The sequence below is a fragment of the Bacillus sp. M13(2017) genome (genome assembly GCF_002218325.1).
Lineage (GTDB): Bacteria > Bacillota > Bacilli > Bacillales > Bacillaceae_G > Bacillus_A > Bacillus_A thuringiensis_K.
On sequence record NZ_KZ268516.1, the window covers coordinates 1 to 57,671 of the forward strand.

Consider the following 57,671-nt stretch of genomic DNA (forward strand, 5'->3'; position numbering starts at 1 on the left):
ACTTGCATGTATTAGGCACGCCGCCAGCGTTCATCCTGAGCCAGGATCAAACTCTCCAATAAAGTTAGTTTGTCTAGCATCTAAAATAAAAATTGACGTTTCACGTTGTTTGTTTCGTTTAGTTTTCAAAGTTCAATATCGCGTTTCAGCGACTTTTATAATATATCATAGTATATTATTTTCGTCAACAAGTTTTTTCGATAAGTTATATCTCTCATTTGCTGACTCTGCCTATTATATAGGCTTTCTTTTCCCTATGCAAGTATTATTATAAAAAAATAAAGAGAGGGAAAATCCCCTCTCTTATTCTTCTGAAGAAACCTCTTCACTCGTTTCTTCCTCTTCATCTTTTTGTGCTTTTGCTACCGTCGCTACCTCTTGGTCTTCCTCTAATCGAATTAGACGAACACCTTGTGTATTACGTCCCATTTGAGAGATTTGATCAACTGGCATACGAATAATAACGCCTGCCGCTGTAATTAACATAATATCTTCTTCACCTGTCACAGATTTAACAGCTACTAATTTACCGTTCTTATCTGTAATGTTACAAGTTTTCAGACCTTTACCACCGCGACTTTGCAGACGGTATTCATCAATCGGTGTACGCTTTCCGTAACCATTTTTCGTTACAATTAGAACATTTACATCCTCTTCGACAATTTCCATACCTACAACTTGGTCTTCATCGCCCAACGTAATAGCTTTAACACCTGCAGCATTACGTCCCATAGAACGAACATCTTGTTCATTGAAACGAATTAGCATACCGTTACTTGTCCCGACAATAATATCCTTATCACCCGATGTTAAACGTACAGATATTACCTCATCCTCTTCACGAAGAGAAATTGCAATTAAACCATTTGTACGTATATTTGCAAATGATGAAAGTGGCGTTCTCTTAGAAACCCCTTGTTTTGTCGTAAAGAATAAGAACTGATCGTCACCAAATTCACGAATCGGAATAATAGCGTTAATCCACTCACCCTTATCTACCCCTAATAGGTTAATAATTGGTAGTCCTTTTGCAGTACGACTATACTCTGGAATTTCATATCCTTTCGTACGGTATACTTTACCCTTGTTTGTAAAGAATAAAATATGATCATGAGTAGACGTTGTTAATAAATGTTCAACAAAGTCATCATCATTCGTACCCATTCCTTGCACACCACGTCCCCCACGGTTCTGTGTTTTGTACGTAGAAGCTGGTAACCTCTTAATATAACCGTTATGAGTTAACGTAATCGCAATGTTTTGTTCAGGAATTAAATCTTCATCTTCAATAAATTCCATACCGCCAATTGTAATTTCTGTTCGTCTCTTATCATTGAAACGTTCTTTTACTTCTGTTAATTCTTCACGAATAATCTCAAGAACTTTCTCTTCATCTGCTAAAATCGCTTTTAATTCAGCAATTAACTTCATTAAGTCTTGATATTCTTGCTCAATTTTTTCACGTTCTAATCCAGTTAAGCGTTGCAGACGCATATCTAAAATCGCTTGCGCTTGTTTTTCACTTAAACCGAAACGTTCCATTAAGCCTTGCTTTGCAATATCTGCCGTTTTTGAACTACGAATTAACGTAATTACTTCATCAAGATGATCTAAAGCAATTCGTAATCCTTCTAAAATATGAGCACGTGCTTCTGCTTTTTCTAATTCATAAGCAGTACGTCTACGAATTACTACCTTCTGATGCTCTAAATAATGATATAGATTTTGTTTTAAATTTAGTACTTGTGGCTCTCCATTTACAAGAGACAACATATTAATACCGAAACTCGTTTGAAGCGCTGTATGTTTGTATAGATTGTTTAATAGTACGTTTGCATTAGCATCACGACGTACTTCCATGACAATACGCATACCATTACGATCTGATTCATCACGTAAATCTGTAATACCTTCAATTTTCTTATCGCGAACTAATTCTGCGATTTTTTCAATTAATCGTGCCTTATTAACTTGATAAGGTAGTTCAGTTACGATAATAGATTGTTTACCGTTTGACTTCTCTTCAATTTCAACCTTAGCACGAAGCATAATGGAACCGCGACCTGTTTCATAAGCTCTTCGAATTCCACTTCTTCCTAAAATTAAACCTGCCGTCGGAAAGTCTGGACCGGGAATATATTCCATCAATTCCGCGATAGTAATATCAGGATTATGACTTAATGCCAGCACACCATCAATTACTTCGCCAAGCTGATGCGGCGGTATATTTGTTGCCATACCAACAGCAATACCTGTTGTACCGTTTACTAATAAATTAGGGAAACGCGCTGGTAATACTATCGGTTCTCTTTCGGAACCATCATAGTTATCTTGATAATCAATTGTATTTTTTGAAATATCACGTATTAATTCCATAGAAATCTTAGACATTCTTGCCTCTGTATAACGCATTGCCGCTGCTGAATCTCCATCTACAGAACCGAAGTTACCATGCCCATCTACAAGCATATAACGTTGACTAAAATCTTGCGCCATACGTACCATTGTTTCATAAACGGCTGAATCACCATGAGGGTGATACTTACCGATTACTTCACCGACAATACGTGCTGATTTCTTATACGCTTTATCAGCTGTAATTCCTAAATCATTCATCGCATATAAAACCCTGCGATGTACAGGTTTTAACCCATCACGAACATCTGGTAATGCACGAGATACGATAACACTCATTGCGTAATCTAAAAATGAGGTACGCATTTCATGACTAATATTAATTTCTCGAATTCGTGCTTGTTGTTGATTGTCTGACATCAACGAGCACCTCCTCTTACATTTCCGTTACACATACATTGATTTATATGTAGAAGACAGGAATACTTAGATTCCTGTCATTACTCATTTAAATATCAAGGTTCTTCACGTATTTTGCATTCTCTTGAATAAAGTTACGACGTGGTTCCACTTTATCACCCATTAAAATTTCAAACGTTTCGTCTGCTTCTATTGCATCTTGAAGAGAAACTTGAAGTAACGAACGTACTTCTGGATCCATTGTCGTCTCCCATAGCTGAGTTGGATTCATCTCTCCAAGACCTTTATAACGTTGAATTCCTGGTTTTGGCTGGGCCGGTAGCTCAGCTAATATTTTTTCAAGTTCGTTATCATTATAAGCATATTGAATTTTTTTACCTTGTTGTATTTTAAACAAAGGTGGTTGTGCGATATATATATATCCATACTCAATTATTTGACGCATATAACGATAGAAGAACGTTAATAATAGGGTACGAATATGCGCACCATCAACATCGGCATCGGTCATAATAATAACTTTATGATAACGTGCTTTTTCAATATCGAAGTCTCCACCAATATTTGTACCAATCGCCGTAATAATTGTACGAACTTCATCATTTGATAAAATCTTATCTAAGCGTGCCTTTTCAACATTAATAATTTTACCCTTCAACGGTAAAATTGCTTGGAAATGACGATCGCGTCCTTGTTTTGCAGATCCACCGGCAGAGTCACCCTCTACGATGTAAATTTCACTAATTGCTGGATCTTTCGAAGAGCAATCAGCTAATTTACCAGGTAAACTTGAAACTTCTAACGCACTCTTTCGACGTGTCAATTCACGTGCTTTTTTCGCAGCTACACGTGCACGTGCAGCCATCGTACCTTTTTCTACAATTTTTCGCGCTACATTAGGATTCTCTAGTAAGAACTTTTCAAATGCCTCTGAGAATACAGACTCTGTAATCGTTCTTGCTTCACTATTCCCAAGTTTTGTCTTCGTTTGTCCTTCAAATTGTGGATTTGGATGCTTAATTGATACAATTGCTGTTAAACCTTCACGAACATCCTCACCAGTTAAATTACTGTCCGCATCTTTTAAAATGCTGTTTTTACGACCATAGTCGTTGATTACACGAGTTAAAGCTGTCTTAAAACCTACCTCATGTGTACCACCTTCATACGTATGGATGTTATTCGTAAATGAGTAAATATTATTTGTGTATCCCTCGTTATATTGAAGAGAAACCTCAACCTGAATACCATCTTTTGAACCCTCTACGTACACAGGCTCTTCATGAATTGGTTGTTTTGAGCGATTTAAATGCTCAACGTATGATTTAATTCCACCTTCGTAATGGAATTCTTTCTTTTGCTTATGTTCACGTTTATCTTCAATTGTTAATTTAATATTACGATTTAAAAACGCTAATTCACGCATACGAGTTGCTAGCGTATCAAAATCGTATACTGTTGTTTCTTGGAAAATTTCCGGATCTGGTTTAAACCGAGTTATTGTTCCTGTTTGATCTGTGTCACCAATGACTTTTAAATCCGCAACCGGAATACCTCTTTCGTATTTTTGGTAATGAATTTTACCTTCACGATGTACAAATACTTCTAGTTCTGTTGATAGAGCATTTACAACCGATGCCCCAACACCATGTAAACCACCGGAAACTTTATAACCGCCACCGCCAAATTTACCACCGGCGTGGAGAACAGTCATAATAACTTCTACAGCTGGACGTCCCATTTTTTCTTGTATACCAACTGGAATACCACGCCCATTATCCGTTACACGAATACTATTATCTTCTTCGATACTAACATTAATTTCATCACAATAACCTGCAAGTGCTTCATCAATACTATTATCTACGATTTCCCACACAAGATGGTGAAGCCCTTTTCCACTTGTAGATCCAATATACATACCAGGGCGTTTCCGAACTGCCTCTAGTCCTTCAAGCACCTGTATCTGACTTTCATCATATGCATTTTCTTGCATTTGCTTTTGTTCCATTGACACAAAGATCACCTACTTTTCCATTTAAACAGGGGTTATTCCCTATCTATTTCACAATCTACAGTGCCGTTCGTTACATGAATTGTTTTCGCTTCTTTTAATGTTTCGTGTTCAATTCCGTCGACACTCGTCGTTGTAACAAATGTTTGCACTTTTCCTTGAATTGTATTTAAAAGATGTGATTGACGATAATCATCTAATTCTGATAAAACATCATCCAACAAAAGGATTGGATATTCTTTAACCTCTGAATAAATCAATTCAATTTCAGCTAATTTTAGGGATAGTGCGGTCGTTCGTTGTTGTCCTTGCGAACCAAAGACTTGAACATTTTTACTATTAACGAAGAATTGTAAATCGTCACGATGAGGACCAATTAAAGTCGTACCACGGAAAATTTCACGTTGTTTCACAGATTGAAAACTTTCATAGTATACTTCTTTTATTTTCGACAAATCCATTGATTCTGATACATCTACACTTGGTTTATAGACAATTTCTAACTCTTCTAATCCACGGCTTATACCTCGATGAATTGGAGCTGCCCATTCCTGTAGCAAATGCAAAAATTCAAAACGTTTTTGCAGTATTTTCGCACCATGATCAATTAGTTGAAGTGTAAATACATCCAACATCGTTTCCTCATTCTTACTATTCCCTTGCATTTTTTTCAACAAGTGATTTCGTTGCGTGAGCACCTTTTGATATTGACTTAATTCATACAAATATACAGGAGCTATTTGTCCTAATTCCATATCTAAAAAGCGTCTTCTTACTTGAGGGCTTCCTTTTACAAGATTTAAATCTTCTGGGGCAAACATGACAACGTTCATCACGCCAATATATTGACTTAACTTTTGTTGTTCAAGTTGATTTAATTTTGCCTTTTTACCTTTTTTCGAAATATTTAATTCCAAAGACAAAGAACTATTTCTTTTTTGTAATTTCCCTTTTATTTGACCAAAATCTTCATCCCAGCGGATAAGTTCGCGATCATTAGAGGTTCTATGAGATTTCGCCATCGCTAAAACATAAATAGCTTCCATCAAGTTTGTTTTCCCTTGTGCATTTTCGCCGATAATTACATTTACCTTATCTTCAAAGGAAAGCTCTAATTTTTCATAATTGCGATAGTTTTTTAATTGTATTTCTGAAATAAACAAAGGGCTCCCCCTTTATGCCTGAACTTGGAAAGTTCCGCTTCCTGGAATTTCAATAACATCATTCGCATATAGTTTGCGACCTCTTCTATTTTCAAGTTCGTTGTTCACGTACACTTCATATTCTTGTAAAAACCATTTTACAGCGCCACCTGTATCAATTACATCAGCTAACTTTAAAAATTGTCCTAGTGTAATATACTCTGTTGAAATTTTAATACGTTTCATAAAATCGCTCACTTTCTGAAAGTGTTCATTCTTTCATTGTACTAAATAAACTAGCATTAGGAAAGTAATACCCAAAAATCAAATAAGGGCCACTAGCATCTTTAAACTAGCAACCCTTATTCCTTACCTAGTAAGTACGAACCGGTAAAATTAATTGAATAATTGAATCATCATTTACTGTACGAATTAAGAACGGTCTCATCGCCCCAGTAAAGCTAACTTTAATCTCTGTACTATCCAAAGCTTTCAATGCATCCATCATATATTTTGCACTAAAAGATATTTTTAACTCTTCTCCATCTACTTTTTCACATTGTACTTCTTCGACAACTTTTCCGATTTCTGGTGAATTCGAAGAAATCTCTAGCATTTCTTGCTCTAAAGTTGATAATTTAACAACGTTATTGCGGCCATCTCTTGCTAATAGTGAAGCACGATCAATTGCTTGTAGGAATTCTTTTGTATTCACAAAAATATCCGTTTTACTCTCTGCCGGAATTAAACGTGTCGTATCAGGATAATTTCCTTCTAACAATCTTGAGAAGAATAATAAATGTTTTGTACGGAATAATACTTGATACTCCGTAATAACGATATCTACCATTTCTTCAGACTCATCTAAAATTTTACTTAATTCATTTAAGCTCTTACCTGGAATAACAACATTAGCTTGGAACTCATCTGCAATATTATGTCCTTCAATTTTTGCTTTTCGAAGTGCCAGTCTATGACTATCTGTTGCAATACAAGTTAACTCGCTGTTATATACCTTCCAGTTTACACCTGTCAAGATTGGTCTTGTTTCAGAAGTAGAAACTGCAAATACAGTTTGTCTGATCATATGCTTAAGTAAATCTGTTGGTATCTTAAATACATGATGTTCTTCAATCTGTGGCAATAACGGATATTCTGCAGAATCTAAACCATTTAAGTTAAACTCTGATTTTCCAGATTTTATTTTTGTCATAAAATGATTTTCCACAGAAATTTCGACAGTGTCTTTAGGTAGTTTTTTTACAATCTCACTAAAATATTTTGCTTGTAAAACAATGCTTCCTGATTGAGCTATTTCTACGATTTCTTTTCCATCTTCTTCGACTGGAATAAACGATTCAATAGAAATATCAGCATCGCTTCCTGTTAATGTAACCCCTTCTTCAGTAGCTACAACTTTAATTCCCGTAAGGATTGGGATTGTTGTACGAGAAGAAACTGCCTTCATTACATCTTGTACACCTCTTACAAGATAGTCTTTTTGTATTGTAAAACGCATAAAGAAAAACCTCCGGTAAGTATAAGATTTTATTTAATTAATAAGGATAAAAAATAGTAGTAATAGTAATAGGGCTTGTGGATATGTGGATAACCCCTCTAAAGGATGTAAAAACAGTCTATCTACATGTGGATAGACTGTGCGTAAAACAAGGTAAGTTATTCACACTATTCAGCTACTACTTTAAAATACCATTAATTTCTTCAACTTGCTTTTGTAATTGCGTATCGGTTTTTAGTAGTTTAGAGATTTTTTCATGGGCATGGATAACTGTTGTATGATCACGTCCACCAAATTCTTCACCTATTTTTGGTAAAGATGAATCTGTAAGCTCGCGTGATAAATACATTGCAATTTGGCGAGGAAACGCAACTGATTTTGTACGTTTTTTCGCTTTAAAATCTTCTAATTTCACTTGATAAACGTCCCCGACAGCTTTTTGAATATCATAAATAGAGATAATTTTCGGCTTAGAATTTGGAATAATATCTTTAAGTGCTTCAGCTGCTAAATCAGCATTAATATCTTTATTAATTAAAGATGAATAAGCTACAACTCGGATAAGTGCACCTTCTAATTCACGAATATTTGAATCAATTTGATTTGCGATATAAAGCATAACTTCATTTGGTATATCAAGCCCTTCAGCTTTTGCTTTTTTGCGTAAAATCGCAATTCGTGTTTCTAAATCTGGCGGCGTAATATCTGTAATGAGTCCCCATTCAAAGCGGGAACGAAGACGATCTTCTAAAGTCGGAATTTCTTTTGGTGGTCGATCACTAGAAATTACAATTTGTTTACTTTCTTCGTGTAATGCATTAAATGTATGGAAAAACTCTTCTTGAGTTTGTTCTTTTCCAGCAAGAAATTGAATATCATCTATCAATAAAACATCTACGTTGCGATATTTATTACGAAAATCAACAGCTTTATTATCACGAATAGAGTTAATAAATTCATTTGTAAATTTTTCTGATGATAAATATACAACTTTTGCATTTGGATTATGTTCAATTACATAATGACCAATCGCGTGCATTAAATGCGTCTTTCCAAGTCCAACGCCCCCGTAAATAAAGAGTGGATTATACGCTTTAGCTGGCGCCTCAGCTACAGCTAATGAAGCTGCATGGGCAAAACGGTTACCAGAGCCAATAACAAATGTATCAAATGTATATTTTGGATTTAACATGCTCTGTGGTAAATGAGCTGAATCATCTTGTGCTGGATTCGGCTTAACTGGAGGAAGATCAATGTCCTCTTCAGCTTGACTTTGGGGAATAATAAAGCGAATTGCTAATTTTGCCCCTGTTAAATCGTATAGTGTTTCTGAAATTAGTTCAGAGTAATGAGATTCTAGCCAGTCACGAGCAAATTCATTTGGAGCTGTAATCGTTAATACGTCTTTCTTCAAGTTATGAGCCGTTGTGGATTTTAACCATGTCTCATAACTAGGCTTGCTTACCTTTTTTTCTAATTCTTTTAATGCACTATTCCATAAATCAGAGATATTTTCCAAAGGTGTCCCTCCTTTACTAAATTGGTAAAAGAATAAGGTTGCGCAACAAATGTACAACCCAATAAATATAAAATGTATATTTATACGAAACGTATTTTAAAACCTAAAAACGTCGTTTGTATATGAGATAGGGTTTTCGACAAAAAAAGCAAATGTGGACAACTATTTACCCACATGTGATTAAAACTGTCCACATGTTATACACAAATTGTGGATAAAATAAAGATGTGGAAAACTTATTCAAAGTGAAAACACAACTATAATATCAAAAAAAAGTGGCTATAGCAATGAATTTAAGAAAGTTATCCACAAAATCAATACCTTGTGGAATAAACTTGTCCACAACACGATATACTGTGTAAAAGTGTGAAAAAAGTTTGTGGATATAAAAAACATGAAAAAACATTTATCCACAAGGAAATATAGGTGCTGTGAAAAAGTATGTGAATAGGTTCAAAATGAATATTTGATGAAAATTTCTAGAACCATTGACATTTTCCTAGTTGATTAACTATAATTTATAGGACTGTCTTTAACAGATATTCCTCAGGGAGGTGTCATATAATGAAAAGAACTTACCAACCAAATAAACGTAAGCGCAGCAAAGTACATGGTTTCCGCAGCCGTATGAGCACAGCGAACGGACGTAAAGTGCTAGCAGCTCGTCGTCGTAAAGGAAGAAAAGTATTATCTGCGTAGACCACTGATCGTTCAGTGGTCTTTTTTTCTAATAATAGTGAATTTCCGCTGATGAAATACAGGAGTGTCAATTGATATGAAGAAAAAACATCGTATAAAGAAGAATGATGAATTCCAGGCGGTTTTTCAAAAAGGAAAATCAAATGCGAATCGTCAGTTTGTTGTATACCAATTAGATAAAGAAGAACAGCCAAACTTTCGCATCGGCCTTTCTGTTAGCAAGAAAATAGGAAATGCAGTAGTTCGTAATCGAATTAAGCGCATGATTCGTCAGGCTATTACAGAGTTAAAAGATGAGATAGATTCTGGAAAAGATTTTGTTATAATAGCAAGGAAGCCTTGTGCAGAGATGACATATGAAGAAGTAAAGAAAAGCTTAATTCATGTCTTTAAACGCTCTGGTATGAAAAGAATAAAAAAGTAGCGTAAGGAAATGAATTACACTATATACATACCGATACAAGGAGGAGTAGGCTTTGAAAAAGAAATTAGGTTTACTAGCCATGCTTATTGCATTAATGGCGATTACTGCTGGCTGTAGTGAAGTAAATCAGCCAATTACACCAAAAAGCACTGGAATTTGGAATGAATACTTCGTATACCCGCTTTCTCAGTTAATCACGTATTTTGCAAACTTATTTAACAGTAATTATGGTTTAGCAATTGTTGTTACGACTCTTATCATTCGTTTTGCGTTATTACCATTAATGATTAAACAAACGAAGAGTACGAAAGCGATGCAAGCGTTACAACCGGAAATGGTGAAGTTAAAAGAGAAATATAGCTCTAAAGATCAAGCGACACAGCAAAAACTGCAGCAAGAAATGATGCAGTTATACCAAAAAAATGGTGTAAATCCATTAGCTGGTTGTTTACCAATCTTTATTCAAATGCCAATTCTGTTCGCTTTTTATCATGCAATTATGAGAACAGCTGAAATTAAACAACATAGTTTCTTATGGTTCGATTTAGGACATGCAGACCCGTTTTATATCTTACCGGTCGTTGCAGCAATTACGACATTTATTCAGCAAAAGCTTGCAATGGCAGGAACAGCTGGTCAAAATCCACAAATGGCAATGATGCTTTGGCTTATGCCGATTATGATTTTAATCTTTGCAATTAACTTCCCAGCTGCATTATCACTTTACTGGGTTGTTGGTAATATCTTTGGTATTGCTCAAATGTACTTTATTAAAGGGCCAGAGATTAAGGCTAGTAAGGCTGGAGGCTCAAGCAAGTGAGTGTAATTACTGCTAAAGGACAAACAGTCGAGCTGGCAGTAGAGGATGCTTTAAGGCAATTAAATACATCAAAAGATCGAGTAGATATAAATATTGTCGATGAGGGTAAAAGGGGATTCTTAGGTTTATTTGGGAATCGCCCTGCAGTAGTAGAAGTTGCATTGAAGAAAGATCCAATTCAAGAATGTGAAGAATATTTAAGAAATGTTATTCACGATATGGGTGTGGAAGTTGAGATTAGTAAAATTGTAAAAGGACGCGAAATCGAATTTACAATTTCTGGTGATGATGTAGGTGTTTTAATTGGGAAAAGAGGTAATACATTGAACTCTTTACAGTATTTAACAAAACTTGTCGCGAATCGTAACACGAAGCAGTATATCGGTATTACACTAGATGCTGAAAATTATCGTAGTAAAAGAAAAAGTACTTTAGAATCACTTTCTTATCGATTAGCCAAACAAGTATTTAATACGAAAAAAAGAGTTATTTTAGAACCGATGCCATCTTTTGAACGAAAAATTATTCATCAGGCATTATCAAATCATCAAGGTATCAATACAACTTCTGAAGGAAATGAACCACATCGGCATGTTGTAATATCTCCTAAATGACCGGTTGCTCAAATGAGTGCCGGTTTTTTTGAGCGAAAAATAGATGTGGATAACTAAAAAAACACTAAACTTATCCACTGTGAATAAGTTTAGTGTTTTTTACATGGGGATATAATAAAATGAGTTATTCTTCTTTTGTAGATAGGTTCGTTATGGTATCCTAATAATTTAGTGAAAGAAATAATCATGTTGAAATAGAGATAAATAAGCAAGTGAGGTGAAAGGACATGGAATTTGATACAATTGCTGCGATTTCCACAGCGCTTGGAGAGGGTGCAATTGCCATTGTTCGAGTAAGTGGGGATGATGCGGTTGAGAAAGTTGACCGTATTTTTAAGGGGAAGGATTTAACAGAGGTTCCTTCTCACACTATTCATTATGGTCATATTGTTGATTTAGATACAAATCAAGTTATTGAAGAAGTTATGGTGTCTATTATGCGCGCACCAAGGACTTTTACACGTGAAAATATAGTGGAAATTAACTGTCACGGTGGACTTGTTTCAGTAAATAAAGTATTGCAACTTATTCTAGCACAAGGAGTACGATTGGCAGAACCGGGCGAATTTACAAAACGTGCTTTTTTAAATGGACGTATCGATTTATCACAAGCAGAAGCGGTTATGGATTTGATTCGAGCAAAAACAGATCGTGCAATGAATGTAGCAATTAATCAAATGGAAGGGCGATTATCTAAATTAATTGGTCTTTTGCGTCAAGAAATATTAGAAACATTAGCTCATGTTGAGGTAAATATAGATTATCCAGAATACGATGATGTAGAAGAGATGACACATAATATTTTAATTGAGAAAGCGACGCATGTTCGTTCGGAAATCGAAAAAATATTAGAAACATCAAAACAAGGGAAAATTTTACGTGAAGGTATTGCTACAGCAATTATCGGTAGACCTAATGTTGGGAAATCATCGTTATTAAATAGTCTTGTTCAGGAGAAAAAGGCAATTGTAACTGATATTGCAGGAACAACTCGTGATGTTATTGAAGAGTACGTTAACGTGCGTGGTGTACCTCTTAAACTTATAGATACAGCCGGTATTCGGGAGACGGAAGATGTTGTTGAACGAATTGGTGTGGAACGTTCAAAAGAAATGATGAGCCAAGCGGATTTAGTATTAGTTGTTGTCAACTATAGCGAGGCTTTAACAAATGAGGATGAAGATCTATTCCGTGCGGTACAAGGAAAAGACTTTATTGTTATTGTGAATAAGACGGATTTACCGCAAGCGATTGATATGGAACGTGTTACAGAGTTAGCCGCGGGAAATCGTGTTATTACAACATCCTTAATTGAGGAACAAGGAATAGATGAACTCGAAAAGGCAATAGCTGATTTATTCTTTGAAGGAACAATCGATTCTGCAGATATGACATATGTTTCTAATGCAAGACATATTGGATTATTAACACAAGCAGGAAAAACAATCGGTGATGCAGTTGAGGCGATTGAAAATGGTGTACCAATTGATATGGTACAAATTGATTTAACAAGAACGTGGGAAATACTTGGTGAAATTACTGGGGACACAGTGCATGAAAGCTTAATTGACCAGTTGTTCTCTCAATTTTGTTTAGGAAAATAATATAGTGAAGTTGTAGAAAGATAGAGATTATTAGGAGGAATAAACAATGGGATACAATGCCGGTTCATACGATGTCATAGTAATCGGTGCAGGTCATGCAGGATGTGAAGCTGGTCTTGCGGCAGCACGAATGGGCTCAAAAACATTAATGTTAACAATTAACTTGGATATGGTAGCATTCATGCCATGTAACCCTTCTGTTGGTGGACCAGCAAAAGGGATTGTTGTTCGTGAAATTGATGCATTAGGCGGAGAAATGGGACGTAATATTGATAAAACTCATATTCAAATGCGTATGCTAAATACAGGTAAGGGACCAGCCGTACGTGCACTTCGAGCACAAGCTGATAAATTCTCTTACCAACATGAATTAAAGAAAACAATTGAAGAAACACCAAACTTAACGTTGTTCCAAGGAATGGTAGAGCGTTTAATCGTTGAAGAAGGTGTATGTAAAGGGGTAGTTACACAAGCGGGTGCAGAATATACAGCAAAAACCGTTGTAATTACAACTGGAACATTTTTACGCGGCGAGATTATCATGGGCGACTTAAAATATTCAAGCGGTCCAAATAATCAGCAACCGTCTATTACATTATCTGAGCATTTAGAGGAGCTTGGTTTTGATCTTGTTAGATTTAAAACAGGGACACCTCCGCGTGTAAACAGTAATACAATTGACTACAGTAAAACAGAAATTCAACCAGGTGATGATAAGCCACGTGCGTTCTCTTTTGAAACAACGAAATTTATTATGGATCAAATTCCATGTTGGTTGACATATACAAGTACAGAAACACACCGTTTAATAGATGAAAATTTACATCGTTCAGCTATGTATTCTGGTATGATTAAAGGAACAGGTCCTAGATACTGTCCTTCTATTGAAGACAAAGTAGTAAGATTTAATGATAAACCACGTCATCAAATTTTCTTAGAGCCAGAAGGGCGTAATACACAAGAAGTATATGTACAAGGTTTATCCACAAGCTTACCAGAAGATGTACAACGTGACATGCTTAGAACAATTCCAGGCCTAGAAAATGTTGAAATGATGCGTACAGGTTATGCAATTGAATATGATGCAATTGTGCCAACACAACTATGGCCAACACTTGAAACGAAAAAGATTAAAAATTTATATACAGCAGGACAAATTAATGGAACTTCTGGTTACGAAGAGGCGGCCGGACAAGGGCTTATGGCTGGAATTAATGCAGCATGCCGTTCTTTAGGTAAAGAAGAAGTTGTTTTAGGTCGCGAGGATGCTTATATTGGTGTCTTAATTGATGATCTTGTAACGAAAGGTACAAATGAACCATATCGTTTATTAACGTCTCGTGCAGAATACCGTCTATTATTACGCCATGATAATGCTGATCTTCGTTTAACTGAAGTTGGTCGTGAAATTGGATTAATTAAAGAAGAGCGCTATGAGCGATTTACAAATAAAAAATTACAAATTGAACAGGAAAAGGAACGTTTAAGCAGCATTATTATTAAACCACGTCCTGAAGTTCAAGAATTAATTCGCAATATTGGCGGAAGTGAATTGAAAGATGGAATACGTGCAAGTGACTTATTACGTCGTCCAGAGATGACATATGAGCATATTCATCTTTTAGTACCAAGTGAAGTAGAATTAAGTGATGAAGTTAAAGAACAAGTTGAAATTCAGATTAAGTATGAAGGGTATATTGAAAAATCTTTACAGCAAGTAGAGCGTATGAAGAAAATGGAGAGTAAAAAAATCCCTGTAGATATTGATTATGATGCGATTTCTAGCCTTGCCTCAGAAGCTAGACAGAAATTGAAAGATGTTCGTCCACTTTCAATGGGGCAGGCTTCACGTATTTCTGGCGTAAATCCAGCGGATATTTCCATTTTACTTGTGTATATAGAACAAGGAAAAATTGCACGCGTATCGAACCAATAAATAGTAAGGAGATATTGCTAGATGAACATAGAACAATTTCAATCTATGCTAGAAGAGAAGGGAATTACCCTCTCTTCTAGACAGTTAGAGCAGTTCAAAATCTACTTTGAAACATTAGTAGAGTGGAATGAAAAAATGAACTTAACGGCTATTACAGAAAAAGAAGAAGTATATTTAAAACACTTTTTTGATTCCATTACAGCTGCTTTTTATTATGATTTTTCAAAACCATTCTCAATTTGCGATGTTGGTGCAGGGGCTGGATTCCCAAGTATTCCTTTAAAAATTTGTTTCCCGCATTTAAAAGTAACAATTGTAGATTCGTTGCAAAAACGTATTAATTTCTTAAATCACTTAGCCCAAAAGTTAGAATTAAGTGATGTTGCATTTTGTCACGATCGTGCTGAAACGTTTGGGAAAAAAGAAGGTGTACGTGAATCATACGATATTGTAATGGCACGTGCAGTTGCGCGTCTTTCTGTATTAAGTGAGCTATGTTTACCGCTTGTAAAAGTTAGAGGAACATTCATTGCAATGAAAGGTGCAGCAGCAAACGAAGAAATTGAAAATGGTAAGTATGCTTTAGAGGTGCTAGGCGGAGAGTTAAAAGAGATGTCTACGTTCCAATTACCGTTTGAAGAGAGTGAACGTAATATTTTATTAATCGAGAAAAAGCGCAAGACACCAAAGAAATATCCACGCAAACCGGGAACACCCAATAAATTACCTATTGAAAAATAAATCTTATTAGACGTAAGATTAAATTATATAAATGAAAACGTAAATGTTTCATAGGAAACATTTTATTGAGAATAGTCAATAGGCCTAAAAGGTGGTGGAATATGTATGAAAAATACGTTTTCTCGTTTATTTGGCTTTGGAGATAAAGAGAGCGAATTCGAATTACAAGACGAAAGCCATGAAGAGATAGATAAAAAGGTATATGAAGAAATACAAGAAATTCCGATAGTAAATATTACCCCTAACCGTTATCAACCAAGAACAGTTTTTGATGATGCGCGTATTGATGAGCTAGCATTAACAATTCGTACACATGGACTTATTCAGCCGATTGTTGTAAGGCAATATGAGGATGATAAGTACGAGATTATTGCTGGAGAAAGACGTTTTCGCGCGGCAACAAAGTTAGGTTGGGAAAAGGTTCCTGCAATTATAAAGAACTTAAATGATACAGAGACAGCTTCTGTAGCTTTAATTGAAAACTTGCAACGTGAGGAACTAACAGCAATCGAGGAAGCTGTGGCATATCAAAAGCTGATTGAGTTACATAATTTAACACAAGAAGCATTGGCACAACGACTTGGAAAAGGACAATCTACAATCGCAAATAAGTTGCGATTGTTAAAGTTGCCTGAAGAAATAAAGAATGCATTATTAGAAAAAAGTATTACAGAACGTCACGCCCGCGCTCTCATTCCTTTAAAAAATGAGGAATTACAACTGAAGGTTTTACAGGAAATTGTGGAGAAACAACTAAATGTAAAGCAAACAGAAGAACGAATTGCGAAGTTACTAGAGGAAGCGAAACCGAAGCGTAAGGCAAAGCAAAAAGCAGTAAGTCGAGATACGAGGATTGCTATGAATACAATTAGACAATCTTTACAAATGGTTACTGAAAGTGGTTTGAATGTTAATTCTGAGGAAGAAGAATTTGATGAGTACTATCAAATTACAATTAAAATTCCAAAGAAAAAATAATAATGACGTGCTAGAGACCTTATCCTATTGGAGAGGTCTCTTTTACTATATTTTCTTGTTAAATGAAGAAGGAGTTTAGAAATAAATTTTGAAGTTTAATAAAGGACGTAAAAGAAAAAGTTTTATTTCATGTTACAATAAACGTAATTGTTACTAGAATAAGATAGAAAGGTTGAAAGTAGGTGACATCATGGGAAAAATCATTGCTATTGCTAATCAAAAAGGCGGTGTTGGAAAAACAACAACATCTGTTAATTTAGGGGCTGGATTGGCGCAAGTAGGTAAAAAAGTCCTTCTTGTAGATATTGATGCTCAAGGAAATGCAACGACTGGTGTGGGAATTGAAAAATCTGAATTAGATCAATGTATTTACAACGTTCTTGTGGAAGATGCAGATGTTCAAGGGGTTATACAGAAAACCGCAACTGAAAACTTAGATGTTCTACCCGCTACAATTCAATTAGCTGGTGCTGAAATTGAATTGGTACCGACTATTTCCCGGGAAGTACGTTTGCAAAGAGCATTACAGCCAGTTCGTGATGAATATGACTATATTATTATCGACTGTCCCCCATCTTTAGGGTTATTAACGATTAATGCATTAACAGCAGCAGATTCTGTTATTATTCCTGTACAGTGTGAATATTACGCACTAGAAGGGTTAAGTCAGCTATTAAATACAGTTCGACTTGTACAAAAACATTTAAATAAAAATTTAGCAATTCAAGGTGTATTGTTAACAATGTTGGATGCCCGTACAAATTTAGGGATCCAAGTTATAGATGAAGTGAAAAAGTATTTTAGGGATAAAGTATATCGCTCGATTATTCCGCGTAATGTACGCTTGAGCGAGGCTCCAAGTCATGGGAAACCTATTATGCAGTATGACGCTAAATCAAGAGGAGCAGAAGTATATATAGATTTAGCAGAGGAAGTGATTGCAGGTGGCTAAAGGATTAGGAAGAGGAATTAATGTGTTTTTTCCTGATTTAGATGTGAAAGAAGAGGAAACAATTCAGGAGATTCTTGTAACTGAATTAAGGCCGAATCCATATCAACCGCGTAAACACTTTAATAAAGAGGCGATTCAGGAATTAGCAATTTCGATTAAGGAACACGGTATTCTACAACCATTAATTGCTAGGAAGAGTATTAAAGGATATGAAATTGTTGCAGGTGAAAGACGATTTCGTGCTGCAAAAGAGGCTGGTTTAGAAAAAGTACCTGCGGTTGTAAGACAATTAACTGAACAGCAAATGATGGAATTTGCTTTGTTAGAAAACTTACAACGAGAAGATTTAAATCCTATGGAAGAGGCAATGGCATACCAGATGTTAATGAATGAGCTAAATGTAACGCAAGAACAATTAGCGAAACGTCTTGGTAAAAGCAGACCTTACATTGCAAATTATACTCGGTTATTAAGCCTACCTTCTTTCGTACAAGATATGATTGCAAATGGTCAACTTTCAATGGCTCATGGGAGAACTTTACTTACGATAAAAGATGAAGAACAATTGAAGTCCTTATTGAAACGCATTGAAAAAGAAGGATTAAATGTTCGTCAATTAGAGAAAATCGTTCAAGAGATTAATCAACACGTTTCACGTGAAACAAAAAAAGTGAAAAAAGAGCGGAATATATTTTTCGTAGAACGTGAAACGTTCTTAAGAGAAAAGTTTGGCACAGATGTGAAAATTAAAGAAACGAAAAAAGAAAAAGGTAAAATCGAAATTGAATTTTTCAATAAAGAGGATTTAAATCGTATTTTAGAATTATTAGCGCAGAAAAACTAAAAAGCAAACCATCTTATTATTTATAGATGGTTTGCCTTTTTTAATACAGATAATTTTTGATCTGTTTCTTTTATACTTTGTGCAATTACATCAGCCATTTTCATGACTAAACTTAATCTTGTATTTTGCAGGACGAAAAACTCCATAAAACCGTTTAGATTTACGATGCCATGAATATGTAAATCACCAACTGCAGGTAATTTCTTGTTCATTGCAGCTCCAGGTTTACTAGGCCCCATTCCGGTAGTGATAGAACCGATACTTTGAGATTTTCCTAAACAGGCATCAACAGCAATTATAAATGCAGTAGGATTTTCTTTCTGTATATTCTGAATTTTCTCCTCTAAATTTAGCGCATGTACTGGCTCATCTAGCGTACCGAATACTTGGAAGTTTTGGATGTCTATTTGTTCAAGTGTTGTACCAACTAACGGGCCGAGTGCATCACCTGTAGAGCGATCTGTTCCGATACAAACGAGAATGATTGGTATATTAGTTTTAATAGGAATATGGGTAAGTAAGAAATTACTGATTATCTCAGAGGCTTCTAGATCTTGGTGCATAACGTTTTGAGTTTCTTTCTCAAAAAATGGTAAGCGAAAACTGCCAATGTTCATGAAGCACCCATCCTTTTAATAAATTTTCAATATATGTTATATGGTGAGGAAAATGGAAAGTTATAATTGCGTAATTTTTGCAAAATGTGAATGAAAATGGAAATAATAGTACTAGTATATATATATTCGTTCCATTTTATACCTGGATATCGGGGATAAAATAGGATTAAAATCATAAAATTTTTTCAGCAATTAGGGGACTTCTGATACAATAATAAGGGTAACTAAAAAGAAAATTTAGCTAGAGAGGTAGAGGTACATGGATTTATTAGCGAAGTGGTTTAATTCTATGAAACAGTATTTATTAGATGCTGATCGTTGGGCTCATATTGGAGTTGCGACATTAAAAATATGCATTATTTTAATAATTGGTGCGGTTGTTGTGCGAATTGCAAGAGCGGTTGTACGAAATGCGTTTCGTATGGGAAGTCGTTCTCCAATTCAAATTTCAGAACGTCGTACAGTTACAGTAGCAAAGTTACTTGAAAATATCGTGGCATACGTTGTTATGTTCATTATGTTAATTGCGATTTTAGGTGTGTTTAATATTAATGCATCAGGTTTATTAGCCGGTGCTGGGGTAATTGGTTTAGCTGTCGGATTTGGCGCTCAAAGTTTAGTGAAAGACGTTATTACAGGTTTATTTATTTTGTTAGAAGATCAGTTTTCAGTTGGTGATTATGTTAAAATCGGTCAATTTGAAGGAGTCGTTTTAGAAATTGGACTTCGTACAACGAAAGTAAAGAGTTGGACAGGTGAAATTCATACCTTACCAAACGGAAGTATTATTCAAGTTACTAACTACTCAGTTAGTAATAGTGTAGCGTTTGTTGATATATCTATTTCATATGAGGCTGATATTGCGAAAGCAGAGCAAGTTATTGAAGATTTATTAGTAGAATTACCTTCAAAGTACGAGAAAATGGTAACAACACCTCAATTATTAGGTGTGCAAACATTAGCTGCCTCAGAAGTTATATTACGTGTTATTGCTGAAGTAGAGCCGATGCAACATGCAGTTATTGCAAGGGCACTTCGTAAAGAGATTAAAAATCGTCTTGATTTACATGGAATTGAAATTCCATATCCACGTATGGTTTTATATAATCGTGAAGAATTAGTTAGTGGAAAAGCAATTTAGTATGGAGAGGAGTTTGGAGAGTGGAGCAAAAGGAATATAACTTGTATGATGTTGTGGAAATGAAGAAAGCCCATCCATGTGGCGAGAATCGTTGGAAAATTATTCGTATGGGAATGGATATCCGCATTAAGTGCGAGGGGTGTGACCATTCAGTAATGATTCCTCGAAGAGAGTTTGATCGTAAGGTGAAAAAAATACTTGTGAAGCACGAAGAATAGAGCGAGAGTAACAGTTACAGTAGGTAACTGTTACTTTTTTTCGTTTGGCGGAAACTTGTCATTTTTTTCGTTACTATCTATAATGATGAAAGATTGAGACATAGGAGTGAAAAATATGGGATTAACGGCTGGGATTGTTGGATTACCTAACGTAGGGAAGTCAACTTTATTTAATGCAATTACACAAGCAGGAGCAGAATCTGCAAACTATCCATTCTGTACAATTGATCCAAACGTAGGGATTGTAGAAGTACCAGATGAGCGTTTAAATAAATTAACGGAATTAGTAGAACCGAAAAAAACTGTTCCGACTGTATTTGAGTTTACTGATATTGCGGGTATCGTAAAAGGTGCTAGTAAAGGTGAAGGATTAGGAAATAAATTCTTATCGCACATTCGCCAAGTAGATGCAATTTGCCAAGTTGTTCGTTGTTTTGAGGACGAAAATATTACGCACGTTTCAGGGAAAGTAGATCCGATTGATGATATTGAAACAATCAACTTAGAGCTAATTTTAGCGGATCTAGAATCTGTTGATAAACGTATCGAGCGTGTTGCAAAATTAGCAAGACAAAAAGATAAAGAAGCAGTATACGAGCATGAAATTTTAGTTCGCTTAAAAGAAGCTTTTGAAGAGGGCAAACCGGCTCGTACTGTTGAATTTACAGAAGAGCAAATGAAAATCGTTAAAGGCCTTCATTTACTTACAACGAAAGAAATGCTATACGTAGCAAACGTAAGTGAAGATGATGTTATGGATCCTTCTGAAAACAAATACGTAAAAATGGTAAAAGAATTTGCTGCAAATGAAAATTCTCAAGTAATCGTTGTATGTGCAAAAATCGAAGAAGAAATCGCTGAACTAGACGAGGAAGAGAAAAAAGTATTCCTTGAAGAACTAGGCATTGAAGAATCTGGTTTAGATCAATTAATTCGTGCTGCATACAATTTATTAGGACTTGCTACTTACTTCACGGCTGGCGTTCAAGAAGTACGTGCTTGGACATTTAAACAAGGAATGAAGGCACCACAATGTGCTGGTGTTATTCATACAGACTTTGAACGTGGATTTATTCGTGCAGAAACAGTTTCTTACGATGACTTAATGACAAACGGTTCTATGACAGCTGCAAAAGAGGCTGGAAAAGTACGTTTAGAAGGAAAAGAATATATCGTAAAAGACGGAGATGTTATGCACTTCCGTTTTAACGTTTAATTTAATATTTCCTAGGAAAAATAAAGATATGAGCTTGGCAAATATATTATATGTTTGCCAAGTTTTTTATGTATTGGTGAGTTGATTCATATAACTTACTATGATATAATCTAAACTCGTGAGTAATTACTATAAATTAATTGCTCCTTGCCCATTACGGGCCGTTTAGACCAAAAGGAGGTGAAAGTGTAATGAGAAAGTACGAAATTATGTACATCATTCGTCCTGGCGTTGAAGAAGAAGCTCAAAAAGCTTTAGTTGAACGTTTTGCAGGTGTTTTAACAAACAATGGTGCAGAAATCATTAACACGAAAGAGTGGGGTAAGCGTCGTTTAGCTTACGAAATCAACGACTTACGTGAAGGTTTCTACATGATCTTAAACGTGAAATCTAACGCAGAAGCGATTAACGAATTCGACCGTTTAGCTAAGATCAACGAAGATATCCTTCGTCATATCGTTGTTAAAGAAGAAGAAAAATAATTGATATATAAGGGAGAGTGGTTCGATTGATGAATCGTGTTATCCTCGTTGGTCGTTTAACTAAGGACCCTGACTTACGTTACACGCCCAATGGTGTTGCAGTAGCTACTTTTACGTTAGCTGTGAATCGCGCATTTGCCAATCAACAAGGTGAGCGTGAAGCTGACTTTATTAATTGTGTAATATGGCGTAAACAAGCAGAAAACGTAGCAAATTATTTGAAAAAAGGTAGCTTAGCAGGCGTAGATGGACGTCTTCAAACTCGTAATTACGAGGGACAAGATGGTAAACGTGTATACGTAACAGAAGTTCTTGCGGAAAGCGTGCAATTTTTAGAGCCGCGTAATGGCGGTGGGGAGCAACGTGGTTCGTTTAATCAGCAACCATCAGGAGCTGGTTTCGGTAACCAAGGCTCTAACCCATTTGGTCAATCTAGTAATTCAGGTAACCAAGGTAACTCTGGATTTACGAAGAATGACGATCCATTTTCAAATGTAGGTCAACCGATCGACATTTCCGACGACGATTTACCGTTCTAATACAGTAAATTTGTTAGTTTTAACAAAGAATGGAGGGAAATAGACATGGCAGGACGCAAAGGTGGACGTGCGAAACGTCGTAAGGTGTGTTTCTTCACAGCTAACGGCATCACTCGCATTGACTATAAAGATGTTGATTTATTAAAACGTTTCGTTTCTGAGCGTGGTAAAATTTTACCTCGTCGTGTAACAGGAACAAGCGCAAAATACCAACGCAAACTTACAGTTGCAATTAAACGTGCTCGTCAAATGGCACTTTTACCATATGTTGGTGAATAATAGCGTATGAAATGCACAGTAGAGTCGGACTCTACTGTGCATTTTGCTATGCTTTTCTTTTTTGAAAGAGAGGTTAAAATGTGAAACAAACAAAGTTTATTACAGAAGGTGCAGCATTATTAGCTATATATGCAATTTTATTGCTTATATCTATGTATGTTCCGATTTTGGGTACAGTTGTAACTTTTGCGTTGCCGTTACCATTTATACTATTAATAATAAGACATAAACTATCTAATGTGCTCTTGGTTTTTGTAGCGGCACTTTTTGTTACTATTATTGTGAGTCAACCGCTGAATTTAGTGAAGACAATTATGTTTGGATTGATAGGCATTGTTTTAGGATATATGTATAAAACAAGAAAAAAGCCAGTGGAAATCTTAATAGCGGGGACGCTTGCATACTTAATTGGTTTTGTACTTATTTATGTTGCAAGTATAAAGTTTTTCAACATAGATATAATGAAGCAAATGCAAAGTATGTTTAGTGAAAGTATGGCGAAAAGTGAAAAGATAGTAAGTGCTACTGGTATGCCGATTAGTAAGGAACAAAAAGAGTTACTTGCACAAATGAATGATATATTACAATCGTTACTTCCGAGTATACTTGTGCTAGTTTCAGTATGTTTTTCTTGGATTACAGTGATAATATCAGGTAGTGTTTTGAAAAAGTTAAAATATGAAGTTATATCTTGGCCTAAATTTAAAGATATACAATTACCAAAGAGTATCATTTGGTATTACGTTATATTTATTTTATTAGCAACTTTTATAAAAGTAGAACCAACATCATATTTACATATGGTATTTTCTAACCTAAATGTAATATTTGCACTATTGCTTGTACTGCAAGGCCTAACATTTATCTCCTTTTTAGCGTATAGAAAAGGTTTTACTAAAGGGGTTCCTATTATTAGTTTTATTGCATGCATGTTTATTCCGATGCTGTTTCCTCTTGTGACAATCTTAGGTATAATTGACTTAGGGATTTCATTGCGTTCTAAAATAGGTGGATAAAATAATATTCCTTATACTATTTTAATCTGTTTAACTAACTGGAAGGTGAGTTAGTTTTACTTTATAGGAGTTGTATACATGCCTGAATTTGATAAGAAACAGTGGTTTTTATATCCTGTTTATGTATTGGCATTTTTTGTGTTTGTGCTCATTTCAATTCTCTGTTATTTTCATTTAATTATGGGAATAGCTGCTTTTGTCATTTTTTGTATTGTATTCTTTATCGTTATACGATTTGAACTTAATTTTCAAAGGAATTTCGAAAAGCATACGACAGATATGATTACAAGAGTAAAGAAAGTAAGTAATGAAGCATTTAACCAAATGCCGATTGGTATTTTGTTATACAATAAGGATTATGGGATTGATTGGGCAAATCCTTATTTATCTTCATGTCTGGGACAGCATGCATTAGCTGGATGGCACCTTTACGATGTATCAGAAACATTACTTCTTTTCATTAAAGGAGAAACTTCTGATGATATAGTCTCTTTAAATAATCGAAAGTTTCGCGTTTTTGTAAGGAAAGAAGAAAAGTTAATTTATTTCTTTGATGTAACGGAACAAACAGAAATCGAAAAGATGTACGAGGATCAAAGGACTGTTTTAGCTGTCATCTATTTGGATAATTATGATGAAGTTACACAAGGATTAGATGATCAACTACGTACGAATATAACAAGTCTTGTGACATCACGACTAAATGAATGGGCACTTAAGTATGGTGCATATTTAAAACGTGCATCTTCAGAAAGATTCTTCGTTGTGCTAAATGAAAGTATTCTGACGCAGATGGAGAAAGGGAAATTTAGTATTTTAGATCAGGTGCGTGAAGAAACATCTAAAAGGAATATACCACTTACATTAAGTGTCGGTGTCGGATCAGGTGATTTACCTTTATCAGAGCTTGGAGCAATGGCTCAATCTGGTTTAGACCTTGCGCTTGGGCGTGGGGGAGACCAAGTAGCTATTAAACAAGCGACAGGTAAAGTTAAGTTCTATGGAGGTAAGACAAATCCGGTTGAAAAACGTACCCGTGTACGCGCTAGGGTCATTTCGCATGCGTTAAAGGATTTAGTATTAGAAAGTAGTAATGTCATTATTATGGGGCATAGGGCTCCCGATATGGACGCAATTGGTGCTGCGATTGGTATTTTAAAAGTTGCTCAATTAAATGAGCGTAAAGGATATATTGTGTTAGATGAAAATGATTCCGATAAAGGAATTAAGCGCTTGATGGACAAAGTGAAACAAAATGAGGAGTTATGGTCTCATTTTATTACTCCAGAGCAAGCGATGGAATTTGCAAATGATGAGTCGTTACTTGTTGTTGTCGATACGCATAAACCTTCTATGGTGATGGAGCAAAAACTGTTACATAAAATTGAAAATGTAGTAGTTATTGATCATCATCGCCGTGGAGAAGATTTTATTGAAGACCCATTGCTAGTTTATATGGAACCATATGCTTCTTCAACGGCAGAATTGGTTACAGAATTACTTGAGTATCAACCTAAAAATTTAAAGATGACAATGTTAGAAGCGACGGCATTGTTAGCGGGTATTATTGTCGACACGAAAAGTTTCACGTTCCGGACAGGGGCTCGTACATTTGATGCTGCTTCTTATCTGCGCTCACATGGTGCAGATACTGTACTTGTACAAGAACTTTTAAAGGAAGATATGGATCAGTATTTACGGGTTGCAAAAGCTATAAAAAATGCGTACATTTATAAAAATGGAATTGCGATTGCTAAAGTTGGTAGTGATGATTACTACGATCAAGTGCTTATTGCGCAATCAGCAGACACGTTATTAACGATGACAGGGATTATTGCATCATTTGTTGTTGCAAAACGTGGCGAGAATCTCATTGGAATTAGCAGCAGATCTTTAGGTGAAGTGAATGTGCAGCTAATTATGGAAAACTTAGGCGGTGGCGGGCATTTGACGAATGCAGCCACACAAATGAAAAATGTTACAGTAGATGAAGCTGAGGAGAAGCTTCGATTTGTTATTGATGACTATTTACAGGGAGGCACACAATCATGAAAGTAATTTTTCTAAAAGACGTAAAAGGTAAAGGTAAAAAAGGAGAAGTAAAAAACGTACCGGATGGCTATGCAAATAACTTCTTACTAAAACAAGGATTAGCTGCTGAAGCAACAAATAGCAGTATGAAAACTTTAGAAGCTCAAAAGCGTAAAGAAGAAAAAGATGCAGCAGCAGAGCTTGAAAATGCAAAAGAGTTAAAAGAGACTTTAGAGAAATTAACTGTAGAATTAAAGGCGAAATCTGGAGAAGGTGGCCGTTTATTTGGTTCTATCACAAGTAAACAAATCGTGGATGCAATGCAAAAATCACACAAAATTAAGCTTGATAAACGTAAATTTGAAATGGACGATGCAATCCGCGCGTTAGGTTATACAAACGTTACTGTGAAATTGCATCCACAAGTAACAGCAACAGTAAAAGTTCATGTTAGTGAACAATAAAAATAAATTAAGCAAGGAGGATTGCGTATGAGTGATGTACTTGCTGATCGTACCCCTCCGCATAATATAGAGGCTGAGCAGGCGGTTTTAGGGGCCATATTGATTGATCAAGATGCGTTAACTTCAGCATCAGAGTTATTGGTACCTGATTCGTTCTATCGAACGAAACATCAAAAGATTTTTGAAGTCATGCTTGGGTTATCTGATAAGGGAGAGCCGATCGACTTAGTAATGATGACATCAGCAATGGCTGATCAAGGATTACTAGAAGAAGTTGGTGGGGTTTCTTACTTAGCAGAGTTAGCAGAAGTTGTGCCAACTGCAGCTAACGTAGAATATTACGCACGCATCATCGCTGAAAAGGCGCTTTTACGTCGTTTAATTCGTACGGCAACTCATATTGTATCGGATGGATACGAGAGAGAAGATGATGTAGATGGTCTTTTAAATGAGGCTGAGAAAAAAATATTAGAAGTATCCCATCAAACGAATGCAAAAGCATTCCAAAACATTAAAGATGTTCTTGTAGATGCTTATGACAAAATTGAACTTTTGCATAATCAAAAGGGTGAAGTTACTGGGATACCAACTGGGTTTACTGAATTAGATAAGATGACAGCAGGTTTCCAACGAAATGATTTAATTATCGTGGCAGCACGTCCATCAGTAGGGAAAACGGCATTTTCATTAAATATCGCACAAAACGTAGCGACGAAAACGGATGAAAATGTAGCGATTTTTAGTTTGGAGATGGGTGCCGACCAGCTTGTTATGCGTATGCTTTGTGCAGAAGGGAATATTGATGCACAAAGACTTCGTACTGGTTCATTAACTTCTGATGATTGGGCAAAGTTAACAATGGCAATGGGGAGTCTCTCGAATGCTGGTATATATATTGATGATACGCCAGGTATTAAAGTAAATGAGATTCGAGCAAAATGTCGTAGATTAAAGCAAGAACAAGGTCTTGGTATGATTTTGATTGACTATTTGCAGCTTATTCAAGGAAGTGGGAAATCAGGAGAAAACCGTCAGCAGGAAGTATCAGAGATTTCTCGTACCTTAAAAGGGATCGCACGTGAATTGCAAGTGCCTGTTATTGCTTTATCACAGTTATCTCGTGGTGTAGAATCTCGTCAAGATAAACGCCCGATGATGTCTGATATTCGTGAATCTGGAAGTATTGAGCAGGATGCCGATATTGTAGCTTTCCTATATCGTGAAGACTACTATGATCGAGAAACGGAAAACAAAAATACAATTGAAATTATTATTGCAAAACAGCGTAACGGTCCAGTAGGTTCAGTGGAACTTGCATTCGTCAAAGAGTTCAATAAGTTCGTTAACTTAGAACGTCGTTTTGAGGATGGACATGCTCCACCGGCATAAAGGCAGTATAAAAAAGAAACACATTTCTTATAATAAGATGTGTTTCTTTTTTTTTATAAGAAAGATAAGGCTTTCATAAGTTAAATATATAATTCTTACGAACGAAAAAGTTTTTTTGTGAAAAAATGTTCGCTTTTCGGTTGACTTCTTTTTCGGTTTTGGTACAATTATATTGTTTGAATAGATCGTTTGAAAATTGCGGAGGTGCTTTAATAATGTCTTCAGTAGTAGTTGTAGGAACACAATGGGGCGACGAAGGAAAAGGTAAAATCACTGATTTTCTTTCTGAGCATGCGGAAGTAGTTGCAAGATATCAAGGTGGAAATAACGCGGGACATACAATTGTTTTCGGCGGAGTTAAATATAAATTACACTTAATTCCATCTGGTATTTTCTATAAAGAGAAAATTTGTGTAATCGGAAACGGATTAGTAGTAGATCCAAAAGCATTACTTGAAGAGTTAAAATACTTACACGATCGTGGTGTAAGTACTGATAATTTACGTGTAAGTAACCGTGCACACGTTATTTTACCTTACCACTTAAAACAAGATGAGTTAGAAGAAGCAAGTAAAGGTGATAACAAAATCGGTACAACGAAAAAAGGTATCGGTCCTGCATATATGGATAAAGCTGCTCGCATTGGTATTCGTATGGCTGATCTTTTAGACCGTGAAGCATTTAAAGAGAAGCTTGAGCGCAATTTAGTAGAAAAAAATCGTTTATTTGAAAAAATGTATGATACAGAAGGTTTCACTGTAGAAGAAATTTTCGAAGAGTACTTCGAGTACGGGCAACAAATCGCGCAATATGTATGTGATACGTCTGTTGTATTAAATGATGCATTAGATAATAATCACCGTGTATTATTTGAAGGTGCACAAGGTGTTATGCTTGATATTGACCATGGTACGTACCCATTCGTTACATCTTCTAACCCAATTGCTGGTGGTGTAACAGTTGGAACTGGAGTTGGTCCTGCGAAAGTTACTCGCGTTGTAGGTGTATGTAAAGCATATACAAGCCGCGTTGGTGATGGTCCATTCCCTACTGAGCTTCATGATGAAATTGGTCATCAAATTCGTGAAGTTGGTCGCGAGTATGGAACGACAACTGGTCGTCCACGCCGCGTAGGTTGGTTCGATAGCGTTGTTGTAAGACATGCACGTCGTGTTAGTGGTTTAACGGATCTATCATTAAATTCTATCGACGTTTTAACAGGTATTCCAACTCTTAAAATTTGTGTTGCTTACAAATACAATGGCGAAGTTATTGATGAAGTTCCAGCTAACTTAAACATTTTAGCAAAATGTGAGCCTGTATATGAAGAGCTTCCAGGTTGGGAAGAAGATATTACTGGTGTAAAATCATTAGATGAACTTCCTGAAAATGCACGAAAATACGTAGAACGTGTTTCTGAGTTAACAGGAATTCAAATATCTATGTTCTCAGTTGGACCAGATCGTAACCAAACAAATATTGTTCGTAACGTATACGAAGCTTAATTAATATTTTTTAGAAAAAACTCATGTCCGCATGAGTTTTTTCTTATTCTTTTATAAAAAACGAAAAAAAGTATTGCAATAAATACAGAATACATGTTATGATACATCTTGTCGTCACGAAAATATGACGTTGGTGAGTATGAGCCATTAGCTCAGTTGGTAGAGCATCTGACTTTTAATCAGAGGGTCGAAGGTTCGAGTCCTTCATGGCTCACCATTTTATTTTTCGTGGCCCGTTGGTCAAGTGGTTAAGACACCGCCCTTTCACGGCGGTAACACGGGTTCGAATCCCGTACGGGTCATGTTTTTTTTTGCTTATTTTTGGTCCCGTGGTGTAGTGGTTAACATGCCTGCCTGTCACGCAGGAGATCGCCGGTTCGACCCCGGTCGGGACCGCCACTTTTGTTTATACCACCATTAGTGGTTTTATATATAGTTTTGGCTCGGTAGCTCAGTCGGTAGAGCAGAGGACTGAAAATCCTCGTGTCGGCGGTTCGATTCCGTCCCGAGCCACTCTCAGGATATTAAGTGGGCCCACTTAATATCCTTTTTATTTATGTAATTTTACAAAACTGAGTAGTTATTTTAAAATAGAACGAGGAGCCTCTAGCAGTTGAAGCTAGAGGTTTTTCTATAGATCGTATAGGATGCCGTGTAAAAGTGGATCATACATGAGTCTATGAGAATAGAGGAGAAAATACTTAAACAAAGGATGCGGTCATATAGGACATACTATGTAAACATCAATATGTTTAGGGATTATTGACCATATTTTTATAAGGAGGAAATAGACGATGATGGGAAAGAAAATTTTAGTAGTTGATGATGAAAAGCCGATTGCAGATATTTTGAAGTTTAACCTAGAAAAAGAAGGTTTTGAAATAGTAATGGCGCATGATGGTGATGAAGCAATTGAAAAGGCTAATGAAGAACAACCAGATATGGTTTTATTAGATATTATGCTACCAGGTAAAGATGGCTTAGAGGTTTGCCGTGAAATACGTAAAAGTTCAGAAATGCCGATTATTATGCTTACAGCAAAGGACTCTGAGATTGATAAAGTATTAGGGCTTGAGCTTGGGGCAGATGATTATGTAACGAAGCCATTTAGTACGAGGGAATTACTTGCTCGTGTGAAGGCGAATTTACGCCGTCATCAACAAGGTGGTGCTGCAGAAAAAGAGGAAAATACAGAAATGGTTATTGGACCAATTGTAATTAATCCAAATGCATATAGTGTAACGAAGCGAGAGGAAAACATCGAGCTTACGCACCGTGAATTTGAGTTGCTACATTATTTAGCGAAACATTTGGGACAAGTTATGACACGCGAACATTTATTACAAACAGTTTGGGGTTATGACTATTTTGGAGATGTGCGCACAGTAGACGTAACAGTACGTCGTTTGCGTGAAAAAATTGAAGATAATCCAAGCCATCCTACTTTAATTGTAACTAGACGTGGAGTAGGGTATTACTTGCGTGACCCAGAGCAGGAATAGTATATGAAGAAAGTTGGTTTTTTTCAATCTATTCATTTAAAATTTGTGCTTATATATATGCTATTAATATTAATAGCGATGCAAGTTATTGGAGTGTATTTCGTAAGGGAATTAGAGAAGAGCCTAGTACAAGGTTTTAGGGATTCTTTAACGCAGCAAACAAACTTATTATCATATAATTTGAAGCAAGAGTTTAAAAAAAGTTATACAAAAGCAGAAACAGAGTCAACAGATGAAACGATTAAAACTTCAATTCGAAAATTTGCCTCTGATCAGAAGAAAGTTATACAAGAGGTAAGCGTATTTGATTCGCATAGAAAGTTACTGGCTATTTCAGATGAATCAAAGCAGAATAAGGTGAATCGAACATCAACTGATATAGCTGTTCAGCGAGTGTTAGTACAAAAAAAGCCGGAAGTGAAAATTGAGAAGGATGGTAGTACAGGTCATCGTGTTCAAGTTATGCTTACTCCGATTCTAGATGATAACGGTAAGGATGCGCTTGGTGTTATTTACATTGTGGCATCTATGGAAGATGTATATAAACAAATGAAGGATATAAACCAAATTTTTGCTACTGGAACAGTAATTGCTTTATTAGTAACGGCCGTACTTGGAATTTTATTGGCTCAAACAATTACAAGACCAATTTCAGATATGCGGAGACAAGCAATCGAAATGGCAAAAGGAAATTATTCGAGAAAAGTAAAAGTGCATAGCCATGATGAAATTGGACAACTGGCATTATCCTTCAATAATTTATCAAAAAAATTACAACAAGCTCGTTCTTCTACGGAAAGTGAAAGGCGTAAATTATCATCTGTTTTATCACATATGACAGATGGAGTAATTGCTACTGACCGAAAAGGGGATATTATTTTACTAAATGACCCTGCGGAAAAGATGTTAAATGTTTCTCGTGAAACAGCGCTCGATCAATCTGTTTTAGAGGTATTAGGGATACAGGAAGAATTTACGCTCGATCATTTATATGAAGAGCCAGATTCTGTTTTATTAGATTTTAGTACGAGAAACGAACCATATATTTTACGTGCTAGCTTCTCTGTTATTCAAAAAGAAACAGGGAAGGCAAATGGCTTAATTGCTGTACTATATGATGTAACAGAGCAGGAGCGTATAGAACGGGAACGCCGTGAGTTTGTGGCGAATGTCTCTCATGAATTAAGGACGCCATTAACGACGATGCGCAGTTATTTAGAGGCACTTACAGATGGAGCGTGGCAGGATCCGAATATTGCACCACAATTTTTAACGGTTACACAAGAAGAAACAGAAAGAATGATTAGACTTGTAAATGCGTTGTTACAGCTATCTAAACTTGATAGTACAGAGCACCGTTTAATGAAAGAATGGGTCGACTTTACTGATTTCTTTAATAATGTTATTGATCGCTTTGAAATGTCTAAAGAGCAAAATGTAAGTTTCAAACGATCTTTCTCTAAAAAATCTAGGTTTATTGATATGGATACTGACAAAATTACTCAAGTGCTGTATAACATTATTTCTAACGCATTAAAGTATTCACCAGAAGGTGGAACAGTAACATATCGTTTACGTGATCGCGGTGATTTATTAGAAATTAGCGTAAGTGACCAAGGAATGGGTATTCCAAAAGAAAACGTTGATAAAATCTTTGAACGTTTTTATCGCGTAGATAAAGCTCGTTCAAGACAAATGGGTGGTACGGGACTTGGATTAGCAATTGCAAAAGAAATGATTGAGGCACATGGTGGCTCTATTTGGGCGAAGAGTGAAGAAGGAAAAGGGACAACTATTTATTTCACGTTACCAATGGCAGCAGATGAAGAGGACGATTGGGAATGAGTATGGAAAACTTTAAAACAATAGTTTTAATTAACCTAGTTGTAATTAGCCTATTTCTTACTTTTAACCTATGGACGTATGTGCCAGATTCTACATCCATGCAAAACGCGAAATTTGTACAGGGGAATGAAGGAATGAACCAAACTAAAATTTCCGATGTTGTCCGTCCTACTTCTATCATCGTGCATAAAGATAAAAATCATTATGGGAGCAGAAGAGAGGCAGATATAGAATCAATCTATAAGCCTCTGGAAGTAGGGGAACTACATGGTTTTAGAGAGATATCAATCACTAAGGGTGATTTCCTTTCATATGTGCATGGTGAAGGGAAAGTTGAACTGGTTTTCCCTACCGACATCCCATTTGATGCAGTTAAATCCATGTTTAACATGAAAGAGAAGAGTACAGATAAGCCTAAACACTTTAATCGTATTCTCCTCGATCCTTCTCGAAGTAAGGATCAAGAAATTAAAATTAACTTTGTTTCTGATGGTGATAACTTTAAAATATATGAGGCAAAACTAAGTGGTGTGTATTTAAAAGATATTGTAAATGCCCAAAATCAATTTATAGTATCAGCAAAGCCTTATTTTGATTATCAACTCAATAATATGAAAAAGTTATTTTTACCAGATGGAACGACAGAGTTAAACAATATAACATATATTTCATCTAATTTAGCAGTTGATACGTTTAAGAATGCTCTGTTTAGTGATCCTCGTTATTTAAGTCCGATTACCGAGATGTCGAAAGAAACATTTACAGATGGTATTAGATCCATGGAAATTGAAAACGATCGTCACATGCTAAAGTATAAAAACTCTTCTGTCTTAACTGAGAAAACGATAGATAATTTAATGCTTTTACAAAAAAGCTTTGAATTCGTAAGTGGTCACAGTGGGAGTTTGGATTCATATCGTTTGGACTATATGAATAAAGGAGAGACAGTATTTCGTTTAAATGAAGATGGATATTCAGTATTCAATGAAGATGGATTAGCTGAATTGAGACAAATATGGGGATCAGAAGAAGTAATGGAATATGAAAGACCGCTGCTGTCTTTAAATACTAAAGGTATAGAACAGAAGGTTACTCTTCCGTCAGGGCATGTTGTAATAGCATCCCTAGAAAATAATCCAGAGATAAAGAAACAAGTAATTAAGGATATTGGCATTGGATACAAGTTATCACTAGATGGGCAAGTAGTTCGACTACAACCAATTTGGTATGTAAAGCTTGTTGAAGGTGAAACAGGTAAACAGAAAATCTATGAGTGGAGTGAGGGAGGACTAAATGGATTGGGATCGGATTAAAACCATATTTATTGTGACCTTTTTTGTTTTGGACCTCTTTCTCATTTTTCAATTCATTCAAAAGCAAGATAGTAATCAATTGGAGCTTATTGCAGAAACAAAGATAGATCAAGAATTAAAAGCAAACAAAATTACTATGGGGAATATCCCTAAAGAACCGAAAAAAGAGTCGTTTATTAGAGCGGAAAATAAAGCCTTTAAAGAAGAAGATATACAGTCTTTGAAAAATCAAACGGTGCATATACAAAATATGTATAAGATAGAAAGTAAGCTAAAAGAGCCTTTTTTAAATACGAAATCATTATCAAAAGATAAGTATAATGAATTTTTGAAGAACTATGTATTAGATGGACAAAAGTATGAATTTGGAGCGGTGAAAGACTCTAAAATTTATTTCTTTCAAAAATATAAAGATAAGCCTATTTTCTATAATAATCAGGCGATGATTGTTGTGGAATTAAATGAAAAAAATGAACTTGTTTCATATACGCAGACAATGCTAACTGATTTAAAAGAAATGGGCGAAGGTGAAAAAACGAAAGACCAAGAAATTATTACGGCTCAAACAGCTTTAGAAAATTTGTATTTAAAAAATAAAATTCATGGAAATACGCATGTTAAAGAAGCACAAATTGGTTATGCCACTCTTACCGCATCTACTTCTAATAACCAAGTACTTGCTCCAACGTGGAATTTAAAAACGGAGCAGAAGCAGGACTTCTTTGTGAATGCAATTGAAGGACAAGTTATGGAATTAGGGGAAAAGGAAAATCAAGTGGTGGATGAACATACTGGAGTGAGAAAGAATGGGGTTGCATTTTAGCGTACTTGCAAGTGGAAGTACAGGAAATATGCTATACGTAGGAACCGATGAAAAAAAATTACTAGTCGATGCAGGTTTAAGTGGTAAGGCAACAGAGGCTTTATTTAAACAGGCAGAACTGAATATAAATGATGTATCAGGTATTCTTGTAACGCATGAGCATAGTGATCATATTAAAGGATTAGGTGTATTGGCACGTAAATATGATCTACCTGTTTATGCGAATGAGAAAACATGGAATGCAATGGAACATTTAATAGGAAATATCCCAACTGAGCAAAAGTTCATTTTCTCAGTTGGGGATGTGAAAACATTTGGTGATATTGAAGTCGAGTCATTTGGAGTTTCTCATGATGCAGCAGAACCGATGTTTTATGCTTTCCATAACAATAATAGAAAATTAGCACTTATTACAGATACGGGATACGTAAGCGACCGTATGAAGGGCGTTATTAAGGGAGCTAATGCTTTCGTATTTGAAAGTAATCATGACGTAGAAATGCTTCGTATGGGACGTTATCCATGGAGCATTAAACGACGTATTTTAAGTGACGTTGGGCATGTTTGTAATGAGGATGCTGCATTAGCGATGGCAGATGTAATTACAGATGAGACAAAGCATATTTATTTAGCCCATTTAAGCTTAGATAATAACATGAAAGAACTAGCGCGTATGTCAGTATCACAAGTATTAGAGGAAAAAGGATTTGGGGTGGGTGAATCCTTTGAAATTCACGATACAGATCCAAAAATGCCTACAAAAATTCAATACGTATAATTCTTCATTTTAGTAAACAATAAAGGTGAATATAGTTGTTTTCAGGAAGATAGGTGAACAAATATGTCCTTTATTGATGAAGAAAATTATCGTATGAAACGTGCAGGAAAAAAGAAGCACAAAGGTATAGTTCTTTCTAGTATAGCGGGAACAATTGTAGGAGCTTCTTTATTTGCGTTTGGAGCGCCTTTATTTTCAAATTCTGCTGATACGCTTCCGCAAGCTGAAGCAAGCGGAAGTAATATGGCGGAAGCTCAAGGGATTAAACAGATTAGCTTTGTAGATGCTGTTGATCGTGCATCTGAAGCTGTTGTGGGTGTTATTAACATTCAACGAGATAACTTTTCAGAGGCAGATTCAGAGGCCGGTACAGGATCAGGAGTAATTTATAAAAAGACAGATGGTCAAGCTTATATTGTAACGAATAATCATGTTGTAGCTGGAGCGAATCGTATTGAAGTAAGTCTAAGTGACGGTAAGAAGGTTCCTGGAAAAGTATTAGGAACCGATGTAGTCACAGACTTAGCAGTATTAGAAATAGATGCAAAGCATGTGAAAAAAATAATTGAAATTGGCGATTCTAATACTGTTCGTAGAGGAGAGCCAGTCATTGCGATTGGAAACCCACTTGGGCTGCAATTTTCTGGAACAGTTACACAAGGTATTATTTCAGCTAATGAACGTATTGTCCCTGTAGATTTAGATCAAGATGGACATTATGATTGGCAAGTAGAAGTGTTACAAACAGACGCAGCGATTAATCCGGGTAATAGTGGCGGTGCACTTGTAAATGCAGCAGGACAATTAATTGGTATTAATTCAATGAAAATTGCTGCAAAAGAAGTAGAAGGAATTGGCCTTGCTATTCCGGTGAATAGAGCTGTTCCGATTATGAATGAACTTGAGAAGTATGGAAAAGTAAGAAGACCGTATGTTGGGATTGAACTTAGGTCATTAAATGAAATTCCAAACTATTATTGGTCAAAAACATTACATTTACCAGGTACTGTAACAGAGGGAGTTTGTATTTTGGATGTGAAAAGTCCTTCGCCAGGTGCGGATGCTGGTTTAAGAGAACATGATGTTATTGTGGCGGTAGATGGAAAACCGATTCGCGATATTATTGGATTCCGTACGGCCTTATATGATAAGGAAATTAATGATAAAATGACTCTTACGTTTTATCGTGGTACAAAAAGAGTAACAACAACAGTAAAATTAGGCATTCAAAAGTATTAAAAACAGGAGGGCCTACCTCCTGTTTTCTATTGTAGAAAAGTGAGGCGAAGAAAATGAATTTACCTTGTTGTTTAGAACATGTTGAATTAGCGTTAGATATTATTGTGGATGAGTGTGAAGTTGCGCCAGTTATCAACAATGTGGATAACTCAGAAAAAGAGAAAAAAACATGTGAATTTTGTCAAAATGAGGCGACATATGTTGTATCGAACACAGATTCTCACACAATATGTGGGTAGTATTTGTGGATATGTGGATAAGTTTTGTGGATAACATGTTTGTAAGGTGGAGGATGCGTGTGAATATCTCGATTATTTCAATTGGGAAATTAAAAGAAAAATATTTGAAACAAGGTATAGCAGAATACTTAAAACGATTATCTGCATACGCAAAAGTAGAAGTAATTGAATTGCCTGATGAAAAGGCGCCAGAAAATTTAAGTGAAGCAGAAATGTTAATTGTAAAAGAAAAAGAAGGTATACGTATACTGGATAAAATTTCTGATGACACGCATGTGATTGCATTAGCTATAGAAGGAAAGCAAAAGTCATCAGAAGAATTTGCGGTAAGTCTAGATCGCCTTGCTACATACGGAAAGAGTAAAGTCGCATTTGTAATTGGTGGCTCACTTGGACTAAGCTCAGAAGTGATGAAGCGTTCAAATGAATCACTTTCTTTTTCAAAGATGACATTACCACACCAATTAATGCGATTAGTGTTGCTTGAGCAAGTGTATAGAGCGTTTCGGATTAATCGTGGGGAACCGTATCATAAGTAATGTATTTATGTAAAACACTGATATTATCATATTTATTTTATTATGCCTATAACTGGAGGCTATGTGAATGGTAAGTGATCAGACGAGATATTCTAGGCTCGCAAATATAACAAAAATAATAAATACAAAATTAGAACTACGTGAAGTATTGCAGCGTGTGACAATGGCAATATCAGAGGAAATTGTTAGGTGCGATGCTGTTGGAATTTATTTACCCCAGGAAGATGGAACATTTAGAGGGTTTGCAGGAAAACCAGAGACTATAAACGGCGTAACGCTTGATACTCAAGTAATTGATCCTGAAATAGACTTACTGGCAAAAGAAGTTATTAAAACGAAAAAAACCATCTATATTCCTGATACCTCAAAGGATCATCGACCGGATCCGAGACCGGTTGATGCATTCAAAATTAAGTCCTTATTAGCTCTGCCTATCTCATTTGGGCAAGAGTTATTTGGTCTGGTTTTTTTATTTGATTATGGAATTCCGATGAACTTAACAGATTCAGAAATTCAAAGTGTTGAAGCTTATGTAAATATGGCTGCGGTTGCAATTCAAAACGCAAATAATTTAAAACAAAAGGAAAGCCTTATTGCTGAGAAGCAGCTATTATTAAATGTTACACGTGATTTATCAATGTGTTCCTCGATACAGGAGAGTTTTGATAAATGCTTTTTTTACTTAGAACAGATTTTAGAAAGTAAAAATATGACTGCCCATCTTCTAGATCCGCTAGACAAAACAACAATCAAAACAACGAAATTAAGTAAGGGCTGTGATTGGACAGAAGCGGATTGGACAGAGAAAAGCTATGAAGCCAAGATCCAAGAGGTTATTCAAACAAAAAATATAGATAGTAAGGGTCTATTGATGATTCCATTGGTTTCAATGGGAGAAGTATTAGGGGTAATCGTCGTTGGCAAAGAAGGAAAAGTTCACAATTATGATCATTCTCAACTTCAACTAGCAAAATCTATCGTTGATGCCACAGCCCCTACGTTTTCGAATTTGTTATATATGGATCAACTAGAAAGCATAGTGGAAGAGCGAACGAGAGAGTTAGCTGCTGCTAATGAAAAAGTTACAAGTGTGATTGAATGCATTACGGATGGATTTTTTATTTTAAATAATAAATGGGAATTTACGTACGTAAATAAGCACCAATATTTTCCGCAAAGAAAAACAGCAAAAGATGTATTAGGAAAGAATATATGGGATGTTTTCCCGAGTGAAATCGACACAATTATGTATGAGGAATTTCATCGTGCGATGTCAGAGCGAACTACAGTTCATTTCGAATTTCTTTCTACTGCAGATGAATATTGGCACGAAGTTATTGCATACCCATATGATGATGGTATTTGTTGTATTTTTAAAAACATAACGGAAAAAAAGAAATATGAACAGGAATTGAAAAGATTATCCAACATAGATTTAATAGGGCAAATGGCAGCAGGTATCAGCCATGAAATTAGAAATCCAATGACAACAGTACTAGGATTTTTACAGTTATTAAAAGAAGAGAATATCTATGAGAAACATAATAAGTACTTTCATTTAATGATTGAAGAACTTAACCGTGCCAATTCTATTATTACTGAATTTCTCTCAATGGGTAATACAAGGAAATTAGATTTGCAGATGTTAGATTTAAATTCAATTATCCGCGATATTATTCCTTTAATAAAGGTTGATACGCATAATCAAAATAAATATATTCAAGTCGATACAAATGACATTCCGAAATTACTTTTAAATCGTAATGAGATAAGGCAATTATTAATGAATCTATATCGTAATGGTTTAGAAGCGATGAGTACAGGGAAAGTTCTAACCATTAGCACTTACAAAGAAGGTCAAAATTGTGTGGTGCTTGCAGTGCGGGATCAAGGAAAAGGTATCAGGCCTGAAGTATTAGAGAAATTGGGTACGCCATTTTACACGACCAAAGAGAATGGAACTGGATTGGGGTTAGGTATATGTTATGCCATTGCTGCTCGCCATAATGCAAAAGTAGAAATTCAAACAGGATCGGAAGGCACTACTTTTTTTGTTAAATTTGATTATAAAAATAATAAAAAATAAGCTTATTTAGAATAGTTATGATGAACCGTATCATAAATAAATTTATTCTTTGCATATAAAAGGATAAAAAGACCATTGGACAAAAATTACCGATGGTCTTTTAAATATTATTAGATGGTATGTAGATTTCCTAAAATAAGTATGTTTCTATTTCCATAAAAATATGCTGTAATATGAAGAGGAAAAAGTATAAGTAGTTAGAGAAGTGAGGAATTAAAGGTGAAGAAGTTTAAGAAGTTTTACTTGGAGATTACGAGTGTATGTAATCTTGCGTGTAGCTTTTGTCCGCCGACGGAAAGGCAGAAGCAATTCATTTCTGTGGAGGATTTTGCTAAAAGATTAGACCAAATTAAACCTCACACAGACTACATTTATTTGCACGTGAAGGGTGAGCCGTTGCTCCACCCGAAAATAGATCAACTATTAGACTTAAGTCATGAAAAAGGGTTTAAAGTTAATATTACAACGAACGGAACGTTAATTAATAAGAGAAGACATAGGCTGTTAAATAAACCTGCGTTAAGACAAATGAATTTTTCACTGCATAGTTTTGATGGACATCCAGGTTCGCAAGATAAAGAGGGCTATGTAAGGAGTATACTTTCCTTCATTAGGGAAGCGACAAGTCAATCAGATTTAATTGTATCGTTAAGGTTATGGAATTTAACTCAGGATAATAAAACAAATGCTGAAATCCAGAAAAATAGAGAGTTATTATCTATAATTGAAAATGAATTTGATCTATCTTATCAAATTGAAGAGAAGCTTACACCAGGAAAAGGTATAAAAATTGCAGAACGTGTCTTTATTAATCAAGACTATGAATTCCAGTGGCCAGCATTACATGAAGAAGAGGATGATGGGAAAGGATTCTGTCATGGACTTCGTAATCAAGCGGGTATTTTAGCGAATGGAACAGTTATTCCTTGTTGTTTAGATGGTGAAGGGATTATTAACCTTGGGAATATTAATAATGATTCATTTTCTAACATTATCGAAGGTGAAAGAGCAACAAACATTGTCGATGGATTTTCGAAAAGAGTTGCGGTTGAAGAACTTTGCAGGAAATGTGGATATCGCAAACGGTTTGGGAAGTAAATATGAAATAAGCCCTCATAAAGCGAGGGCTTATTTTTTATACTTGATAAGAATGCTCTAATTTATCAAGTAATGAACCAACGTAAGAAACAGCTTTACGGATTGCATCTGGTTTTGACATATCTACTCCGGCATGTTTCATTGTACCACCAGCGATCAATAGCAGGTTGCCCTTCCTCTTTAATCATTTGAGCTACTGCAGTAGATGCAGTGTGTGCTGCCTTTTTTTTGTAGTATTTCTAGTAACGATTTAAGGAAAGGTTCAAGTTTTGTTTCTTCAGTTAAATATTTTTCAATTGTTCCTTCGCCGAATATGAGGATTTCATTATGAATAAAGGATAGTGCAGTATGTACTTTCGTCCATAAAGCAGAAATTTTGGAAGAGTTCGCTTGAACACTTGGATTTGTACGATCAGTAGATTCTTTTAAATTTGCATATGAGTACAGTTTTGTTAACGTCATTAAAAGCTCTTCTTCTAAAAGTAGGCAATTTAATAAAGTGTGGGAGCTAGTATGTAAATGCCCTTTAAATGAATCAAGTTTCTGTATATCATTTTCCAATGCGTTTAATGCAGTATGCCATTCGGCATCAGAATTATACAAATCGGATAAATTCCATGTTAGTTCAGCAGGTACCTCTGCGCGATTAAGACGATTTTCTATTACATTTTTCAAGTCGTATATCCTCCTTATTAAGACTATCTAAAAATATAATGATAGAAAATTCGGTTAAATTAAAATATTTTTCATTTTTATATACAAAAAAGAAGGACAAGCATGAAAATGCTTGTCCTTCGAGTTAATTTAAGAATTAATATACTTTGTCACCATTGAAAATCGAGTTTTTCACGACAACATAATCTACAGTACGAATAGCATCTAATTTTGTTCCACCAGCGTAAGAGATAGAAGATTGAAGATCTTGTTCCATTTCGATTAACGTATCTTCTAAAGAACCTTTATGCTCAACGAACATTTTCTTACCTTCAACGTTTTTCTTCTCACCCTTTTGGAATTCAGAAGCAGAACCGAAGTATTCTTTATAAAGTTTTCCATCTCTTTCAATTGTTTCTCCCGGAGACTCTTCGTGACCAGCGAATAGAGAACCGATCATGACCATAGTTGCCCCAAAGCGAATAGATTTAGCTACGTCGCCGTGTGTACGAATACCACCATCAGCGATAATTGGCTTACTTGCAGCTTTTGCACACCAGCGAAGTGCAGCTAGCTGCCAACCACCAGTTCCGAAGCCTGTTTTAATTTTAGTAATACAAACTTTACCAGGTCCAATACCAACTTTTGTTGCATCGGCACCAGCATTTTCTAATTCTCTTACCGCTTCTGGAGTTCCAACGTTTCCAGCGATAACGAAGCTCTCTGGTAAATGTTTTTTAATATGTTGAATCATGTTGATCACAGCATTAGAATGACCGTGTGCGATATCAATCGTGATATATTCAGGTGTAAGTTGCTCAGCAGCTAATTGTTGTACGAATTCATATTCGTCCTCTTTTACACCAACGCTGATAGAAGCGATTAACCCACGTGATTGCATATCTCTAATGAATGAGATTCGTTTCTCTGGTTGGAAACGATGCATGATATAAAAGTAGTTGTTCTCAGCTAAATAAGTTGCAATTCTTTCATCAATAATCGTTTGCATATTTGCAGGCACGACAGGTAATTTAAATTTATGTTTTCCTAAAGTGACAGTTGTATCACATTCAGAGCGGCTATTTACAATACATTTTGCAGGAATTAATTGAATATCTTCATAGTCGAATACGTTTTCCATCATTTACACCCCTAAAATACGAATATTTTATTTTTATTAATTAAAAATGTTCGTCCATAGGATAATTTACATTATTTTTATTAAGAAGTCAAAGGATTTCTTAACATTTTTTGAAAAAGTAGATTTTATATCTGGAAAACAACGTTAAAAACGAATTTAAAACGTTTTTTCTTTTGTATTGTTCGTTTATGAAAAAAGTTTAAAAATTAAGATAATTACACAAGGTTGTATGTATTCTTTTTATTTTTTTGAGTGGATATAGGATACTATGAAAAGGTTAATGCTAACAATACGAGCAAAAGATGTTATCAAGTAGTTGAACAATATATGAAATGAAAAGGTTTATTTCTATATAAAAAGATGAATCTGGCATGATTCACCTTTTATGTGAGGTTTCAAGTATAATAAGTAGGGTGATAGTAACGTATACAAAAGATAAAAAAGAAAATAATACAGAATAAAATGAGGTTAATATATGAGTAAAAAAAGTTTTTCTAATTATAAATTAAGTAAGGAAATTGTAAGGGCACTTACTGGGTTAGGATATGATCATCCAACAGAAGTACAAGGTGAGGTTATTCCAGTTGCATTACAAAAGAAGGATCTTGTTGTGAAGTCCCAGACTGGAAGTGGAAAAACCGCTTCATTTGGTATTCCACTTTGTGAAATGGTGGAGTGGGAAGAGAATAAACCACAAGCATTAGTTTTAGCACCAACGAGAGAGCTTGCAGTACAGGTAAAAGAAGATATTACAAATATAGGTCGATTCAAAAGGATTAAGGCTGCGGCAGTTTATGGGAAATCTCCATTTGCACGTCAAAAATTAGAATTAAAGCAAAAGACACATATTGTAGTTGGGACTCCTGGTCGTGTGTTGGATCATATTGAGAAGGGTACCCTTTCTTTAGAGTGCTTGAAGTATTTAGTTATTGATGAAGCAGATGAGATGCTAAATATGGGCTTTATCGATCAAGTAGAGGCAATTATTGATGAATTACCTACAAAAAGAATGACAATGTTATTTTCAGCAACACTTCCAGAAGATGTTGAGAAATTGTCTCGTACATATATGAATTCACCAACTCATATTGAAATTAAAGCAGCTGGGATTACGACGGATAAAATTGAACATACTCTTTTTGAGGTGATAGAAGATGAGAAGCTTTCACTACTTAAAGATGTAACAACGATTGAGAATCCTGATAGCTGTATTATTTTCTGTCGTACACAAGAAAATGTAGATCATGTATATAGACAATTAAAACGAGCTAACTATCCTTGTGACAAAATACATGGTGGTATGGTACAAGAAGATCGTTTTGAAGTCATGGATGATTTTAGAAAAGGAAAATTCCGTTATTTAGTAGCAACAGATGTAGCTGCGAGAGGAATAGATATTGATAATATTACACATGTTATTAATTATGATATTCCACTTGAAAAAGAAAGCTATGTACATCGTACCGGAAGAACGGGACGAGCTGGAAATAGTGGAAAAGCTATTACATTTATAACACCATATGAAAATAGATTTTTAGAAGAGATTGAGGAGTATATTGGATTTGAAATTCCAAAGGCGATTGGACCCTCAAAAGAAGAAGTTATGAAAGAGAAAGCTGCATTTGAAGAAAAGATACATGCTAAACCAATTATAAAGAAAGATAAAAATGCAGACATCAACAAAGGCATTATGAAGCTGTACTTTAATGGCGGGAAGAAAAAGAAAATTAGGGCGATAGATTTCGTCGGTACAATTGCTAAAATTAAAGGTGTTACAGCAGAAGATATAGGTATTATTACGATACAAGATAACGTTTCTTACGTTGAAATATTAAATGGAAAAGGACCACTTGTCTTGAAAGTCATGAAGACTACAACGATTAAAGGGAAACAACTAAAAGTTCATGAAGCAATTAAGTAAATAAAAAACTATCCACTTTAATAGGTGGATAGTTTTTTATTTATGATTCTTTTAAATTATCCACTAGTTGCTCCGCTAAACGTCTATACATATTACTCATAGTCACGAAGGATGTTAGTAGTAGAAATTTTTCTAGCTTTGTATCTTCTAAGGAAGAAATCTCATTTACTTCTGTAACACGGTTATTTACGTCTTGTTTAAAGCTTTCGACATTGCTTTCAGTAAGAGCAAGATAATTTTTGTATAACGTATTTAATTCGAATGAATCATCATTTAATAAGGAGTCATTTATAGTTTCTAATGAACTTTTTATGTCGTTAATGGAGAGAGCTCCCTTTAATTGATAAATTAGGCTAATTAAAATCATATGTTCTTTTGAATACTTTTTATTTTTGATAGGGATGAATAGTTTCCCTTTTGCGTAATTATTAATCATCGTTTTTGTTAATACTTTTTCATCATCAGTTCTCGTTGTATCTGCATAAGTATTCTCAAATAGTTGGACAACTTGATCTACATATAAGTCAACATTTGGAATATCCTCAAGTTTAATATTTTTTTCTAAATGCAATGTCTCAAGTAATTCATTTATATTTTCCACGTAGAATCCCTCACTTTTATAACTTAGCGGAACTTAATGTCTAATTAATATATCTTTAAATATGGTATTACGAAACAAATGAATTGTAAATGTTGACCTTAAAAAGAAATGTGTATATAATTACATGTAGTTATCAAAACTACATGTAATTATATGAGGGGTGTTATTATGAATGCTTATGTAAGGGAACCAGTTAATGCATTTACTCACTTAGGTGGAGCGATATTATCATTTATTGCCTTATTAGCTATGCTTGTGAAAGTTTCTATCAAGATGCCATCATTTGCTGCAATTACAGCTGTTATTTTATTTGGTATTGGAATGATGGTCCTTTATACGGCGTCAGCTGTATATCATAGTGTTGTGGCCAATGAGCGTGTTATTTACTTCTTTAGGAAGTTAGATCATTCTATGATTTTTATATTAATTGCAGGTACATATGCACCCTTTTGCTTAATTACATTAAATTCAGCAAGTGGTTTACTATTATTTTGTTTAGTCTATGCAACTGCGATTTGTGGCATTGTATTTAAAATGTTTTGGTTTAATTGTCCAAGATGGTTATCGACAGCAATTTATATTACGATGGGTTGGTTAATTGTTTTATTTTTTGCACCGTTAGCTGAGAATTTAAGTACAGGAGGCATTATTTTCTTAGTACTTGGGGGCATTTTTTATACAATTGGTGGATTTATTTATGGAACAAAGCCAAAATGGTTAGAGTTTAAATATATGGGGCATCATGAAATTTTTCATGTTTTTGTATTATTAGGTAGTCTTGCGCATTTTCTAAGTGTATATTGTTACGTAATTTAATAAAAAAACGCCACATAATTTTTATTATGTGGCGTTTTTTTATTACCTGATTAGAATCGTATATGTTATAAAATTATTATGGGATAAAATGTAAGTTTCTGTGTTCGCATGTTAAACATAGGATAAGAAATATGTGATATACTTTGAGAAGTTTATAATGAATGAAATATGGAGGACTATAATTATGGCAATACTTGTAACAGGTGGAGCAGGATATATTGGTAGTCATACATGTGTAGAATTACTAAATAGCGGTTACGAAGTTATAGTAGTGGATAATCTTTCGAATAGCTCGGTAGAATCTATAAATCGAGTGAAAGAAATAACAGGAAAACAATTTAAGTTTTATAAAGAAGATGTTTTAAATCGCGAAGCGCTTGACGCAATTTTTGAAGAAAATGCAATTGAAGCAGTTATTCACTTTGCAGGATTTAAAGCTGTAGGGGAGTCAGTAGCGATTCCATTAACATATTATCATAACAACATTACAAGCACGTTAGTGCTATGTGAAGTAATGCAGAAACATAATGTAAAGAAGATGATCTTTAGTTCATCTGCAACTGTATATGGTATCCCAGAAACGTCACCGATTACGGAGGAGTTTCCATTAAGTGCAACAAATCCATATGGTCAAACGAAATTAATGATTGAGCAAATTATGCGTGATGTAGCATTTGCAGATGCAGAATGGAGTATCGCATTACTTCGCTATTTCAATCCATTTGGTGCACACGAAAGTGGGCGTATCGGAGAAGATCCAAATGGAATCCCAAATAACTTAATGCCATATGTAACGCAAGTAGCAGTAGGTAAGTTAAAAGAATTAAGCGTATTCGGAAATGACTATCCAACGAAAGATGGAACAGGAGTCCGTGATTACATCCATGTTGTGGACTTAGCAAATGGTCATGTAAAGGCGCTTGAGAAAGTACTGAGTACAACAGGAGTAGATGCTTATAACCTGGGCACAGGCATGGGCTATAGTGTACTAGAGATGGTTGAAACGTTTGAAAAAGTTTCGGGCAAGAAAGTTCCTTATAAAATTACAGAGCGTCGCCCAGGTGATGTGGCAGTATGTTTTGCTGATGCATCGAAAGCAAAGCGTGAATTAGGCTGGGAGGCAACACGCGGATTAGAAGAAATGTGTGCAGATTCTTGGAAATGGCAATCAAATAATAAAAATGGCTATTTAGAAGTTTAATGATGAATATAAAAAAATGACCTTTGCATAAAAGCAAGAGGTCATTTTTTATTAAGTTTATTAGCGAACCTAGAAAAGAACGTTCGCTGTTTTAAATGATATGATTTTACAATATCGTATGCTAGAAGGTAGTAGAATGAGATAGAGGAATGTATTATTTTATTAATTTTTTATAGAAATTGAAAGCGTATTATTGAAAAGTATTCCAACACTTGTATCATTGTTAGAGTCCGTTTATAATCAAGGAATCCTAGTTCATGTTTTAATAGGATTATTTATTATTGAAAGCGTTTTAAGTTCGCTCCTTTTTGAGGTAGGAGGTCTGACTTATTTGGATGAAAAATTATGTATGTAGTTTTAAATGGGAAGAAAAATAATATAAGTATCACTTTATAGTGTGGGGAGGTTAAAAGTGTGAAAGGTAAAGATTTTCACACGAATATATATGGGTTATGTAGGATTATTACTTTCAGGGGCAGCTTTATTTTTAAATAGTCTTGTTATATTAGGGAAAGCAGAGATGAAAAGTGCGGGTGTTTTTAATTTATTTGTGGGTGCACTACAAATTATTATTCCGTTTTATTTGATCATGATTTCTGACCAAAGCAATTGGACAGTGTATTCATATGCGGCTACTTTCTTATTTGGATTAACTTATTTATATGTAGGTGTTACTTTTATAAAAGGAATGGATAGTAGTGGTCTAGGATGGTTTTGTATTTGGGTAGCAATTATAGCCTTATTCTATATGGTTGTTTCATTTGTTCAATTCCATGATGTTGTTAATGCGTTAACGTGGTTTATGTGGGCATTACTTTGGTATTTATTCTTTGTATTAAATACACAAAAGAAGAACATTAATCAATATCTTGGAAGGATTGCCTTCGTACAATCATGGGTAACATTGACTTTACCTTCACTCTTTTATTTTATGGGAGTGTGGGGAGAGGGATTTGTATATGAACTATGGGTTTATGTATCAGTAATTTCTATTTTGTACTTCTGTTATTGTATTTATAAATATCGAGTACGTTAATATATTATCTGCATAAAGGCATGGAATCGTTAAACTGATTTCATGCTTTTTTATATATTAGCGTTTTATAATAAAAGAGGTGGTATCTTATAAATCATGAAAATGGGGGTGATGAAATTGAAGAAAGTGTTGGTGCTAGGAGGAACAAGATTTTTTGGTAAACATTTAGTAGAGTACCTTTTGCAAGCTGGACACGATGTAACAATTGCCACGAGGGGAATTACCGAAGATTCTTTTGGTAATGCAGTAAAAAGAATAATTGTCGATAGAGAAGATGGAAAGCTACTAGAAGAGCGTCTAGAAGGAAAAAGTTATGATATTGTATACGATAATTTATGCTATAGCTCGAATGCAGCAAAGATAGTATGTGAAGTGTTACGAGGGAAAACGAAGAAATACGTTATGACATCTTCAATGGCTGTCTATGAACCTGCATTAAGCTTGTTAGAAGAGGACTTTAATCCAAATGAATATGCAATTACATATGGAGATAGGAATGATTTTAATTATAGTGAAGGAAAGAGATTAGCCGAAGCGGTTTTATTTCAATATGCAACATTCCCAGTCGTTGCAGTACGTTTTCCAGTTGTTATTGGAGAAAATGATTATACGAAAAGGTTACAATTTTACGTTGAATGTATCGTGAACCAAAAACCTATCGCTATGGATCATGTAGATGGAACTTTGTCATTTATACATGAAAAAGAAGCGGGAGAGTTTCTAGCTTGGTGCGGAATGGAAAATGTGAGAGGACCAATTAACGCATGTAGTAATGGTGTAGTTTCTACGGAAGAAATTATTCATTTTATAGAAGAGAGGACGGGAATAAAAGCACTCATTCAGGAAGGTGGGGAAAATATAGCTCCTTATAATGAGGTAACTAACTGTACGTTACATAATGGAAAGGCTTGTGAATTTGGATTTTTGTTCCGAGAGCTGAAACTAGAAATAAAAAATATTTTAAAACATTATATAAATACAATGAAGTAATCATAAATCCCCCGGTGGCAATCCGGGGGATTCTGGAGGATTTCGACAATACTGATTTTACATTACCAAATTTACCTTATACGTACGACTAATGTTTTTGTGATTGAATTGCTTGTAAATACTTCTCGTTTACTTGGTCCCAGTTTACTGTATGCCACCAGTTGGTAACAAACTCTGGGCGCCTATTTTGATACTTTAAATAATAAGCATGTTCCCATACATCAATTACGAGTAAGGGGATTTTCCCTTCTTGCAAAGGTGTATCTTGATTTGGTGTACTCATAACAGAGAGTTCCTCACCGTCAAGAACAAGCCATCCATAGCCACTTCCAAAACGACTAATAGCTGCTTTGGAAAGTTGATCTTTTAAGTTGTCAAAGGTATTGAAATAATAATCAATTACTTTTGCAACGTCTCCATTAGGCTCACCGCCACCTCGTGGGCTCATCACTTCCCAAAAAAGACTATGACAATAGTGACCACCACCGTTATTTCGTACAGCTGTAACAATTTCCTTCGGTAAAGCATCTAAATTACATAGCAATTCTTCTAAAGATTTATTATGTAATTCAGTATAATTTTCTAAAGTAGCATTTAAATTGTTTACGTATGTCGCATGGTGCTTTCCATGATGAATGGAAAGTGTATTGCTATCAATATGTGGCTCTAGTTCATCATAGTCATATGAAAGCTTTGGCAATTGAAATGAAGACATAACATTACCTCCTTTCGATTTAAAAAGTTGGTCTAGGTAAAAATACTTTACCTGAGTCAAAAATACACCCATTTTCCATATAAGTCAATAGTAAGTCTATTAATTTTCTGAAAAATATTACAATAAAAGTAACACTCTCACTTTCATTTGTGACTCCTATCCTTTTTGCTTATACTGTAAAGTAGCAGGGTTTTGTTGAAATAGAAGGAGATTGTTTATGAGTAAAACGAAACAATTAATAGAGGAAGCAAGTAATTTTATTACGACTTGTTATAAGGAGCTTCATAAAGAACAATTGATAGAAGAACGTATAAAAGAAATTCAAATTGAGATAGAGCAGACAGGGACATATGAGCATACATTTGAAGAACTTGTTCATGGTTCACGAATGGCATGGCGTAACAGTAATAGATGTATTGGAAGACTATTTTGGAGTAAGATGCACATATTAGATGCGCGCGAAGTAAATGATGAAGAGGGTGTATATAATGCATTAATTCATCATATTAAATATGCAACGAACGACGGGAAAGTTAAACCAACGATTACGATTTTTAAGCAATATCAAGGTGAGGAAAATAATATAAGAATTTATAATCACCAATTGATTCGATATGCAGGATATAAAACAGAGACGGGAGTGATTGGTGACTCTCATTCCGCTACATTTACAGACTTTTGTCAGGAGCTTGGTTGGCAAGGGGAAGGTACGAATTTCGATGTATTGCCACTTGTGTTCTCTATAAACGGGAAGGCGCCTACATATAAAGAAATTCCGAGAGAAGAAGTAAAAGAAGTGCCAATTGAACACCCAGAATACCCTATTTCATCACTTGGAGTAAAATGGTATGGGGTTCCAATGATCTCAGATATGCGCTTAGAAATTGGCGGTATTTCTTATACAGCGGCTCCGTTCAATGGATGGTATATGGGAACAGAAATTGGGGCGCGCAACTTAGCAGATCATGATCGTTATAATTTACTTCCAGCTGTTGCGGAGATGATGGATTTAGATACATCGAGAAATGGTACGTTATGGAAAGATAAGGCGTTAATAGAGTTGAATATTGCCGTACTACACTCCTTTAAAAAACATGGAGTTAGTATTGTTGATCACCATACTGCTGTACAACAATTTCAGCAATTTGAGAAGCAAGAAGCTGCTTGTGGTCGTGTTGTAACAGGTAATTGGGTATGGCTTATTCCACCATTATCTCCAGCTACCACCCACATTTATCATAAACCGTATCCGAATGAAATTTTGAAGCCAAATTTCTTTCATAAATGATATTTAGTGTAGGTTTTTTCTGTGAAATATAATTTTTTTAAATTACTGTTATGTAGCAAATGGAAGCCTTTACTCTCGGTTATTTTTGGAAGAGGCTTTTTGAACCAAGGAGTTCCTTATGTTATAATCAAATTTCTGTTTCGAAGACCTTATAGAAATATAAGGTCTTTTGTTTTGCTTTTTTATGTAAGAGGAAGAGATTTTTTCTTTTTAATAAGGGATTTGGCATATTTTTAGGGACAACATAAGTATGTGGGAAGTCGATAAAATGTTATGCATATATAATTATTGTGTTTTGGTTTTAAACAATAAAACATAATAAAGTTGTTTTTTAGATTGCTGAGGAAGGAGGAAGTGTAAATGAGGATGAAGAGTCGAAAAACTGATTGGCCTGTATTTATTATTAGTGGTGGTTCACTTTTATTATTTGTAATTGCAGTTTTTTTGAACAAGGATTATGTAGAGAGTGCGATTAATAAAAGTTTCGCTTTTTCAATTAAATATTTCGGTGCCTTCTGGCAAGTTTTATTATTAGGTACATTTATTGTTGCGATGTGTATGGCGTTCTCCAAATATGGGAGAGTTAAGCTTGGAGGATTAGAAAAACCTGAGATTAGTACGGCAAAATGGCTTGCTATTATTATGTCTACATTACTTGCCGGAGGTGGCGTTTTTTGGGCAGCAGCAGAGCCAATGTATCATTTGATGACGGTGCCACCAATACATGATGGTATATCTGCTGGAACGAAAGAAGCAGTCATGCCTGCTTTAGCACAAAGTTATATGCATTGGGGATTTTTAGCATGGACGATTTTAGGTACAATTAGTGCGGTAGTTATGATGTATGGACATTATCATAAAGATATGCCGCTAAAACCTCGAACGCTTTTATATCCTATTTTTGGGGAAAAATTAAGAAAGAGCCTGCTTGGAACGATAATTGATGCAGCTGCAATTATTGCAGTAGCTGCAGGTACAATTGGCCCAATTGGATTTTTAGGTTTACAAGCAAGTTATGGATTACAAGAATTATTTGGAATTTCTGATGTGTTTACTACTCAATTAGCAATTATTGTTTGTGTGGTGGCCGTGTCTACCATATCGGCAGTAACAGGTATTGATAAAGGGATTCAAATTATAAGTAATTTAAATGTTAGATTAGCAATTGTATTAATGGCATTCATATTACTATTTGGGCCAGGTGGATTTATTATTGATTCGTTTGTTTCTTCGTTTGGATTTTATGTAAATGAGTTTATACCGATGAGCACATACCGTGGTGATACAAGTTGGTTAGGATCTTGGACAATCTTTTTCTGGGGATGGTTTATTGGATACGGACCAATGATGGCAATTTTAGTGAGTCGAATTTCAAGAGGGAGAACGATTCGAGAAATCATCGTTGCAATTGGAATTATCGCACCTATTATTACAACGTTTTGGTTTACTATATTAGGTGGATCAGGCGTGTTTTATGAGTTGATGAATCCTGGGTCTATCTCGGACGCATTAAGTGAATCTGGTATGCCGGCAGCTATGATTGCAATTACAGGGCAATTGCCACTTTCTAATATTATTGGACCAGCATTTCTTTTATTAACAATTTTATTTGTAGTGACAACAGGAGATTCAATGGCTTATTCCATTTCAATGGCAGTGACTGGAGACGGAGATCCTAGAATTAGTTTGCGAATTTTTTGGTCGCTTATTATGGGGGCAGTTGCAGCAATTCTTTTATATATGGGTGAAGGAAGTATTAATGCTCTACAATCGTTTATCGTAGTAACGGCAGTTCCGGTATCAATTTTATTATTCCCAATGCTATGGTTAGCACCTAAAGTTGCGGGAGAATTAGCATTAAAACAAGGTATTGTAAAAGAAGAAGATAAAACTGCATTCTTATTTCAGAAGGCTAGTAAATCAAAATAAATAAACACGTAAAAGAGGAAGCATCTTAAATGAGATGCTTCCTCTTTTACGTTTAATCTAATACTTTCCCATTTGTTTCTGGTACACATAGTAGCATTGTAATTAACCCGATTGGGTAAATGATAAAAATCAAGGACAATGCTCCAAGTAGGTTGCCACCTGTAGCAAGTAAGCCAATAATAACAGGTCCAAATCCAGCTAATCCACGTCCTGTACCGAAAATAAAGTTTTCTGCGGTAGAGCGAGCCTCAGCAGGATAGTTCTCAGCTAAAATTGCTCCAAATCCTCCCATCATTCCATTTGCAAAGAATCCAAGCAATGCACTTCCCCATAATAATAATGTTGAATCTGTGAATAAGAAGAAGTAAATGAGACAGTATACTGTACCACCAATATAATAGATTGCAAAAGTTTTACGACGACCAATTTTATCAGCCAGAATACCAAAGATTGCAATTCCAATTAGCATACCGATGGTAGAAATGAACATCCAGCCACTTGCTTTTGCTAATGTATAGTTATATTTATTTGCTAAAATAGTGGGCATCCATGTGAAGATTCCGTAATATCCGAAGTTCTGGATAAACGACATAATAATAAGACCGATTGTTGTAATTGTTACTTTTTTATTGGCAAATAACTTTCGAAGTGGGAATTTTTTTATATGTTTTAGTTGTTCTGCTTCAGTAGTTGTTAATTTACCTGCAGCTTCTTTTTGCAATAGTTCCTTTTTGTAGCGTTGTTTTTGCTCCCATATTTTCGGTTCACTTAAACTTTTGCGGACATAGACAGCTAGTAAAGCTGGAATTAATCCAAATAAGAAAACGGCTCTCCATCCAAAGTGCGGGACAATAAATGCTGGAAGGATTGAAGCAACCAATACACCAAATTGCCATCCAAGTGCAACAACAGATGTCGCTTTAGCACGCATTTCTTTAGACCATGTTTCTGTTACGATGGCCATTCCGATTCCGAATTCACCACCAACTCCCATTCCAACTAAAAAGCGCAGAATTAATAATTGCCAGTAGTCTGTTGCGAAATAAATGAGTGCGGTTGCTAGTGAAAACAGTAAGATTGTGAAGGCCATTGTACGAATACGGCCAAATAAATCAGCAATAAATCCAAATAAATAAGAACCAATTAACATCCCTATTGTGGTAGCTAATGTTAAGTTTCCACCTTCAACAGGACTTAAGTGAAACTCTTTTAAAATATAGACAAGTACGAAAGATAATAACAACATATCTAAACCTTCTGCTGCATATCCTAGCGCAGAACCAAATAATGTTTTATATCTTTTCGCTTTCGTCTCCTCTGTTGTTTGTTGTACATCAGTAGTGACGTTCATTATTACTCCTCCTTATTTTCTACAGTCGCTATGGAAGAATAACAAAAGGCCTTCTCACCTGATATGATGAGAAGGCCAAAAAAGCATACGTATCCCCAAAAAAGAACATACGTATATTGTATTCCGACTTCCTTCTCAACCTCACGGGGTTGGGTTAAAGGACTGTATTATATTACTTTATTTTTAGCACTCTTCTATTGTATTGTCAAATAAAGAGAAAGTTATTATGTGTAAAATATTTCAAAAAACATTTCGTTCTTCTTGACGCCGACTTCATTATTTTCCCATAATAAAACTAACTAAATAAAAAGGAATGAATCAAAGATGCTAAATTTAGTACTCATGATGATTGAACGAGTCGGACTTATAGTTATTTTAGGATTTTTACTCTCTCATATTAAAACTTTCAGACGCCTCCTTCATAAACAGGATGGCTATGTAGATAAGCTTAAGCTTATTTGTATTTTTTCGGTATTTACAATTGTAAGCAATTACACTGGGATTGAAATAGCAGGAAATACGATTATGAATGAAAACTGGTTACAAGGTGTTTCTTCGTCAAGCACAATTGCGAATACGCGTATTATGGGTGTTGGTATTAGCGGCTTACTTGGTGGCCCTATTGTAGGGGTTGGAGTAGGATTTTTTGCTGGTATTCATCGTTATATGCTTGGTGGTACGACAGCGTTAAGCTGCGCAATCTCTTCTATTTTAGCTGGGATTATAACTGGTTATATCGGATATATTTTCAAAAAATATAATCGTACAATTACTCCTAAGTTTTCAGCAGTTTTAAGTATTTTTATCGTATCTTTAGAAATGCTTATGATTTTATTAATTATAGAGGATGGAATTAGCGTTGTGAAAACAATAGCGATACCGATGATTCTTGTAAATAGTTTTGGCAGTTTTATTTTACTTTCTATGATACAAGCTATTTTGCGTCAGGAGGAGAATGCAAAAGCGCTTCAGACTCATAAAGTATTGCGTATTGCTGATAAAACGTTACCGTATTTTCGTCAAGGCTTAACAGAAGAATCGTGTAAGCATGTGGCACAAATTATTCACCGCTTTACAGGAACGGATGCGGTATCTTTAACAGATACAGAGAAAATATTAGCGCACGTTGGATTAGCATCAGATCATCATATTCCTTCACATAGTTTAATAACTGGTTTGTCGAAAGAAGTTTTAAATACAGGGAAAATAATGAAAGCAAAATCACGTGAGGTCATTAATTGTCAACATGAAGGATGCCCTTTGCAAGCGGCGATTGTTATTCCACTAACTTCGCATGGAAATACGATAGGGACATTAAAACTGTATTTCAAAAATCCTAACCAGTTAAGTCGTGTGGAAGAGGAATTAGCAGAAGGGTTAGCAAAAATATTCTCTACACAACTTGAATTAGGGGAAGCTGAGTTGCAAAGTAAATTACTTCAAGATGCGGAGATAAAAGCATTACAAGCGCAAATTAACCCGCACTTTTTATTCAATGCGATTAATACAGTATCAGCTTTATGCCGAACAGATGTAGAAAAAGCAAGGAAGTTATTATTACAGCTCAGCGTGTATTTCCGTTGTAATTTGCAAGGAGCACGTCAGTTATTGATTCCGCTAGAACAAGAATTAAACCATGTACAGGCATACTTATCACTAGAACAAGCACGGTTCCCAAATAAGTATGAGGTAAAGATGTATATTGAGGATGAGCTAAAGACAATTTTAGTACCACCATTTGTTCTTCAACTATTGGTTGAAAATGCATTGCGACACGCTTTTCCGAAGAAGCAACCAGTATGCGAAGTGGAAGTGCATGTTTTTGAAAAAGAGGGTATGGTTCACTTTGAAGTAAAAGATAATGGACAGGGAATTGATGAAGAACGTTTAGAACAATTAGGAAAGATGGTAGTTTCGTCAAAGAAAGGGACTGGAACAGCTTTATATAATATTAACGAACGTCTTATTGGTTTATTTGGGAAAGAAACGATGCTTCATATCGAAAGTGAATTAAATAAAGGGACGGAGATTACCTTTATTATTCCAAAAAAAGTAGGGGAGGAAGAACCGGGTGTTAAAAGTATTAGTAGTTGACGATGAAATGTTAGCACGTGATGAACTAAAGTATCTATTAGAGAGGACGAAAGAAGTTGAGATAGTTGGTGAGGCTGATTGTGTGGAAGACGCATTAGAAGAACTAATGCAAAGTAGACCAGATATTGTGTTTTTAGATATTCAATTATCCGATGATAACGGATTTGAAATCGCGAATATATTAAAGAAGATGAAAAATCCACCTGCAATTGTATTTGCTACGGCCTATGATCAATATGCGTTGCAAGCATTTGAAGTAGATGCGTTAGACTACATTTTAAAACCATTTGATGAAGAGCGTATTGTGCAGACATTAAAGAAGTATAAAAAACAAAAACAAGCGCAAACAGAAACGAAGCACGAAATAAAGGGGACAGATGTAACAGCAGAGATGCATAAATTAGCATTACCAATTGAAGAATCAATCGTACTTGTGAATATTGAAGATATTATATATGTAGGGCTTGTAGATGGGAAAGTAACAGTAAAAACAATGAGGGAAACGTATGTAACACATGATACACTTGTAATTTTAGAGAAGAAGTTACCACAAGCAAGCTTCATGCGTGTACACCGTAGTTTTATTGCGAATATTAATCATATTACTGAAATTCAGCCATGGTTCAATTCTACTTATAATTTAATTATGAAAGAAGGATCGAAAGTACCTGTTAGCCGTACATATGCAAAAGAACTCAAGAAGCTGCTTCGTATTTAAGAAGCAGCTTTTGTATTTCATCCTTTTATATTTGTAACTGATTCTGTATATTTGACGTTCTGTTATGTAAACGCTTACTTATTCATTTACATCCTATACAATAAAGGTACCAAATCGAAAGAGGTGGCCAAAATGAGTACGAAAAAAGTATATAGTTTCTTATCACAAGCATTCATATTCTCAGCTATTATGTTAATTTCTAATATTATTGCAACACATTTACCAATTCCAATGCCTTCATCGGTAATCGGGTTAGTTATTTTATTTAGTCTATTA

The 57,671-nt window shown here is 35.2% G+C and carries 53 protein-coding genes, 4 tRNA genes, 1 rRNA gene and 1 pseudogene (1 of these 59 running past the window's edge); 45 read left to right on the plus strand and 14 right to left on the minus strand.

All coding sequences use genetic code 11. The features are described from left to right. The 7 genes from CGQ22_RS26415 to dnaA form a co-directional block, all read right to left on the minus strand. Window positions 1-62, minus strand: a 16S ribosomal RNA gene (locus CGQ22_RS26415); the annotation flags it as partial. Window positions 63-303: 241 nt separating this feature from the next. Then, complete coding sequence (gene gyrA / locus CGQ22_RS26420) at window positions 304-2,775, minus strand: DNA gyrase subunit A (protein ID WP_001282864.1); 2,472 nt, start codon at window positions 2,773-2,775, stop codon at window positions 304-306. A gap of 88 nt (window positions 2,776-2,863) precedes the next feature. Further along, the gene (gyrB, locus tag CGQ22_RS26425) at window positions 2,864-4,786 is read right to left on the minus strand and encodes a DNA topoisomerase (ATP-hydrolyzing) subunit B (RefSeq protein ID WP_089149563.1); all 1,923 of its coding nucleotides are present in this window, start codon (window positions 4,784-4,786) and stop codon (window positions 2,864-2,866) included. Window positions 4,787-4,824: 38 nt separating this feature from the next. Next, a complete protein-coding gene (gene recF, locus CGQ22_RS26430; protein WP_089149564.1) occupies window positions 4,825-5,952 on the minus strand; it encodes a DNA replication/repair protein RecF in 1,128 nt (375 codons plus the stop codon). Window positions 5,953-5,964: 12 nt separating this feature from the next. Further along, window positions 5,965-6,177 (minus strand): S4 domain-containing protein YaaA, encoded by a 213-nt coding sequence (gene yaaA, locus CGQ22_RS26435; protein WP_000821364.1) that lies wholly within the window; start codon window positions 6,175-6,177, stop codon window positions 5,965-5,967. A gap of 127 nt (window positions 6,178-6,304) precedes the next feature. Beyond that, on the minus strand, window positions 6,305-7,450 hold the full coding sequence (gene dnaN / locus CGQ22_RS26440; protein WP_001212884.1) for a DNA polymerase III subunit beta: 1,146 nt from the start codon (window positions 7,448-7,450) through the stop codon (window positions 6,305-6,307). A 178-nt stretch (window positions 7,451-7,628) separates the two neighbouring features. After that, complete coding sequence (gene dnaA / locus CGQ22_RS26445; RefSeq protein WP_000428017.1) at window positions 7,629-8,969, minus strand: chromosomal replication initiator protein DnaA; 1,341 nt, start codon at window positions 8,967-8,969, stop codon at window positions 7,629-7,631. Between the two features lie 564 nt (window positions 8,970-9,533). On the opposite strand from dnaA, the gene rpmH reads away from it, so the two are divergent. The 10 genes from rpmH (at window position 9,534) to spo0J (ending at window position 18,581) form a co-directional block, all read left to right on the plus strand. Continuing rightward, window positions 9,534-9,668 carry a 50S ribosomal protein L34 gene (gene rpmH, locus CGQ22_RS26450; RefSeq protein ID WP_000831901.1) on the plus strand — a complete coding sequence of 45 codons (135 nt, stop codon included), beginning with the start codon at window positions 9,534-9,536 and terminating at the stop codon, window positions 9,666-9,668. A 76-nt stretch (window positions 9,669-9,744) separates the two neighbouring features. Next, a complete protein-coding gene (rnpA, locus tag CGQ22_RS26455; RefSeq protein WP_000726618.1) occupies window positions 9,745-10,092 on the plus strand; it encodes a ribonuclease P protein component in 348 nt (115 codons plus the stop codon). A 52-nt stretch (window positions 10,093-10,144) separates the two neighbouring features. After that, window positions 10,145-10,912: a YidC family membrane integrase SpoIIIJ gene (gene spoIIIJ, locus CGQ22_RS26460; protein WP_089149565.1), complete on the plus strand. Its 768-nt coding sequence runs from the start codon at window positions 10,145-10,147 to the stop codon at window positions 10,910-10,912. After that, window positions 10,909-11,526, plus strand: coding sequence for an RNA-binding cell elongation regulator Jag/EloR (jag, locus tag CGQ22_RS26465; RefSeq protein WP_000111511.1), 618 nt, complete (start codon window positions 10,909-10,911; stop codon window positions 11,524-11,526). The genes spoIIIJ and jag overlap by 4 nt, the downstream gene beginning before the upstream one ends. 227 nt (window positions 11,527-11,753) lie before the next feature. Continuing rightward, the gene (gene mnmE, locus CGQ22_RS26470; protein WP_000393757.1) at window positions 11,754-13,130 is read left to right on the plus strand and encodes a tRNA uridine-5-carboxymethylaminomethyl(34) synthesis GTPase MnmE; all 1,377 of its coding nucleotides are present in this window, start codon (window positions 11,754-11,756) and stop codon (window positions 13,128-13,130) included. A gap of 46 nt (window positions 13,131-13,176) precedes the next feature. Next, a complete protein-coding gene (mnmG, locus tag CGQ22_RS26475) occupies window positions 13,177-15,066 on the plus strand; it encodes a tRNA uridine-5-carboxymethylaminomethyl(34) synthesis enzyme MnmG (protein WP_000541054.1) in 1,890 nt (629 codons plus the stop codon). A 21-nt stretch (window positions 15,067-15,087) separates the two neighbouring features. After that, window positions 15,088-15,807, plus strand: a complete 720-nt coding sequence (gene rsmG, locus CGQ22_RS26480; protein ID WP_001019630.1) for a 16S rRNA (guanine(527)-N(7))-methyltransferase RsmG — start codon at window positions 15,088-15,090, stop codon at window positions 15,805-15,807. Between the two features lie 105 nt (window positions 15,808-15,912). Beyond that, a complete protein-coding gene (noc, locus tag CGQ22_RS26485; protein ID WP_000799014.1) occupies window positions 15,913-16,785 on the plus strand; it encodes a nucleoid occlusion protein in 873 nt (290 codons plus the stop codon). A gap of 190 nt (window positions 16,786-16,975) precedes the next feature. Further along, entirely contained in the window at window positions 16,976-17,737 is a 762-nt protein-coding gene (gene soj / locus CGQ22_RS26490) for a sporulation initiation inhibitor protein Soj (protein WP_000516114.1), read from the plus strand. Beyond that, complete coding sequence (spo0J, locus tag CGQ22_RS26495) at window positions 17,730-18,581, plus strand: stage 0 sporulation protein Spo0J (protein WP_001051832.1); 852 nt, start codon at window positions 17,730-17,732, stop codon at window positions 18,579-18,581. The genes soj and spo0J overlap by 8 nt, the downstream gene beginning before the upstream one ends. Window positions 18,582-18,601: 20 nt before the next feature. On the opposite strand, the gene yyaC is transcribed toward spo0J, so the two are convergent. Next, on the minus strand, window positions 18,602-19,198 hold the full coding sequence (gene yyaC, locus CGQ22_RS26500) for a spore protease YyaC (RefSeq protein ID WP_089149566.1): 597 nt from the start codon (window positions 19,196-19,198) through the stop codon (window positions 18,602-18,604). Window positions 19,199-19,457: 259 nt separating this feature from the next. Here yyaC and CGQ22_RS26505 point away from each other — a divergent pair, with 259 nt between their 5' ends. The 25 genes from CGQ22_RS26505 to CGQ22_RS26625 all read left to right on the plus strand — a co-directional run bounded on the left by CGQ22_RS26505 (window position 19,458) and on the right by CGQ22_RS26625 (window position 40,940). After that, window positions 19,458-20,339 carry a mechanosensitive ion channel family protein gene (locus CGQ22_RS26505; RefSeq protein WP_089149567.1) on the plus strand — a complete coding sequence of 294 codons (882 nt, stop codon included), beginning with the start codon at window positions 19,458-19,460 and terminating at the stop codon, window positions 20,337-20,339. Window positions 20,340-20,359: 20 nt separating this feature from the next. After that, on the plus strand, window positions 20,360-20,557 hold the full coding sequence (locus CGQ22_RS26510; protein WP_000435485.1) for a DUF951 domain-containing protein: 198 nt from the start codon (window positions 20,360-20,362) through the stop codon (window positions 20,555-20,557). A gap of 115 nt (window positions 20,558-20,672) precedes the next feature. Then, a complete protein-coding gene (gene ychF, locus CGQ22_RS26515; RefSeq protein WP_000524671.1) occupies window positions 20,673-21,773 on the plus strand; it encodes a redox-regulated ATPase YchF in 1,101 nt (366 codons plus the stop codon). A 191-nt stretch (window positions 21,774-21,964) separates the two neighbouring features. After that, window positions 21,965-22,255: a 30S ribosomal protein S6 gene (gene rpsF / locus CGQ22_RS26520; RefSeq protein ID WP_001233778.1), complete on the plus strand. Its 291-nt coding sequence runs from the start codon at window positions 21,965-21,967 to the stop codon at window positions 22,253-22,255. Between the two features lie 26 nt (window positions 22,256-22,281). Then, the gene (gene ssb, locus CGQ22_RS26525) at window positions 22,282-22,794 is read left to right on the plus strand and encodes a single-stranded DNA-binding protein (RefSeq protein WP_000981966.1); all 513 of its coding nucleotides are present in this window, start codon (window positions 22,282-22,284) and stop codon (window positions 22,792-22,794) included. A gap of 45 nt (window positions 22,795-22,839) precedes the next feature. Continuing rightward, entirely contained in the window at window positions 22,840-23,073 is a 234-nt protein-coding gene (rpsR, locus tag CGQ22_RS26530; protein WP_000918873.1) for a 30S ribosomal protein S18, read from the plus strand. An 80-nt stretch (window positions 23,074-23,153) separates the two neighbouring features. Continuing rightward, on the plus strand, window positions 23,154-24,089 hold the full coding sequence (locus CGQ22_RS26535; RefSeq protein WP_061884824.1) for a YybS family protein: 936 nt from the start codon (window positions 23,154-23,156) through the stop codon (window positions 24,087-24,089). 78 nt (window positions 24,090-24,167) lie between these two features. Next, entirely contained in the window at window positions 24,168-26,141 is a 1,974-nt protein-coding gene (locus CGQ22_RS26540) for a DHH family phosphoesterase (RefSeq protein ID WP_061884823.1), read from the plus strand. After that, window positions 26,138-26,584, plus strand: coding sequence for a 50S ribosomal protein L9 (gene rplI / locus CGQ22_RS26545; RefSeq protein WP_000864228.1), 447 nt, complete (start codon window positions 26,138-26,140; stop codon window positions 26,582-26,584). The genes CGQ22_RS26540 and rplI overlap by 4 nt, the downstream gene beginning before the upstream one ends. 27 nt (window positions 26,585-26,611) lie before the next feature. Next, window positions 26,612-27,973 (plus strand): replicative DNA helicase, encoded by a 1,362-nt coding sequence (gene dnaB / locus CGQ22_RS26550; RefSeq protein ID WP_001286148.1) that lies wholly within the window; start codon window positions 26,612-26,614, stop codon window positions 27,971-27,973. A gap of 215 nt (window positions 27,974-28,188) precedes the next feature. Beyond that, window positions 28,189-29,478 carry an adenylosuccinate synthase gene (locus CGQ22_RS26555; protein ID WP_000100238.1) on the plus strand — a complete coding sequence of 430 codons (1,290 nt, stop codon included), beginning with the start codon at window positions 28,189-28,191 and terminating at the stop codon, window positions 29,476-29,478. 141 nt (window positions 29,479-29,619) lie between these two features. Then, a tRNA-Lys gene (locus tag CGQ22_RS26560) sits at window positions 29,620-29,695 on the plus strand. Between the two features lie 13 nt (window positions 29,696-29,708). Continuing rightward, window positions 29,709-29,780 (plus strand) — tRNA-Glu (locus CGQ22_RS26565). Between the two features lie 21 nt (window positions 29,781-29,801). Beyond that, window positions 29,802-29,877: transfer RNA gene (locus CGQ22_RS26570), tRNA-Asp, on the plus strand. 41 nt (window positions 29,878-29,918) lie between these two features. Further along, a tRNA-Phe gene (locus tag CGQ22_RS26575) sits at window positions 29,919-29,991 on the plus strand. Window positions 29,992-30,272: 281 nt separating this feature from the next. Continuing rightward, the gene (walR, locus tag CGQ22_RS26580) at window positions 30,273-30,980 is read left to right on the plus strand and encodes a cell wall metabolism DNA-binding response regulator WalR (RefSeq protein WP_000971865.1); all 708 of its coding nucleotides are present in this window, start codon (window positions 30,273-30,275) and stop codon (window positions 30,978-30,980) included. 3 nt (window positions 30,981-30,983) lie between these two features. Beyond that, window positions 30,984-32,825 (plus strand): cell wall metabolism sensor histidine kinase WalK, encoded by a 1,842-nt coding sequence (walK, locus tag CGQ22_RS26585; protein WP_000755369.1) that lies wholly within the window; start codon window positions 30,984-30,986, stop codon window positions 32,823-32,825. Continuing rightward, window positions 32,822-34,138, plus strand: a complete 1,317-nt coding sequence (locus CGQ22_RS26590) for a YycH family regulatory protein (RefSeq protein ID WP_089149568.1) — start codon at window positions 32,822-32,824, stop codon at window positions 34,136-34,138. Before walK ends, CGQ22_RS26590 begins: the two co-directional genes overlap by 4 nt. Continuing rightward, window positions 34,119-34,961, plus strand: a complete 843-nt coding sequence (locus tag CGQ22_RS26595; RefSeq protein WP_000383738.1) for a two-component system regulatory protein YycI — start codon at window positions 34,119-34,121, stop codon at window positions 34,959-34,961. Before CGQ22_RS26590 ends, CGQ22_RS26595 begins: the two co-directional genes overlap by 20 nt. After that, a complete protein-coding gene (locus CGQ22_RS26600) occupies window positions 34,945-35,739 on the plus strand; it encodes an MBL fold metallo-hydrolase (RefSeq protein ID WP_000522837.1) in 795 nt (264 codons plus the stop codon). Before CGQ22_RS26595 ends, CGQ22_RS26600 begins: the two co-directional genes overlap by 17 nt. Before the next feature lie 63 nt (window positions 35,740-35,802). Continuing rightward, on the plus strand, window positions 35,803-36,978 hold the full coding sequence (locus CGQ22_RS26605) for a S1C family serine protease (protein ID WP_000008030.1): 1,176 nt from the start codon (window positions 35,803-35,805) through the stop codon (window positions 36,976-36,978). 53 nt (window positions 36,979-37,031) lie between these two features. Then, window positions 37,032-37,217: a CxxH/CxxC protein gene (locus tag CGQ22_RS26610; RefSeq protein WP_001052827.1), complete on the plus strand. Its 186-nt coding sequence runs from the start codon at window positions 37,032-37,034 to the stop codon at window positions 37,215-37,217. Window positions 37,218-37,276: 59 nt separating this feature from the next. After that, on the plus strand, window positions 37,277-37,756 hold the full coding sequence (rlmH, locus tag CGQ22_RS26615; RefSeq protein WP_001027003.1) for a 23S rRNA (pseudouridine(1915)-N(3))-methyltransferase RlmH: 480 nt from the start codon (window positions 37,277-37,279) through the stop codon (window positions 37,754-37,756). Between the two features lie 67 nt (window positions 37,757-37,823). Beyond that, complete coding sequence (locus CGQ22_RS26620; RefSeq protein WP_089149569.1) at window positions 37,824-39,842, plus strand: GAF domain-containing sensor histidine kinase; 2,019 nt, start codon at window positions 37,824-37,826, stop codon at window positions 39,840-39,842. Between the two features lie 219 nt (window positions 39,843-40,061). Then, complete coding sequence (locus tag CGQ22_RS26625; RefSeq protein WP_000713633.1) at window positions 40,062-40,940, plus strand: radical SAM/SPASM domain-containing protein; 879 nt, start codon at window positions 40,062-40,064, stop codon at window positions 40,938-40,940. Between the two features lie 37 nt (window positions 40,941-40,977). Here CGQ22_RS26625 and CGQ22_RS26630 read toward each other — a convergent pair whose 3' ends face one another. From CGQ22_RS26630 to guaC, 3 genes and pseudogenes are all read right to left on the minus strand, one after another. Further along, on the minus strand, window positions 40,978-41,082 hold the full coding sequence (locus CGQ22_RS26630) for an oligoendopeptidase F (protein ID WP_230876865.1): 105 nt from the start codon (window positions 41,080-41,082) through the stop codon (window positions 40,978-40,980). A 66-nt stretch (window positions 41,083-41,148) separates the two neighbouring features. Continuing rightward, window positions 41,149-41,615: pseudogene (locus tag CGQ22_RS26635) on the minus strand (oligoendopeptidase F); the annotation flags it as partial. Between the two features lie 136 nt (window positions 41,616-41,751). Beyond that, a complete protein-coding gene (gene guaC, locus CGQ22_RS26640) occupies window positions 41,752-42,735 on the minus strand; it encodes a GMP reductase (protein ID WP_000432447.1) in 984 nt (327 codons plus the stop codon). Window positions 42,736-43,210: 475 nt separating this feature from the next. Between guaC and CGQ22_RS26645 the strand changes: the two genes are divergently transcribed. Further along, window positions 43,211-44,656 carry a DEAD/DEAH box helicase gene (locus tag CGQ22_RS26645; RefSeq protein WP_000039366.1) on the plus strand — a complete coding sequence of 482 codons (1,446 nt, stop codon included), beginning with the start codon at window positions 43,211-43,213 and terminating at the stop codon, window positions 44,654-44,656. Between the two features lie 40 nt (window positions 44,657-44,696). Here CGQ22_RS26645 and CGQ22_RS26650 read toward each other — a convergent pair whose 3' ends face one another. Beyond that, window positions 44,697-45,257, minus strand: coding sequence for a DUF1836 domain-containing protein (locus CGQ22_RS26650; protein ID WP_000427881.1), 561 nt, complete (start codon window positions 45,255-45,257; stop codon window positions 44,697-44,699). Between the two features lie 168 nt (window positions 45,258-45,425). On the opposite strand from CGQ22_RS26650, the gene trhA reads away from it, so the two are divergent. The 4 genes from trhA (at window position 45,426) to CGQ22_RS26675 (ending at window position 49,300) form a co-directional block, all read left to right on the plus strand. After that, on the plus strand, window positions 45,426-46,073 hold the full coding sequence (gene trhA / locus CGQ22_RS26655; protein WP_000995363.1) for a PAQR family membrane homeostasis protein TrhA: 648 nt from the start codon (window positions 45,426-45,428) through the stop codon (window positions 46,071-46,073). Between the two features lie 184 nt (window positions 46,074-46,257). Next, a complete protein-coding gene (galE, locus tag CGQ22_RS26660; RefSeq protein ID WP_000996543.1) occupies window positions 46,258-47,274 on the plus strand; it encodes a UDP-glucose 4-epimerase GalE in 1,017 nt (338 codons plus the stop codon). Between the two features lie 445 nt (window positions 47,275-47,719). Beyond that, window positions 47,720-48,310 carry an AmiS/UreI family transporter gene (locus tag CGQ22_RS26670; protein ID WP_000542569.1) on the plus strand — a complete coding sequence of 197 codons (591 nt, stop codon included), beginning with the start codon at window positions 47,720-47,722 and terminating at the stop codon, window positions 48,308-48,310. Between the two features lie 96 nt (window positions 48,311-48,406). Continuing rightward, complete coding sequence (locus tag CGQ22_RS26675; protein WP_139032811.1) at window positions 48,407-49,300, plus strand: NAD-dependent epimerase/dehydratase family protein; 894 nt, start codon at window positions 48,407-48,409, stop codon at window positions 49,298-49,300. An 88-nt stretch (window positions 49,301-49,388) separates the two neighbouring features. Here the strand turns inward: CGQ22_RS26675 and sodA are convergent, their stop codons facing one another. Further along, on the minus strand, window positions 49,389-50,015 hold the full coding sequence (sodA, locus tag CGQ22_RS26680; protein WP_000094037.1) for a superoxide dismutase [Mn]: 627 nt from the start codon (window positions 50,013-50,015) through the stop codon (window positions 49,389-49,391). A 217-nt stretch (window positions 50,016-50,232) separates the two neighbouring features. Here sodA and CGQ22_RS26690 point away from each other — a divergent pair, with 217 nt between their 5' ends. Then, on the plus strand, window positions 50,233-51,303 hold the full coding sequence (locus tag CGQ22_RS26690; protein ID WP_000047636.1) for a nitric oxide synthase oxygenase: 1,071 nt from the start codon (window positions 50,233-50,235) through the stop codon (window positions 51,301-51,303). 360 nt (window positions 51,304-51,663) lie between these two features. Beyond that, the gene (locus tag CGQ22_RS26695; protein ID WP_001242442.1) at window positions 51,664-53,232 is read left to right on the plus strand and encodes a BCCT family transporter; all 1,569 of its coding nucleotides are present in this window, start codon (window positions 51,664-51,666) and stop codon (window positions 53,230-53,232) included. Between the two features lie 52 nt (window positions 53,233-53,284). Here CGQ22_RS26695 and CGQ22_RS26700 read toward each other — a convergent pair whose 3' ends face one another. Next, on the minus strand, window positions 53,285-54,583 hold the full coding sequence (locus CGQ22_RS26700; RefSeq protein ID WP_089149570.1) for an MFS transporter: 1,299 nt from the start codon (window positions 54,581-54,583) through the stop codon (window positions 53,285-53,287). A 324-nt stretch (window positions 54,584-54,907) separates the two neighbouring features. On the opposite strand from CGQ22_RS26700, the gene lytS reads away from it, so the two are divergent. The 3 genes from lytS to lrgA form a co-directional block, all read left to right on the plus strand. Beyond that, window positions 54,908-56,677 carry a two-component system sensor histidine kinase LytS gene (gene lytS / locus CGQ22_RS26705; RefSeq protein WP_046946508.1) on the plus strand — a complete coding sequence of 590 codons (1,770 nt, stop codon included), beginning with the start codon at window positions 54,908-54,910 and terminating at the stop codon, window positions 56,675-56,677. Then, complete coding sequence (locus CGQ22_RS26710) at window positions 56,655-57,395, plus strand: LytR/AlgR family response regulator transcription factor (RefSeq protein ID WP_000921850.1); 741 nt, start codon at window positions 56,655-56,657, stop codon at window positions 57,393-57,395. Before lytS ends, CGQ22_RS26710 begins: the two co-directional genes overlap by 23 nt. 132 nt (window positions 57,396-57,527) lie before the next feature. Next, window positions 57,528-57,671, plus strand: partial view of an antiholin-like murein hydrolase modulator LrgA gene (gene lrgA / locus CGQ22_RS26715; protein ID WP_089149571.1) — the 5' portion only. Its footprint extends 288 nt past the window's final position; only the first 144 of its 432 coding nucleotides appear in the window; its start codon is at window positions 57,528-57,530; its stop codon lies beyond the right edge, outside the window.

What these genes read in the sequence shown, in the direction of transcription:
- gyrA (WP_001282864.1), bottom strand. Translation starts at nt 2,775, where the DNA reads ATGTCAGACAATCAACAACAAGCACGAATTCGAGAAATTAATATTAGT.
- gyrB (WP_089149563.1), bottom strand. Translation starts at nt 4,786, where the DNA reads ATGGAACAAAAGCAAATGCAAGAAAATGCATATGATGAAAGTCAGATA.
- yaaA (WP_000821364.1), bottom strand. Translation starts at nt 6,177, where the DNA reads ATGAAACGTATTAAAATTTCAACAGAGTATATTACACTAGGACAATTT.
- dnaN (WP_001212884.1), bottom strand. Translation starts at nt 7,450, where the DNA reads ATGCGTTTTACAATACAAAAAGACTATCTTGTAAGAGGTGTACAAGAT.
- rpmH (WP_000831901.1), top strand. Translation starts at nt 9,534, where the DNA reads ATGAAAAGAACTTACCAACCAAATAAACGTAAGCGCAGCAAAGTACAT.
- rnpA (WP_000726618.1), top strand. Translation starts at nt 9,745, where the DNA reads ATGAAGAAAAAACATCGTATAAAGAAGAATGATGAATTCCAGGCGGTT.
- mnmE (WP_000393757.1), top strand. Translation starts at nt 11,754, where the DNA reads ATGGAATTTGATACAATTGCTGCGATTTCCACAGCGCTTGGAGAGGGT.
- mnmG (WP_000541054.1), top strand. Translation starts at nt 13,177, where the DNA reads ATGGGATACAATGCCGGTTCATACGATGTCATAGTAATCGGTGCAGGT.
- rsmG (WP_001019630.1), top strand. Translation starts at nt 15,088, where the DNA reads ATGAACATAGAACAATTTCAATCTATGCTAGAAGAGAAGGGAATTACC.
- noc (WP_000799014.1), top strand. Translation starts at nt 15,913, where the DNA reads ATGAAAAATACGTTTTCTCGTTTATTTGGCTTTGGAGATAAAGAGAGC.
- soj (WP_000516114.1), top strand. Translation starts at nt 16,976, where the DNA reads ATGGGAAAAATCATTGCTATTGCTAATCAAAAAGGCGGTGTTGGAAAA.
- yyaC (WP_089149566.1), bottom strand. Translation starts at nt 19,198, where the DNA reads ATGAACATTGGCAGTTTTCGCTTACCATTTTTTGAGAAAGAAACTCAA.
- CGQ22_RS26505 (WP_089149567.1), top strand. Translation starts at nt 19,458, where the DNA reads ATGGATTTATTAGCGAAGTGGTTTAATTCTATGAAACAGTATTTATTA.
- ychF (WP_000524671.1), top strand. Translation starts at nt 20,673, where the DNA reads ATGGGATTAACGGCTGGGATTGTTGGATTACCTAACGTAGGGAAGTCA.
- rpsF (WP_001233778.1), top strand. Translation starts at nt 21,965, where the DNA reads ATGAGAAAGTACGAAATTATGTACATCATTCGTCCTGGCGTTGAAGAA.
- rpsR (WP_000918873.1), top strand. Translation starts at nt 22,840, where the DNA reads ATGGCAGGACGCAAAGGTGGACGTGCGAAACGTCGTAAGGTGTGTTTC.
- CGQ22_RS26540 (WP_061884823.1), top strand. Translation starts at nt 24,168, where the DNA reads ATGCCTGAATTTGATAAGAAACAGTGGTTTTTATATCCTGTTTATGTA.
- rplI (WP_000864228.1), top strand. Translation starts at nt 26,138, where the DNA reads ATGAAAGTAATTTTTCTAAAAGACGTAAAAGGTAAAGGTAAAAAAGGA.
- dnaB (WP_001286148.1), top strand. Translation starts at nt 26,612, where the DNA reads ATGAGTGATGTACTTGCTGATCGTACCCCTCCGCATAATATAGAGGCT.
- CGQ22_RS26555 (WP_000100238.1), top strand. Translation starts at nt 28,189, where the DNA reads ATGTCTTCAGTAGTAGTTGTAGGAACACAATGGGGCGACGAAGGAAAA.
- walR (WP_000971865.1), top strand. Translation starts at nt 30,273, where the DNA reads ATGATGGGAAAGAAAATTTTAGTAGTTGATGATGAAAAGCCGATTGCA.
- walK (WP_000755369.1), top strand. Translation starts at nt 30,984, where the DNA reads ATGAAGAAAGTTGGTTTTTTTCAATCTATTCATTTAAAATTTGTGCTT.
- CGQ22_RS26590 (WP_089149568.1), top strand. Translation starts at nt 32,822, where the DNA reads ATGAGTATGGAAAACTTTAAAACAATAGTTTTAATTAACCTAGTTGTA.
- CGQ22_RS26595 (WP_000383738.1), top strand. Translation starts at nt 34,119, where the DNA reads ATGGATTGGGATCGGATTAAAACCATATTTATTGTGACCTTTTTTGTT.
- CGQ22_RS26600 (WP_000522837.1), top strand. Translation starts at nt 34,945, where the DNA reads ATGGGGTTGCATTTTAGCGTACTTGCAAGTGGAAGTACAGGAAATATG.
- CGQ22_RS26605 (WP_000008030.1), top strand. Translation starts at nt 35,803, where the DNA reads ATGTCCTTTATTGATGAAGAAAATTATCGTATGAAACGTGCAGGAAAA.
- CGQ22_RS26610 (WP_001052827.1), top strand. Translation starts at nt 37,032, where the DNA reads ATGAATTTACCTTGTTGTTTAGAACATGTTGAATTAGCGTTAGATATT.
- CGQ22_RS26620 (WP_089149569.1), top strand. Translation starts at nt 37,824, where the DNA reads ATGGTAAGTGATCAGACGAGATATTCTAGGCTCGCAAATATAACAAAA.
- CGQ22_RS26630 (WP_230876865.1), bottom strand. Translation starts at nt 41,082, where the DNA reads ATGAAACATGCCGGAGTAGATATGTCAAAACCAGATGCAATCCGTAAA.
- guaC (WP_000432447.1), bottom strand. Translation starts at nt 42,735, where the DNA reads ATGGAAAACGTATTCGACTATGAAGATATTCAATTAATTCCTGCAAAA.
- CGQ22_RS26645 (WP_000039366.1), top strand. Translation starts at nt 43,211, where the DNA reads ATGAGTAAAAAAAGTTTTTCTAATTATAAATTAAGTAAGGAAATTGTA.
- trhA (WP_000995363.1), top strand. Translation starts at nt 45,426, where the DNA reads ATGAATGCTTATGTAAGGGAACCAGTTAATGCATTTACTCACTTAGGT.
- galE (WP_000996543.1), top strand. Translation starts at nt 46,258, where the DNA reads ATGGCAATACTTGTAACAGGTGGAGCAGGATATATTGGTAGTCATACA.
- CGQ22_RS26670 (WP_000542569.1), top strand. Translation starts at nt 47,720, where the DNA reads ATGGGTTATGTAGGATTATTACTTTCAGGGGCAGCTTTATTTTTAAAT.
- CGQ22_RS26675 (WP_139032811.1), top strand. Translation starts at nt 48,407, where the DNA reads ATGAAAATGGGGGTGATGAAATTGAAGAAAGTGTTGGTGCTAGGAGGA.
- sodA (WP_000094037.1), bottom strand. Translation starts at nt 50,015, where the DNA reads ATGTCTTCATTTCAATTGCCAAAGCTTTCATATGACTATGATGAACTA.
- CGQ22_RS26690 (WP_000047636.1), top strand. Translation starts at nt 50,233, where the DNA reads ATGAGTAAAACGAAACAATTAATAGAGGAAGCAAGTAATTTTATTACG.
- CGQ22_RS26695 (WP_001242442.1), top strand. Translation starts at nt 51,664, where the DNA reads ATGAGGATGAAGAGTCGAAAAACTGATTGGCCTGTATTTATTATTAGT.
- CGQ22_RS26700 (WP_089149570.1), bottom strand. Translation starts at nt 54,583, where the DNA reads ATGAACGTCACTACTGATGTACAACAAACAACAGAGGAGACGAAAGCG.
- lytS (WP_046946508.1), top strand. Translation starts at nt 54,908, where the DNA reads ATGCTAAATTTAGTACTCATGATGATTGAACGAGTCGGACTTATAGTT.